The sequence below is a fragment of the Natronoarchaeum philippinense genome (assembly GCF_900215575.1).
In the GTDB taxonomy this organism is placed as follows: domain Archaea; phylum Halobacteriota; class Halobacteria; order Halobacteriales; family Natronoarchaeaceae; genus Natronoarchaeum; species Natronoarchaeum philippinense.
In genome coordinates, this window is sequence record NZ_OBEJ01000002.1 from 268012 (window position 1) to 321780 (window position 53769).

61 protein-coding genes and 1 tRNA gene (2 of these 62 cut by a window edge) are annotated in these 53769 nt (G+C 66.8%); 28 read left to right on the forward strand and 34 right to left on the reverse strand.

Annotated elements, in window-relative coordinates:
- Nucleotides 1-184 carry the final stretch of an SOS response-associated peptidase gene (locus CRO01_RS08155; protein WP_097008637.1) on the forward strand. The gene continues 509 nt to the left of window position 1, outside the view, so only the last 184 of its 693 coding nucleotides appear in the window; its start codon lies beyond the left edge, outside the window; it ends in the stop codon at nt 182-184.
- A gap of 15 nt (nt 185-199) precedes the next feature.
- On the opposite strand, the gene CRO01_RS16620 is transcribed toward CRO01_RS08155, so the two are convergent.
- The 3 genes from CRO01_RS16620 to CRO01_RS08165 all read right to left on the reverse strand — a co-directional run bounded on the left by CRO01_RS16620 (nt 200) and on the right by CRO01_RS08165 (nt 1870).
- Nucleotides 200-376, reverse strand: coding sequence for a hypothetical protein (locus tag CRO01_RS16620; RefSeq protein WP_179747437.1), 177 nt, complete (start codon nt 374-376; stop codon nt 200-202).
- Between the two features lie 55 nt (nt 377-431).
- A complete protein-coding gene (gene thiE, locus CRO01_RS08160) occupies nt 432-1076 on the reverse strand; it encodes a thiamine phosphate synthase (protein ID WP_097008638.1) in 645 nt (214 codons plus the stop codon).
- A gap of 89 nt (nt 1077-1165) precedes the next feature.
- Nucleotides 1166-1870 (reverse strand): 5-formyltetrahydrofolate cyclo-ligase, encoded by a 705-nt coding sequence (locus tag CRO01_RS08165; RefSeq protein WP_097008639.1) that lies wholly within the window; start codon nt 1868-1870, stop codon nt 1166-1168.
- 92 nt (nt 1871-1962) lie between these two features.
- On the opposite strand from CRO01_RS08165, the gene CRO01_RS08170 reads away from it, so the two are divergent.
- Nucleotides 1963-2367 (forward strand): NUDIX domain-containing protein, encoded by a 405-nt coding sequence (locus CRO01_RS08170; RefSeq protein WP_097008640.1) that lies wholly within the window; start codon nt 1963-1965, stop codon nt 2365-2367.
- Nucleotides 2368-2394: 27 nt separating this feature from the next.
- On the opposite strand, the gene CRO01_RS08175 is transcribed toward CRO01_RS08170, so the two are convergent.
- Both CRO01_RS08175 and CRO01_RS08180 read right to left on the reverse strand, forming a co-directional pair.
- Nucleotides 2395-2898, reverse strand: a complete 504-nt coding sequence (locus CRO01_RS08175) for a metallophosphoesterase (RefSeq protein ID WP_097008641.1) — start codon at nt 2896-2898, stop codon at nt 2395-2397.
- Nucleotides 2899-2948: 50 nt separating this feature from the next.
- The gene (locus CRO01_RS08180; RefSeq protein ID WP_097008642.1) at nt 2949-3683 is read right to left on the reverse strand and encodes a YIP1 family protein; all 735 of its coding nucleotides are present in this window, start codon (nt 3681-3683) and stop codon (nt 2949-2951) included.
- Nucleotides 3684-3813: 130 nt separating this feature from the next.
- Between CRO01_RS08180 and CRO01_RS08185 the strand changes: the two genes are divergently transcribed.
- A complete protein-coding gene (locus CRO01_RS08185) occupies nt 3814-4560 on the forward strand; it encodes a queuosine precursor transporter (RefSeq protein WP_097008643.1) in 747 nt (248 codons plus the stop codon).
- Nucleotides 4561-4623: 63 nt separating this feature from the next.
- Here the strand turns inward: CRO01_RS08185 and CRO01_RS08190 are convergent, their stop codons facing one another.
- A complete protein-coding gene (locus CRO01_RS08190; RefSeq protein WP_097008644.1) occupies nt 4624-4899 on the reverse strand; it encodes a hypothetical protein in 276 nt (91 codons plus the stop codon).
- A gap of 182 nt (nt 4900-5081) precedes the next feature.
- Complete coding sequence (locus CRO01_RS08195; protein WP_097009160.1) at nt 5082-5558, reverse strand: deoxyuridine 5'-triphosphate nucleotidohydrolase; 477 nt, start codon at nt 5556-5558, stop codon at nt 5082-5084.
- A 237-nt stretch (nt 5559-5795) separates the two neighbouring features.
- On the opposite strand from CRO01_RS08195, the gene CRO01_RS08200 reads away from it, so the two are divergent.
- From CRO01_RS08200 to CRO01_RS08210, 3 genes are all read left to right on the forward strand, one after another.
- A complete protein-coding gene (locus CRO01_RS08200) occupies nt 5796-7769 on the forward strand; it encodes an aconitate hydratase (protein ID WP_097008645.1) in 1974 nt (657 codons plus the stop codon).
- Between the two features lie 207 nt (nt 7770-7976).
- Nucleotides 7977-8504 carry a ribosomal protein S18-alanine N-acetyltransferase gene (gene rimI, locus CRO01_RS08205; protein WP_097008646.1) on the forward strand — a complete coding sequence of 176 codons (528 nt, stop codon included), beginning with the start codon at nt 7977-7979 and terminating at the stop codon, nt 8502-8504.
- 70 nt (nt 8505-8574) lie between these two features.
- A complete protein-coding gene (locus CRO01_RS08210; RefSeq protein ID WP_143824940.1) occupies nt 8575-8811 on the forward strand; it encodes a hypothetical protein in 237 nt (78 codons plus the stop codon).
- Here the strand turns inward: CRO01_RS08210 and CRO01_RS08215 are convergent.
- From CRO01_RS08215 to CRO01_RS08225, 3 genes are all read right to left on the reverse strand, one after another.
- Entirely contained in the window at nt 8765-9748 is a 984-nt protein-coding gene (locus tag CRO01_RS08215; RefSeq protein WP_097008648.1) for a 5,10-methylenetetrahydromethanopterin reductase, read from the reverse strand. The genes CRO01_RS08210 and CRO01_RS08215 overlap by 47 nt on opposite strands.
- Before the next feature lie 31 nt (nt 9749-9779).
- Entirely contained in the window at nt 9780-10538 is a 759-nt protein-coding gene (locus CRO01_RS08220) for a coenzyme F420-0:L-glutamate ligase (protein WP_097008649.1), read from the reverse strand.
- Between the two features lie 100 nt (nt 10539-10638).
- Entirely contained in the window at nt 10639-11166 is a 528-nt protein-coding gene (locus CRO01_RS08225) for a GNAT family N-acetyltransferase (protein ID WP_097008650.1), read from the reverse strand.
- Nucleotides 11167-11276: 110 nt separating this feature from the next.
- Between CRO01_RS08225 and CRO01_RS08230 the strand changes: the two genes are divergently transcribed.
- Together CRO01_RS08230 and CRO01_RS08235 are read left to right on the forward strand one after the other, a co-directional pair.
- Nucleotides 11277-12515, forward strand: coding sequence for a translation initiation factor eIF-2B (locus CRO01_RS08230; RefSeq protein ID WP_097008651.1), 1239 nt, complete (start codon nt 11277-11279; stop codon nt 12513-12515).
- 240 nt (nt 12516-12755) lie between these two features.
- A complete protein-coding gene (locus CRO01_RS08235) occupies nt 12756-13115 on the forward strand; it encodes a hypothetical protein (protein WP_097008652.1) in 360 nt (119 codons plus the stop codon).
- Between the two features lie 13 nt (nt 13116-13128).
- Here CRO01_RS08235 and CRO01_RS08240 read toward each other — a convergent pair whose 3' ends face one another.
- Nucleotides 13129-13353, reverse strand: coding sequence for a hypothetical protein (locus CRO01_RS08240; RefSeq protein ID WP_097008653.1), 225 nt, complete (start codon nt 13351-13353; stop codon nt 13129-13131).
- Nucleotides 13354-13448: 95 nt separating this feature from the next.
- On the opposite strand from CRO01_RS08240, the gene ddh reads away from it, so the two are divergent.
- Nucleotides 13449-14390 carry a D-2-hydroxyacid dehydrogenase gene (ddh, locus tag CRO01_RS08245; RefSeq protein WP_097008654.1) on the forward strand — a complete coding sequence of 314 codons (942 nt, stop codon included), beginning with the start codon at nt 13449-13451 and terminating at the stop codon, nt 14388-14390.
- 12 nt (nt 14391-14402) lie between these two features.
- Here ddh and CRO01_RS08250 read toward each other — a convergent pair whose 3' ends face one another.
- Both CRO01_RS08250 and CRO01_RS08255 read right to left on the reverse strand, forming a co-directional pair.
- Complete coding sequence (locus CRO01_RS08250; protein WP_097008655.1) at nt 14403-15311, reverse strand: nucleoside hydrolase; 909 nt, start codon at nt 15309-15311, stop codon at nt 14403-14405.
- 25 nt (nt 15312-15336) lie between these two features.
- Entirely contained in the window at nt 15337-15981 is a 645-nt protein-coding gene (locus tag CRO01_RS08255) for a TetR/AcrR family transcriptional regulator (RefSeq protein ID WP_097008656.1), read from the reverse strand.
- 99 nt (nt 15982-16080) lie between these two features.
- On the opposite strand from CRO01_RS08255, the gene CRO01_RS08260 reads away from it, so the two are divergent.
- Nucleotides 16081-16494 carry a hypothetical protein gene (locus CRO01_RS08260; RefSeq protein ID WP_143824941.1) on the forward strand — a complete coding sequence of 138 codons (414 nt, stop codon included), beginning with the start codon at nt 16081-16083 and terminating at the stop codon, nt 16492-16494.
- A gap of 175 nt (nt 16495-16669) precedes the next feature.
- Here CRO01_RS08260 and CRO01_RS08265 read toward each other — a convergent pair whose 3' ends face one another.
- Nucleotides 16670-17410 (reverse strand): SDR family NAD(P)-dependent oxidoreductase, encoded by a 741-nt coding sequence (locus CRO01_RS08265; RefSeq protein WP_097008658.1) that lies wholly within the window; start codon nt 17408-17410, stop codon nt 16670-16672.
- A gap of 191 nt (nt 17411-17601) precedes the next feature.
- Entirely contained in the window at nt 17602-18987 is a 1386-nt protein-coding gene (locus CRO01_RS08270; protein ID WP_097008659.1) for a permease, read from the reverse strand.
- Between the two features lie 179 nt (nt 18988-19166).
- Between CRO01_RS08270 and CRO01_RS08275 the strand changes: the two genes are divergently transcribed.
- The 6 genes from CRO01_RS08275 (at nt 19167) to CRO01_RS08300 (ending at nt 23841) form a co-directional block, all read left to right on the forward strand.
- Nucleotides 19167-19547: an SHOCT domain-containing protein gene (locus tag CRO01_RS08275; protein WP_097008660.1), complete on the forward strand. Its 381-nt coding sequence runs from the start codon at nt 19167-19169 to the stop codon at nt 19545-19547.
- A gap of 13 nt (nt 19548-19560) precedes the next feature.
- Entirely contained in the window at nt 19561-20193 is a 633-nt protein-coding gene (locus CRO01_RS08280; protein ID WP_097008661.1) for a hypothetical protein, read from the forward strand.
- Nucleotides 20194-20302: 109 nt separating this feature from the next.
- Nucleotides 20303-20755 carry a universal stress protein gene (locus CRO01_RS08285; protein ID WP_097008662.1) on the forward strand — a complete coding sequence of 151 codons (453 nt, stop codon included), beginning with the start codon at nt 20303-20305 and terminating at the stop codon, nt 20753-20755.
- Between the two features lie 143 nt (nt 20756-20898).
- Nucleotides 20899-21867 carry an ROK family protein gene (locus CRO01_RS08290; RefSeq protein ID WP_097008663.1) on the forward strand — a complete coding sequence of 323 codons (969 nt, stop codon included), beginning with the start codon at nt 20899-20901 and terminating at the stop codon, nt 21865-21867.
- Nucleotides 21868-21985: 118 nt separating this feature from the next.
- Nucleotides 21986-23389 (forward strand): LVIVD repeat-containing protein, encoded by a 1404-nt coding sequence (locus tag CRO01_RS08295; RefSeq protein ID WP_097008664.1) that lies wholly within the window; start codon nt 21986-21988, stop codon nt 23387-23389.
- Between the two features lie 71 nt (nt 23390-23460).
- A complete protein-coding gene (locus tag CRO01_RS08300; protein ID WP_097008665.1) occupies nt 23461-23841 on the forward strand; it encodes a NifU family protein in 381 nt (126 codons plus the stop codon).
- On the opposite strand, the gene CRO01_RS08305 is transcribed toward CRO01_RS08300, so the two are convergent.
- The 3 genes from CRO01_RS08305 to CRO01_RS08315 all read right to left on the reverse strand — a co-directional run bounded on the left by CRO01_RS08305 (nt 23842) and on the right by CRO01_RS08315 (nt 26063).
- Entirely contained in the window at nt 23842-24204 is a 363-nt protein-coding gene (locus tag CRO01_RS08305) for a cell division protein SepF (RefSeq protein ID WP_097008666.1), read from the reverse strand. It abuts the gene before it with no gap.
- Nucleotides 24205-24347: 143 nt separating this feature from the next.
- Nucleotides 24348-25409 carry a PGF-CTERM sorting domain-containing protein gene (locus CRO01_RS08310; protein ID WP_097008667.1) on the reverse strand — a complete coding sequence of 354 codons (1062 nt, stop codon included), beginning with the start codon at nt 25407-25409 and terminating at the stop codon, nt 24348-24350.
- Between the two features lie 174 nt (nt 25410-25583).
- Nucleotides 25584-26063 carry an RNA-binding protein gene (locus tag CRO01_RS08315; protein WP_097008668.1) on the reverse strand — a complete coding sequence of 160 codons (480 nt, stop codon included), beginning with the start codon at nt 26061-26063 and terminating at the stop codon, nt 25584-25586.
- Between the two features lie 346 nt (nt 26064-26409).
- Between CRO01_RS08315 and CRO01_RS08320 the strand changes: the two genes are divergently transcribed.
- The 3 genes from CRO01_RS08320 (at nt 26410) to CRO01_RS08330 (ending at nt 29019) form a co-directional block, all read left to right on the forward strand.
- Nucleotides 26410-26703: a DUF7562 family protein gene (locus tag CRO01_RS08320; protein WP_097008669.1), complete on the forward strand. Its 294-nt coding sequence runs from the start codon at nt 26410-26412 to the stop codon at nt 26701-26703.
- 87 nt (nt 26704-26790) lie between these two features.
- Nucleotides 26791-28101, forward strand: a complete 1311-nt coding sequence (locus tag CRO01_RS08325) for an RNB domain-containing ribonuclease (RefSeq protein ID WP_097008670.1) — start codon at nt 26791-26793, stop codon at nt 28099-28101.
- 222 nt (nt 28102-28323) lie between these two features.
- Nucleotides 28324-29019 (forward strand): hypothetical protein, encoded by a 696-nt coding sequence (locus tag CRO01_RS08330; protein WP_097008671.1) that lies wholly within the window; start codon nt 28324-28326, stop codon nt 29017-29019.
- 87 nt (nt 29020-29106) lie between these two features.
- Here the strand turns inward: CRO01_RS08330 and CRO01_RS08335 are convergent, their stop codons facing one another.
- Nucleotides 29107-30417, reverse strand: a complete 1311-nt coding sequence (locus CRO01_RS08335; RefSeq protein WP_097008672.1) for a tRNA pseudouridine(54/55) synthase Pus10 — start codon at nt 30415-30417, stop codon at nt 29107-29109.
- 142 nt (nt 30418-30559) lie between these two features.
- Between CRO01_RS08335 and trmY the strand changes: the two genes are divergently transcribed.
- The gene (gene trmY / locus CRO01_RS08340) at nt 30560-31150 is read left to right on the forward strand and encodes a tRNA (pseudouridine(54)-N(1))-methyltransferase TrmY (protein WP_097008673.1); all 591 of its coding nucleotides are present in this window, start codon (nt 30560-30562) and stop codon (nt 31148-31150) included.
- Between the two features lie 59 nt (nt 31151-31209).
- Nucleotides 31210-31282 (forward strand) — tRNA-Pro (locus CRO01_RS08345).
- Between the two features lie 348 nt (nt 31283-31630).
- Here the strand turns inward: CRO01_RS08345 and CRO01_RS08350 are convergent.
- Nucleotides 31631-32053 (reverse strand): hypothetical protein, encoded by a 423-nt coding sequence (locus tag CRO01_RS08350; RefSeq protein ID WP_097008674.1) that lies wholly within the window; start codon nt 32051-32053, stop codon nt 31631-31633.
- A 166-nt stretch (nt 32054-32219) separates the two neighbouring features.
- Here CRO01_RS08350 and CRO01_RS08355 point away from each other — a divergent pair, with 166 nt between their 5' ends.
- The 3 genes from CRO01_RS08355 to arcS all read left to right on the forward strand — a co-directional run bounded on the left by CRO01_RS08355 (nt 32220) and on the right by arcS (nt 36317).
- Nucleotides 32220-32768: an NUDIX hydrolase gene (locus CRO01_RS08355; protein WP_097008675.1), complete on the forward strand. Its 549-nt coding sequence runs from the start codon at nt 32220-32222 to the stop codon at nt 32766-32768.
- A gap of 51 nt (nt 32769-32819) precedes the next feature.
- Complete coding sequence (gene tgtA / locus CRO01_RS08360) at nt 32820-34289, forward strand: tRNA guanosine(15) transglycosylase TgtA (RefSeq protein WP_097008676.1); 1470 nt, start codon at nt 32820-32822, stop codon at nt 34287-34289.
- A 276-nt stretch (nt 34290-34565) separates the two neighbouring features.
- Nucleotides 34566-36317, forward strand: a complete 1752-nt coding sequence (gene arcS, locus CRO01_RS08365; RefSeq protein ID WP_097008677.1) for an archaeosine synthase subunit alpha — start codon at nt 34566-34568, stop codon at nt 36315-36317.
- Nucleotides 36318-36319: 2 nt separating this feature from the next.
- On the opposite strand, the gene CRO01_RS08370 is transcribed toward arcS, so the two are convergent.
- The 10 genes from CRO01_RS08370 to CRO01_RS08415 are packed head-to-tail and all read right to left on the reverse strand — an operon-like array spanning nt 36320 to nt 48227.
- A complete protein-coding gene (locus CRO01_RS08370; RefSeq protein WP_097008678.1) occupies nt 36320-37696 on the reverse strand; it encodes a glycerate kinase type-2 family protein in 1377 nt (458 codons plus the stop codon).
- Nucleotide 37697: 1 nt separating this feature from the next.
- The gene (locus tag CRO01_RS08375) at nt 37698-38477 is read right to left on the reverse strand and encodes an SDR family NAD(P)-dependent oxidoreductase (RefSeq protein ID WP_097008679.1); all 780 of its coding nucleotides are present in this window, start codon (nt 38475-38477) and stop codon (nt 37698-37700) included.
- A gap of 54 nt (nt 38478-38531) precedes the next feature.
- Nucleotides 38532-39371, reverse strand: coding sequence for a sugar phosphate isomerase/epimerase family protein (locus CRO01_RS08380; protein WP_097008680.1), 840 nt, complete (start codon nt 39369-39371; stop codon nt 38532-38534).
- Nucleotides 39368-40720: a glucoamylase gene (locus CRO01_RS08385; protein WP_097008681.1), complete on the reverse strand. Its 1353-nt coding sequence runs from the start codon at nt 40718-40720 to the stop codon at nt 39368-39370. The genes CRO01_RS08380 and CRO01_RS08385 overlap by 4 nt, the downstream gene beginning before the upstream one ends.
- A 15-nt stretch (nt 40721-40735) precedes the next feature.
- Entirely contained in the window at nt 40736-41899 is a 1164-nt protein-coding gene (locus CRO01_RS08390; RefSeq protein WP_097008682.1) for an ABC transporter ATP-binding protein, read from the reverse strand.
- The gene (locus CRO01_RS08395) at nt 41892-43982 is read right to left on the reverse strand and encodes an MGH1-like glycoside hydrolase domain-containing protein (protein WP_097008683.1); all 2091 of its coding nucleotides are present in this window, start codon (nt 43980-43982) and stop codon (nt 41892-41894) included. The genes CRO01_RS08390 and CRO01_RS08395 overlap by 8 nt, the downstream gene beginning before the upstream one ends.
- Entirely contained in the window at nt 43979-45079 is a 1101-nt protein-coding gene (locus tag CRO01_RS08400; RefSeq protein ID WP_097008684.1) for an ABC transporter ATP-binding protein, read from the reverse strand. The genes CRO01_RS08395 and CRO01_RS08400 overlap by 4 nt, the downstream gene beginning before the upstream one ends.
- A gap of 1 nt (nt 45080) precedes the next feature.
- Nucleotides 45081-45992 carry a carbohydrate ABC transporter permease gene (locus tag CRO01_RS08405; RefSeq protein WP_179747438.1) on the reverse strand — a complete coding sequence of 304 codons (912 nt, stop codon included), beginning with the start codon at nt 45990-45992 and terminating at the stop codon, nt 45081-45083.
- A 4-nt stretch (nt 45993-45996) separates the two neighbouring features.
- Nucleotides 45997-46887 (reverse strand): carbohydrate ABC transporter permease, encoded by an 891-nt coding sequence (locus CRO01_RS08410; protein WP_097008685.1) that lies wholly within the window; start codon nt 46885-46887, stop codon nt 45997-45999.
- 23 nt (nt 46888-46910) lie between these two features.
- Nucleotides 46911-48227, reverse strand: coding sequence for an ABC transporter substrate-binding protein (locus CRO01_RS08415; RefSeq protein WP_097008686.1), 1317 nt, complete (start codon nt 48225-48227; stop codon nt 46911-46913).
- A gap of 306 nt (nt 48228-48533) precedes the next feature.
- Between CRO01_RS08415 and CRO01_RS08420 the strand changes: the two genes are divergently transcribed.
- Genes CRO01_RS08420 through CRO01_RS08430 form a run of 3 tightly spaced genes read left to right on the forward strand, consistent with a single transcriptional unit; the run spans nt 48534 to nt 51454 of the window.
- Nucleotides 48534-49628, forward strand: coding sequence for a TrmB family transcriptional regulator (locus tag CRO01_RS08420; RefSeq protein ID WP_097008687.1), 1095 nt, complete (start codon nt 48534-48536; stop codon nt 49626-49628).
- Nucleotides 49629-50441 (forward strand): sugar phosphate isomerase/epimerase family protein, encoded by an 813-nt coding sequence (locus CRO01_RS08425; protein WP_097008688.1) that lies wholly within the window; start codon nt 49629-49631, stop codon nt 50439-50441.
- Entirely contained in the window at nt 50438-51454 is a 1017-nt protein-coding gene (locus CRO01_RS08430; RefSeq protein ID WP_097008689.1) for an NAD(P)-dependent oxidoreductase, read from the forward strand. Before CRO01_RS08425 ends, CRO01_RS08430 begins: the two co-directional genes overlap by 4 nt.
- 9 nt (nt 51455-51463) lie before the next feature.
- Here the strand turns inward: CRO01_RS08430 and CRO01_RS08435 are convergent, their stop codons facing one another.
- Entirely contained in the window at nt 51464-52057 is a 594-nt protein-coding gene (locus CRO01_RS08435; protein WP_097008690.1) for a riboflavin synthase, read from the reverse strand.
- A gap of 226 nt (nt 52058-52283) precedes the next feature.
- On the opposite strand from CRO01_RS08435, the gene CRO01_RS08440 reads away from it, so the two are divergent.
- Nucleotides 52284-52652 carry a hypothetical protein gene (locus CRO01_RS08440; RefSeq protein ID WP_097008691.1) on the forward strand — a complete coding sequence of 123 codons (369 nt, stop codon included), beginning with the start codon at nt 52284-52286 and terminating at the stop codon, nt 52650-52652.
- A 33-nt stretch (nt 52653-52685) separates the two neighbouring features.
- On the opposite strand, the gene CRO01_RS08445 is transcribed toward CRO01_RS08440, so the two are convergent.
- The 3 genes from CRO01_RS08445 to CRO01_RS08455 all read right to left on the reverse strand — a co-directional run.
- On the reverse strand, nt 52686-52925 hold the full coding sequence (locus CRO01_RS08445) for a DUF6684 family protein (RefSeq protein ID WP_097008692.1): 240 nt from the start codon (nt 52923-52925) through the stop codon (nt 52686-52688).
- Nucleotides 52926-52982: 57 nt separating this feature from the next.
- Complete coding sequence (locus CRO01_RS08450) at nt 52983-53363, reverse strand: CopD family protein (RefSeq protein ID WP_218839163.1); 381 nt, start codon at nt 53361-53363, stop codon at nt 52983-52985.
- 124 nt (nt 53364-53487) lie between these two features.
- Nucleotides 53488-53769 carry the final stretch of a hypothetical protein gene (locus tag CRO01_RS08455; protein WP_097008693.1) on the reverse strand. Its footprint extends 780 nt past the window's final position, so the window shows 282 of its 1062 coding nt (coding positions 781-1062); the start codon falls outside the window, past its right edge; its stop codon occupies nt 53488-53490.

Sequence of the window (53769 nt, forward strand, 5' to 3'; positions counted from 1 at the left end):
GGACTGGCTGCGCGACGAGCCGCCGGCGAAAGACGATCTGCTCGAACCCCACTCCGGCGACGGCTTCGAAAAGTATCCGATCTCGACGGCGGTCAACGACCCCAGCAACGACGTTCCCGAGATCGTCGAACCGGTCGACGCGCCCGAATCGGATCCACAGAGCGGCCTCGACGAGTTTGTCTGAACGGCCACACCGTGCTCAGTCGGGTTGCCTACTTCCCTTCAGGAACCCATACCCGACCAGCACTGCGAGTGCGACCACTCCAACCGTCGTTTCAGTAGCGTACTGGAAGCCGATTCCAAGCAGAAGCAGGACGGCTACCACCAGCAACAGGAGGATTGCATCGAGACGTTTCTGGAGGGCGGATTCGTCCATACTGTCACTCACAATAGCAGTGTGATAGAATTGGTGGTCCAAATGTACCGACAAGTCACTCCTCTCGCCCGCGCTCGACGGCTTCGCGCAGGTCGCGCGTCGCCGCCGCGGGGTCTTCGGCCTGCGTGATCTCGGTGATGACGGCGACGCCGGCTGCGCCCGCCTCGGCGACCCCAGCCGCGTTGGACGCCGTGATGCCGCCGATCCCCACCACCGGAATCCCCACGGCGTCGACGATGTTTCGGACGCGTTCGGGCCCGAAATCGGCTTCGTCGTCGGGAACGTCCTTGGAACTCGTGCCGTACACCGCGCCGACGCCGAGGTAGTCCGCCTCCTCGCGCTCGGCTTGGCGTGCTTCCTCGACGAACGAAGCTGATTTCCCGATCACGGCGTCCTCGCCCAGCAACTCGCGCGCCGCAGGAACCGGCAGATCCGACTGCCCGAGGTGGACGCCGTCGGCGCCGATCGCCAGCGCGAGATCGACCCGGTCGTTGACGAGCAGGTCGACGCCCGCCTCGGCCGTGAGTTCACGAAGCCGTTGTCCGGTCTCGTACCGCCGTCGTGCGCTCTGGTCCTTATCCCGAAGTTGGATCGCGTCGACGCCGCCCTCGATCGCGGCACGAGCGATGTCGACCGTGCTCCGGCCGGCCGAGAGACTCTCTTGGGTGACGAGATAGGTTCGCCAGTCCTGCGGGGCCATAGGCGTTGCTGGTCGGGCGTCCGGCAAACCGGTTTCGACTCCGGCGGCGTCCGAACCGCTTCGCGGCCTCGCCGACACAGTCCGCCGAGCTATGGCTGGAGCGTCTGCAATACCGGAATTTCCTCGATTCGCTCCTCGGAGAGAACTGTCCAGTCGACCCCGGCCGGCCGGTCGTGGGGCGTCTCGGTCTCGACCGTCCGATCGGGCGTCACAACGAGATCCAAGGGCACGTCGTGGGCGTCGACCGGCACGTCCGCGTCGACGACCTGACGCTCGTGGACGGTCGTCACGACCGTCGTCGATTCGTCCACGAGATCGAACGCCTGCAGGACGCCGTACTCCAGATCGCTATACCCTTCGCCCTTGCCGACGCGAGCGCCACCCTCCGTGACGGCGACGCTGCCCGCGACGATCAGGTCGATCTGTGGCATCGCTTCGGGCGCGACTTGGACGCCGACCTCGGCCGAGCCGCCGATCGTCGTCGCGTGGTCGATGTCGTCGGTCTCGGCGGGATCGAGCCGGAGGAAACACTCGGCCTCGCGCAGGCGCGGGACGGCCATATACACCGTCTTTCCGGCGCGCAAGGCAGCGCGCCGAACTGGAAGCTGGGGCGCATCGGGGTTGGACTTGATCGCGTCGGCGGCCTGCCAAGCGTCGGTCGCGGCGAGCCGATCGGCGGCGTCGTCCGCGCCGGCGAAGTTGGGAATTCTCCCGTGTGGTGGGTACGGAAATCTGGCCTCGCCGCTTTCCTCTAACTCGTCCCAGACGCGCTCGCGGAGCGGCTGCTTGTCCATGCGCGGATCGGTGGTGCGCCGGCGGGTTGAGCGTTGTCCTCGCGGCCGGCGTCCCCCCTGCGTTGAAACCTGCTACCGTCGTATCCGCCCGTATGGAACTCGACGACGTGCGACCGCTGGCGGCCGACGGCGTCGTGCAGTTCGACGACGGGGTCGTCCTCCTGCGACGCGACATCGCTCCCTTCGAGGGCGCGTGGGTGCTCCCCGGCGGATTCGTCGAACGCGATGAGGGCGCACGGACGGCCTGCGAACGCGAGATCGCAGAGGAGATCGGGATCGACGTGACTGCCGACGTGTTCCTCGGCCTCTACGACGACCCCGACCGTGACCCTCGCGGGAACGTCAGCGCGGCCTTTCGCTGCCGGCCGGACGGTGACGCCCGCCCCGAAGCGCGCGAGGAGGCCCGCGAGGTCGATACGTTCCCCGTCGGCGATCTCCCCGAGATGGGGTTCGACCACGAGCGCATCGTCCGCGACGCCGTCGACGCGGGTGACTGACGCCGCGGCGGGGTCGGCGTCGACCGCTCAGCTCTCGACTGATCGAAACTCGACCGTCTCGGAGTCGGTGTCGACGAGCGCGACGCTGTGTTCCTCGTCGGGCACCGTCGGGAAGTGCGCGCCGGGGTTGAGCACCGTCGTGCCGTCGACAGCCCGCTCCTCGGCGACGTGATGGTGGCCGTAGCAGACGTAGTCGTACTCGCCGGACTGGGCGTGGCCCTCGACCTCCGCGGTGTCCTCGCCGTGGAGGACGGCAAACTGCGTCCCGTCGAACTCCAACTCGGCGAACCGGCCGTGGAGCGCGCTGCCGTTGCCCAACTGCCGGAACGCCGACTCCAGCCCGTCGAGTTCGCCGTCGTTGTTCCCCAACACGGCGTGGACCTCCAGCCCGTCGAAGTGGGGGACGACCGGCGGCGCGATCACGTCGCCGCAGTGGACGACGGCGTCGACGCCCGCGTCCTCGAAGATCTCGACCGCTCGATCGACCGCCGCGACGTTGTCGTGAGTGTCGGAGATGACGCCGATCAGCATACTCGTCGGTGACGGGCGAAGGCCTTACAGTAGTTCCGCTCGCCCGACGGCTACAGCACGCCGAGCAAGCCGACGAACCCCAGCGGAACCGCCACGGCGACACCGGCGGCCGCCCGCGAGAGATCGGCGTCCTTCGAAAGCCCGGCACTGAGGATGTACCACTGCCAGCCGATCGTCAACAGCGACGCCAGCGCCAGCCACGGCGTAACCGGCGCCAGCGCCGCGTCCAGCGCGACATCGGCCTGTTCGAAGTCGGTGATCGTCGTGTTCGAGAGTACGACCCACAGGCTACCGATCCCCACCACGAGGCGGGCAAGTTCCGGCACCGCCGCCCAGCCCGCGAGCGCGAACGCCCCGCCGAGCGACGGATCGCCGCCCGCGAGCCGACCGGCGCCGAACAGCACCACGCCGCCGAGAAACCACATGACGAACGGGACGACCATCCCGATCCAGAGGAAACTGCGCATTGCCTCCGCGACCAGCGCTCCGGCGTCGCGCTCGATCGTTCTGGGCTCGTCGCAGCCGTCGTCGAACGACGACCCCGACTCCCCGAACTCCCCGTCACAGAACGGCTCGGGCGGCCGGTCTGGATTGTCCATCGTGACCGTCGCGTCGATCGCACCTTCGAGTATCGATTCGAGAGCCAGAATACCACCGGTCAAACAGACGGCGAGCAACACGACGAGGCCCGCCGCGATCGGGAACGTCCGAGCGGGGGGCCGTTCTTCGAAGAACGCTGCTGGCGACAGGAGGAACTGACGGAGGGCGCGGGCGGCGTCGACCATCGAGTTGCGGGTTTTCGCTCCGCCGACATATATCTTGTCAGCGGGCATTAATTTATGAACGCAGTCAGCGAACCGGTGGGCGAGCGAGTAGAAACCATCTTGACCGGGGCGTGACTTCTCGGCCACAGAGATGACACGCGACAGCACCCAGAGCGCGGCGACGCCGACGATCGGTCAGGTGACGCTGATCGGTCTGTTCGTCACCGCGCTGGTGACCGCACAGCTGACGGCCTCGAAGATTCTTGGCTTCTCGATTCCCGTCGAGTTGCCGATCGCCGGCGCCCAGCTCGCGCTGCCCGGCGCCGCGTTGGCCTACGCCGTCACGTTTCTGGCGAGCGACTGCTACTCCGAGCTGTACGGCCGGCGGGCCGCCCAAGTGATGGTCAACGTCGGCTTCGCGATGAACTTCGTGTTGCTGGTGTTGGTGTGGTCGACGATCGCCGCCCCCGTGTCGCCGGCCTCGCCGGTCGCCGCTGACACGTTCGCAACGGTGCTCGGCGCCAGCACGAACATCGTGATCGCAAGCCTGCTGGCCTACGTCGTCAGTCAGAACTGGGACGTGCTGGCGTTCCACCGGCTTCGGGAGTACACCGACGGCGACCACCTCTGGCTGCGCAACGTCGGTTCGACCGCCAGCAGCCAAGCGATCGACACCGTGATCTTCGTCACCGTCGGGTTCGCCCTCGCGCCGGCGGTTCTCGGTAGTGGTGAGCCCGCCGGCGTCGACCTGCTCGCGTCGCTGATCGTCGGCCAGTACCTGCTCAAGCTCCTGATCGCGGTCGTCGACACGCCGGTCGTCTACGCTATCGTCGGCGCGATCCGGGAGTACGGTCTCGACGGTGCGGCGCTCGATTCAGCCGGTCGCACCGGCGACTGATCGAGCGCTCGACGACGCCGCTGTGTGGGCCGATACGGTCGAAAAATGCACGGGGCCGACTGCTTACTGACTCGATCGCAGCAGGTCCTCGATCGTCTCGCGGACGTTCGAGGCCGACGGTGCGACCGGGATCATCTTGAGGCGCTGTTCGAATTGGCGTTGCTTGAAGTGGTTGGCGATCGCGAGGATCGTCGGCGCCCAGAGGCCGACGAACAGCCCGAGTTCGCGGTCGTCGCGCACGAAGAAGGCGTACCACGACATCGCTATCGAGGCGACCGACGCCAGCAGCGCGACGTCCGTTCCGGCATCCGCCGTTACGTCCGTCTCTCGTTCGCTCATTGTTTGACTCATAGAGTGACCCGCATTTGCACCTAGACGAGTTCCGTCTTCAACACCGAGAACCGTTCACGCGTCGTTCGACGCGTTTGGGCGACTGTACGAGCGCTTTGATTGTGAATTACGCCAGAGTAACGTGGGGTTACGGGGGCGTGTAATCGGCCGTGGAAGTACCGTAGGCAGGGTCAGTCCAGATTCTCGCCTTGATACGAGCCGTCGTAGGTGTCCTCGTGGTCGGCGCGTGCGAGCACCAACTGGGCGATCCGGGCGCCCTGCTCCAGTTCGATCTCGTGGTTGATCTCCAACAGTCCTTCGCCGCGGCCGGTGTAGCCGGCGTCCCAGACTGCGGTGTGGAGCATCGCGGAGTTGCGCATCAGCGACGATCGCGGGAGGACGTACCCGACGTGTCCTTCGGGAATCGAGATCGTCTCGCCGTAGCGGGCGACGTAGCCGCTTGGCGAGAGTCGGTAGGTCGGAACCCCAGCGTCTGCGTCTGGATCAAGCTCGCGGCGCTCGCCGATCTGCTTGTCGTCGCGGCCGATGCGTCCGGGTTCGACCTGCTCGAACACTGCGTCGACCGTGAGATCGACGCCGTTTGGCTGTACCTGCTGGTCGTCGATCGGCGAAATGTGCTCGGCGACGAACGCGCCCGATCGGAACATGGGGAGACGAGCGTCGCGGCCCTGCAAGTCAGTTTCGGACCGGTCGAGGCGCATTCAGAATCGTGAAGGATACCGGAGTACCAACGAAAGATCGGGAAGCGCCGTCGGATATACACAAACGCACGTATTCTTCTCGCGGGCACGAGTTACTAACTGGGATCTCGGGCGAGATTGTGAACGGTCGTACAGGATGGACTCGCGGGATTTATATCCGAGGAAAGACGATATCCGGCCGCTATGGGACAAACGCTAACCGAGAAAATTCTCGATGACCACCTCGTCGAAGGCGAGCTGGAAACCGGCGAGGAGATCGGCATCGAGATCGACCAGGTCCTTACACAGGACACCACGGGGACGATGGTCTGGCTGCAGTTCGAGGCGATGGGCCTCGACAACGTGCAGACGGAGCTTGCGGCCCAGTACTGTGACCATCAGACCTATCAGTTCGATTTCAAGAACACGGACGACCACCGCTTCCTGCGCTCGGCTGCCGGCACCTACGGCGCACACTTCTCGCGCCCCGGCAACGGCATCTGTCACAACGTCCACCGAGAGAACTTCGCCGCACCCGGCAAGACGCTGCTCGGCTCTGACTCCCACACGCCGACGCCCGGCGGCCTCGGCGAGCTGGCGATCGGCGCCGGCGGGATCGACATCACCGTCGCCATGGGCGGCGCGCCGTACTACATCGAGATGCCCGAAGTCGTCAACGTTCGCCTCGAAGGCGAACTGCCCGACTGGGCCACCGCCAAGGACGTCATCCTCGAGCTCCTCCGTCGCCTCTCCGTCAAGGGCGGCGTCGGCAAGATCCTCGAATACACCGGCCCGGGCGTCGAGACGCTGACCGCGCCCGAGCGGATGACGATCACCAACATGGGCACGGAACTGGGTGCCACCACGTCGATCTTCCCGACCGACGAGCAGACCCAGGACTACCTCGAACGCGTCGGCCGCGCCGAGGAGTACGTCGAGCTCCAGCCCGACGAGGACGCAGAGTACGACGACGAGATCGTCGTCGACCTCTCGGATCTCGAACCGCTGATCGCACAGCCGTCGATGCCCGACAACGTCGTGCCCGTCCGCGAGGTCGCCGGCACCGACGTCGACCAGGTCATCCTCGGCTCCTGTACGAACGGCGGCTACGAGGACATCCTCCCCGGCGCGAAGATGCTGGAGGGCCGCGAGGTCGACAAGAAGACCGACATGATCGTCGCCCCCGGCTCGAAGCAGGCCTCCGAGATCTTGGCCCGTCAGGGCTGGGTCGCCGAGATGATGGCGGCCGGCGTCAACTTCTCGGAAGCGACGTGTGGTGCCTGTATCGGCATCGGCCACGTTCCCGCCTCCGATTCGGTCTCGCTGCGGACCTTCAACCGCAACTTCGAGGGCCGCTCGGGCATCGAGGACGACAACGTCTACCTGTGCTCCCCGGAAGTCGCCACCGCCGCGGCGATCGCCGGCGAGATCGTCGACCCGCGCGATCTGTCCGACGAACTGGACGACCTCGAAGCCCCCGGCGTCGAGCTCCCCGAGGAGTACGACGCCTCCAAGACCGACCTCATCAGCCCCGACGAAGCCGTCGACGACGAGCTCGTCAAGGGTCCCAACATCGGCGATGTGCCGCTGAAGGACTCGCTCGACTCGAACCTCGCCGGGCCGACCCTCCTGAAGATGGAGGACAACATCACGACCGACCACATCATCCCTGCGACCCAGGACATCCTGATGTACCGGTCGAACGTGCCCAAGCTCAGCGAGTTCACCCTCTCGCGCATCGACGAGACGTTCGCCGACCGCGCGCTCGAAGCCGACGGCGGCTTCCTCGTCGCCGGCGAGAACTACGGTCAGGGTAGCTCCCGCGAGCACGCCGCCCTCTGTCCCATGTACCTGGGCGTCGAGGGCGTGCTGGCCCAGAGCTTCGCCCGCATCCACAAGGCGAACCTCTTCAACTTCGGCCTGATCCCGCTGACCATCGACGAGGACACCTACGAGCAGATCGAGCAGGGCGACGACGTCGAGATCGTCGACGACGTTGCCGAGGCGGTCAAGTCCGGCCAGGAGGAGTTCACGGTCCGCGTGAACGACGACTGGGAGGCCACCGCCCACCTCGACGCCTCCGAGCGCGAGCGCGACATCCTCGCGGCCGGCGGCAAGCTCGCTCACACCAAGGCCCAAGCCGAGTCCGGCGACAGTCCCGCTCCGGCGGACGACTGATCGGAACCGAGTGCCCGTCAGGGCCGAGGTGCTGTAGTCTCCGCCGGACAGGCGGACGACTGATCGGCTACGCGACTTCTTCGATTTTTTGCAGTCTCGAACCGAATAGCCCCGACAGCGCGCCCCCCGCGTCCGTGTGATCGAGTGCGGCCGACCGCGGTCGCGCGGGCCAAGTAGCTATTAGGCCCCGGGCCCGTAGCTACGCGCGTGACTGTCACGCCGGAGGATTCGACCGACGCCGTGCGAGTGCGCGACGCCGAGCGGGCGGACCTGCTGGCGGTCCACAGCATCGAGAAGTCGTCGTTTCCCAGCCCGTGGCCGCTGGCGGCGTTCGAGCGCCACCTGTCTTCGCCGGCGTTTCTCGTGGCCGTCGACGGGACGGCTGACGGCGACGCCGCGGGTGGGACCGCCACCGAGAGCATCGACGCGGCGTCGGTACTCGGCTACGTCGTTGCCGATCTGGTCCCGAACCACGGCCGGCCGCTGGGCCACGTCAAGGACATCGCGGTCCACCCCGACCGGCGCGGCGAGGGCGTCGGGTCGGCGCTACTGGAGGCGGCGCTCACCGCACTGGCGACCGAGTCGGTTGGATCGGTAAAACTCGAAGTTCGCGTCAGCAACGAATCCGCCCAGTCGCTGTACCAGTCCTTCGGCTTCGAGCCGTTGCGGCGGGTCCCCCGGTATTACGACGACGGCGAGGACGCGATCATCATGGTTCGCCAGTTCGAGGACTGATGGCGAGACCGGCCACCCGCCGGGCGGCACAGACAAAGCACACAAGTACTCCACCCCCAAATCGACACGCATGATAACTGCCACCGGACTGCTGGCACAGGTGTCCCCGATCACTGAGCTGACCGACGCCATCAACTACTTCGGCAACGCCGTGACGGTCGACCCGCTCTCGGCGATCCTGTTCGTGGTCGGACAGCTGCTTTTCCTCGCCGCCTTCGCCGTGTTCGGCTACCTCGTGCTGGGCTCGGTCGTCGACGCCATCATTCCCGAGTCGCCCGGTCGAGCGCCGCCGAAAGGAGAGCGATAGCCTCCTCCTGATCGGGACCCAGCGGCGTCCCGGCGACGAAGCTATCGGTGTACTGGAGAATCTTTTCGATCCGGTCGGCGACGTCTTCGGGCGTCCCGGCGACCGAGAACGCGTCGATCATCGCGGGCGTGACGGCGTCGAACGCCTCGCCGAAGTCGCCACGCTCGATGGCGTCGCCGATCGTCTCTGCCGCGTCGGCGTCGAGACCGTGCCGGTCCAGCACGGGCGGGGCCGCGCCGGCGGCGATGAATGCGACCGGTTGGCGCGCGACCTCGCGGGCCGCGTCGGCGTCCTCGGCGACGCTGACGCTGGCGTAGGCCGCCACGTCGAACTCGCCGCGCTCGTCGGGCCGTTCGTCTTTGCCTTCCGCAACTCGGTCGGCCGCCCACGCGAAGTCGTCGGGGTGAGAGGCGTTGATCAGGACGCCGTCGGCGTGCTTGGCGCTCATGCGGATCATGTGGGGCCCCTGCGCGCCGACGTAGACGGGGATTTCGCCCTCGACATCGTACTCCAGTCCGGCGTCGCTGGCGGTGAAGGTGCCGTCGATCGAGACGCGCTCGCCCGCCCAGAGGTCCTGTGCGACCTTGAACGACTCCAGCACGCGCCGGAGCGGCCGGTCGCGCTCGACGCCGAGGCTCGACAGCGTCGACTTGTCGCCCGGCCCGACGCCGAAGACCCCTCGCTCGTCGCTGACTTCCTGTAGGGTCGCCATCCGCGAGGCCAGCGTCACCGGGTGGGTGTCGTAGGGGTTGGCCGCCGCCGGCCCGATCTGGACCTCTTCGGTCGCCGCGGCGATCCGATCCAGCGCGATGAATGGGTCGCGGTTGAAGTAGTGACTCGCCGCGAAGATCGCGTCGAACCCTTCGGATTCGGCGCTCTCGGCGTGTTCGACTGTCTCTGCTACCGGGTGCTCTGGGGTGAGTTCGATGCCGTGCATTGTGTGTTCTCCCTCGTATGTCGCCGTCCGCTTACTCGTCGTAGTGCCATTCGCGCAGCGCTTGCCGGACGAAGTCGCCCTCGACCTCTCTGAACAGTTCGTCGCTGCCCTCGTGGTCACCGAAGGACCAGTCTCGGATCACGACGATCGGCGTCCCGCCGTCGCCCTCGCCGGCGATCAGGTTCGCCGTCGCCGCGAGTTCGTCGACGACGCTTTGGACTGTGACTTCGAGTTCGTGACCCTCGCGGTCGGTCTCGCCGCGCCAGTCGCGGCTGGCGGGCATCCCCGCCCAGCCGATGGCGACGCCGCGCTGGCCGTGGCGGAACGGCCGCCCGCAGGTGTCGGCGACGACGACCGGCGGGGCAGCGGCGAGTCCAGCGTGGATCCGCTCGGCGCTGTCGCCGGGACGCCGCGGCAAGAGCAGCAGCTCCTTGCCCGGCACGTTCGAGCGGTCGATCCCCGCGTTGACCGTGACGTGGCCGAAGCGGGTCTCGGTCAGGAGAAACGGCGCGTCCATCAGCAACTCGGTGCCCTCCTCGACGACGGCTTGGGCGAAGCGCGGGTCTTTCTCGTCGCCGGTCGCCGATTCGAGTCGGCTGGCGATCTCGCGGGCGCGCGGCCCGGCCGGAAACTCCGAGAGGTCTGCGGTCCGGCCTTCTGCCTTCGAGACGACGGTGCTGGCGACGACGACCACGTCGTCGGGGCGCAGATCGACCCGCTCCTCGACGATGTCGGCGAGGTCGTCGCCGGCCTCGATTTCCGGCACGTCCGGGACCGCGAACGCTTCCATGGCTCTCTCTCGGTGATGGCCGTTAAAAAGCGCGCGGATGGTGGAAAGTGCATCCGGCGTCGCTGCAACTACCGCAGTCGGGGCGCGCCGTACTGACGAGTCACTCGCCCCACTCGTCGACGAGGAGGCCGTACCGGTGGATATCGACGTGCTCGCCGCCGATGAACGCCTCTTCACGAAGGACGCCTTCCTCGGTGAAGCCGGCTTTTTCGAGCACTCGTCGGGACGCCGGGTTCGTCTCGTAGACTTTGGCGTACAGCTTGTGCAGACGCCGTTCCTCGAACGCGTAGCGACAGAGAGTCTCGACGGCGTCGGTCGCGTGGCCCTCGCCCCAGTTGTCGGGCGCGATCATGTATCCGATCTCCGTCCCGCCCCAGACCTCGTTGGGATCTTGGAAGCCGATACTCCCGACCCGATCTCCCCGAGCGCAGACCAGAAAATCGACGCCGTCGTCCTCGTCGAGCGACTCGACCCACTCGCTCTCTGTGGGTTCGTTGATCGGCTCGTAGCTGGCGAGCCCGGCCCTGACGGCCGGATCGTTCACCAACCGCTGGAGAAACTCCACGTCTTCGAGTTCGATCGTCCGCAGTTCGACCGTCTCGCCTCGGGCGAACACTGGACCGGGCATACCGGATCGGTTCTGTCGACGCTCACTTTAGTGCTCCCCCGGCTCCAGACCTGCCGTCGGTCGTGGCGGATCCCGAAAGAGGTTCCCCGCAGCGGTCCGTCCGCCGAGCCATGACCGATTACGCTACGCCCGTCGTCCGCCGAGGGGCCGCAGTGTGCGTTTCCCGCGAGGATGACCGCCTCCAGCTCCCCATCGCTCGGCTCGACGACGCCGACGATCCGGTCGAAATCGCCGCGGACGCCGTGGCGTCGACCGACGCCGACCTCGAACCGGTCCGGACTGGCACCGCCGTTCCGGACGGCGAGGACTCCTACGTCCCGGTGCTGTTCGACGCGCCGGCTGATCTGGACGCCCCCGCCGACGCCGAGCGGCTCGCCCCGACAGCCTTGCTCCACGAGGCCGAGCAGCCGACGTGGTGGCGGTGTTACGAGCGCGTCGCGCCGACGGTTCGCTCGATCACAGCCGACGACGAGCACGGTGCCGCCGTTCTCTCGACTCGCGCGCTGGAGGTGCTCCGGGACCGGGCCGCGCTCCAGATCGCCGAGGGCGACCCGGACCGGGGCGAGTTGACCGACCTCGCCGAGCGGCTGCTGAGCGCCCGCCCGAGCATGGCGGTGCTGGAGAATCGCGTGAACCGCGCTCTCGCGGCCGCAGTGGATGATGCCAACGAGACCGCTGACGGCGACGACGAGACACCCGCCGCCGGAATCGCCGCCGCTGTCGAGGCCGCGGCCGATACGGGCATCGACCGGGCGATTCAGGTTGACGCCGACACCGCCGCGGCGGCCGCTGGCATGCTCGACGGCGCGACCGTGCTCACGCTCTCACGCTCGGGAACCGTCCTCGACGCTTTGAGTTCGGCGTCGCTCGACGGCGTCTACGTCGCCGAGTCGCGGCCGGCTCGTGAGGGGATCGGCGTCGCCGAGGAGCTTTCGGCGTCGATCGGCGCGCCCGTGACGGTTCACGCCGACGCCGCTGTCGCGCACGTCGTGGCCCACGAGGGCGTCGACGCCGTCGTCGTTGGCGCCGACGCGGTGTTGCCCGACGGGCGTGTCGTCAACAAAACCGGCACCCGCGCCGCGGCGCTTTCGGCGGCCCGCGAGGACATTCCCGTCTACGCCGTCGCCGCGAGCGACAAGATCACGCACCGCGAGACGGTCAACATCGAGACCGGCGACGCCGGGGCGATCTACGACGGTCCGGCCGACCTCGACGTACTCAACCCGACGTTCGACGTGACGCCGGCCGACCTGATCGACGCCGTCGTCACCGAGCGCGGACGCCTCGACGCCGACGAGGTCGGTGCCGTCGCCGAAGATCACGCCGAGCTGACGAGCTGGCGGGAGTAGTTATCGCTGGTGCGAGGTGCCAGCGGGCGCCAGACGCAACAGTGAAACGGCGCCGCGGCCTACGACCGGCAGGCGGCAGTGACGAAGGTTACCCCCACCGAGCCCCTTGTGACGACGCCTTCACCCGAGCCGCCTTCTGCGATGGACGACAGGTTCTGAGCGCTCGCTGTCTCCGGGACGGCACCGCGATCGCTGACGAAAGTAAGAAAATTTAACACGAGCGCCGGAAGTCCGTGTAGCATGCATCGAAGACAGTTTGTCGCCGCTGCGTCGGTTGGTTTCACGTCGATTCTCGCTGGCTGTTCCGACGAACCGGGCGGCGGCATCGACGGCGGGCTCGAGGTGACAGACGTGACGGCGTCGAACACGATCGCCGGCAACGTCGAACTCGGCGTGCTGGTTTCTAATAGCTCTTCGGAGTCGGCGTCGGCGACGCTGTACGGCGAAGTCGATGTCGAGGGCGGCGACGCCTACACCGAGTCCCGGTCGATCACCGTCAGCCCGGACGGGTCGAACTCCTACGAGCTGGGGATCGACGTGGCCGTCTCTGACTCGTTAAGTGGCTCGTCCTACGAGTACCGGGCGTGGGTCGAGGCCTAGGCTAGGCCGACGATCACGCCAGCTCCGCGACGGCGAGAAGAATAGTCGGCGCGACAAGCAACACGAGGCCGACGACGATCAACAGCGCCGGGATCACCAACAGCCCCATCTCGGTGCCGAGCCAGAGGGCGAGGCCGGCCAGAATGGCCAGCAAGCCCAGAATCCGCAGCGCCCAGGTGATCAGTCCCTCGAAGCCCGAATCGGCGAGCACTTCGACCACTTCGAGCGCTTCGTCCATACAGGGGTCTGGCAGTTCCGGTCTGTTAAAAACTGGGGACTCCAGCGACGGTCGAATGCTACGACTTTTTGATCGACCGTGGCGAATGCCCTGCCATGCCAATCGACAGCATACAGCGGCTTGGCGTCCACGAGTCGGTGTCGGCGGTGTTCCCGCCCGAGCGTCTCGATGCCGCGCTTGCCGATCTCGACGCCGAGGTCGAACTCGTCGGCGACGATCCCGACCGCGTCGCCGACTGCGACGGGCTCGTCACGTTCGCCTATCGGGACTACTTCGTCGACGCAGTCGAGTGGATTCACACGATTCAGGCGGGCTACGACCGGTTTCCACTGGAGACGTTCGAGTCAGAGGGCATCGTGCTGACCAACAGCACCGGCATCCACGACGACAGCGTCGGCGAGACGGTTGCGGGGTACATGCTCTCGCTTGCCCGGCGACTCCACACCTACGCGGCGAACCAGCAGGCCCGCGAGTGGGATCGGCCGGACTGGGACGAGCCGTTCACGATCGCCGGCGAATCGCTCTGTGTCGTCGGGCTCGGCACGCTCGGTCGCGGCATCGCCGAGCGAGCCGACGCGCTGGGGATGGAAGTGACCGGCGTCCGTCGGACACCCGAGCCCGTCCCCGGCGTCGAGGAGGTCTACAGTCCTGACGAGCTTCACGACGCCATCGAGGAGGCGAAGTTCGTCGTGCTGGCGGTGCCACTGACGGACGACACTCGGAATCTCGTCGGACGAGACGAACTCGATGCGATGGCCGACGACGCGTACCTGCTCAACGTCGCCCGCGGCGGCGTCGTCGACCAGCCCGCGCTCGTCGACGCCATCGAGCGGGACGCCATCGCCGGCGCCGCGCTGGACGTGTTCGAGAACGAGCCGTTGTCGGAAGACTCGCCGCTGTGGGACGCCGACGACGTGATCGTCACGCCCCACGCCGCCGCGGCGACGCGGGACTACTTCCGGTCGATCGACGAGCTGGTCCGCGAGAACGTCGCCCGGATCGGCGCCGACGAGGAGTTGCACAACCGCGTGATCTGACTGCGGTGAGACTCACAGGAGCGACAGCAACGCGTCGCCGATCGTCCGCCGAAACGCATTGACGTCGATCTCCGTAGCGACGCTGGCAGTCGTCGGGGCGTCAGTCCCACGTCGTGTGTCCGCGATCGTCGCGCCCCGGCAGGGACCGTCGCCGTCGACGACCGACACCGGCTGCGCGTCGAGCGTCAGCACGTCGCCGAGCAGGTGGGCCGCGACGGCAGCGTCGTGGATGGCGTCGCCGCCGGCCTCGCGGACCTCCGCCGGATAGCTACACCACTCCGCGATCGTCGAGCCGGCCCCGCCGGCGCTCCGGAACTCGTCGGTCATCGACGCCGGGAGTCGCGCCTGATCGGTCACATCCAGCGGGACGAGCGTGGGCGCGGCCGTCTGGACGACGCGACTGGCCGCCGCCGGGTCGACGTAGACGTTGTATTCGGCCACGGGCGTGACGTTGCCCGCGGCCTCGAATGCGCCGCCCATCGCAACCATGCGCCCGATGCGGTCGGGGAGGCTCGGATCGAGTGCCAGCGCGACTGCGAGGTTGGTCAGCGGGCCCATGCAGGCGATCGTGAGATCGGTGCCGTGGGCGTCGACCTGCTCCCGGATGAACTCGACGGCGTGGGCGTCGGTAGTGGTACCCGTCGGCGCCGGCAGGTCGCCGCGCAGCCCGCCCGGTCCGTGGATGGACTCGCCGGTCGAGAGCGACCGGACCAGCGGGCGCTCGCAGCCCCGTGCGACCGGCACGTCCTCGCGCCCGAACAGTTCGAGAATCGACCGGGCGTTGGCCGTGGTGTTCTCGACCGTCGAGTTGCCCGCGACCGTCGTCACGCCGACGACATCGACGGCCTCAGCGGCGAGGAGCGCCGCCAGCGCGACCGCGTCGTCGGTCCCGGGATCGGCGTCGATCAGAACCTTGCTCACCCGAAAACCTTCGCCGTTCGCCTACTTAACCCCCGGACTCGTCGCCCGCACTCGCTTCGGCGTCGGCGAGCAACTGCTCGACGAGCCTGTCGGCCAACTCGTCCCGGACGGTCGGCGTGTACGCGGGATCGTCGAGCGTGATCTGGCGCGTCCGAGCGCCGTCCAGCGTCGCGGCGATCATCCGGGCGGTCGGCTCGGGATCGACGGACTCGAACGCCCCCGACTCGACGCCATCGCGGAGCATTTCCTCGATGGTGCCTCGCAACAACTCGTCGCTGCGGACCAGTTGCTCGCGGTAGGCTTCGTTGAACGGCCCCCGCGACCGAAGTTCGAGGAGCGCGAGGTGCATCGCCGCCCGCTCTTGCTCGTCGGGGTCGAACACCCACAGGTCGAGAAACTCTCGCAGCCGTTCCTCGGGCGGGAGGTCGTCCGGCGGGAGGTGTTCCTCCCGGAACTTCGAGATGATGTGGTCGATAAACGCCACCAGCAGGTCCTCTTTCGTGTCGAAGTGATAGTGCAACAGCGATGTGCTCTTGCCGAGGTGGTCCGCGATGTGTTGCATCGTCAGATCCGCGTAGCCGTGCTCGCCGAGCGCGCTGTAGGTCGCCTCCATGATCTCCTCCCGGGGGTCGGCGTCCTCACTCGACTCGTCGCTGGCAGCGTCGCCCATGCCTGACTGATCAATCAGTCAGTAGAGGCAAAATTGTTTCGAAGCAGTTGGACGGATGCTCCACAGAAAATTTTTCAATGCTGTCGGTGACGGGCGAACGTGACAGCGAGAATGAATCGTCGGCAGCTCCTCGGATCGGCGGCTGCAGCCGCTGGTTCGGGACTGGCGGGCTGTTCGCTCATCAAACCCTCCGGTGACGTGGCCCTGAAGGTGATAAACTACCGCGATCGGGAGTTGCCTGTGACGACGACGATCTCGAAGGGGGACGAGACCGTGTTCTCCCAATCGCACACCCTCGCGGCGAACAGCGACGGGCTCTCGGAAAATGTGACCGAACACGCGCTGGTCGATGTCACGAAAGGGACGACGTTCGATGTCCTCGTTTCGGTCGACGGCGACCCTGAGTCTCTCGGTTCCTACACGGTATCCTGTATCGGGTCGAACGAGACACAGGCCGCCATCTTCGTGAATCTCTTCGAGCGGTCGATCAGAGTGGCACAAAACGAGTGTTGAGACAGCCGCTCGGCCAAAACTGCGCTCGCTCCGCTCGCGCTACACGTCCTCGGGCAACCATCCGCCGTCGACTTCGATATTCTGCAACGACCTTTTTGCTCGTCGGGTGTGCTCGCTGGGCTCGCACACCACTCCTCGAAAAAGCTCGGCCAAAACTGCGCTCGCTCCGCTCGCGCTACACGTCCTCGGGCAGCCATCCACCGTCGACTTCGATATTCTCCCCACTGACGTAGTCGCTGTCGTCGTCGAGGAAGAACATGACCGCCTGAATCAGGTCCTCGAACGCGGCGGGGCGGCCCCGCGGCAGTTCGTCGGGGAACTCCGCGGAGTTCTCGACGACATAGGGCGAGACGGCGTTGACGGTGATGCCGTCGTCCTGCGTGTCGCCGGCGAGCATCCGCGTGAACATCAAGACGGCGGCCTTGGCCATGAAGTAGGGCGCGTTCTTGGGGCTGATCAGGCCCTTCTCGCTGGAGGCGTAGCCGATGTTGACGATCCGGCCGTACTCGCCCTCGCGCATAGCTGGGAGCGCACGGCGCGAACAGAGGTAGGTCGAGTGGACGTTCGTCGCAAATATGCCGTGCCACTGGTCTGTGTCCATCTCCTCCCAGTGGACGGGCGCGAAGTTCCCGACGTTGTTCACGAGCACGTCGACGGTGCCGAGATCGTCCTCGACGGCCTCGAACAGGTCGTCGACGGCGTCGGGATCGGTCACGTCGGCGCCGACTGTGGTCACGTCGTGGGCGCCGCGCTCCGTGGCCGCTTCGGCGACCTCGCGGGCGGCCTCGTCGCTCGTGTTGTAGTGGACCGCGACGCTGGCGCCGCGCTCGGCGGCCGCCAGCAGCAGTTCGCGACCGACGCCGCGGGCGCTGCCGGTGACGAGGACGACCCGACCGCTGAGGTCCGTGTCGATCATACCGGACCGTGGCGCTCTGGGGTAATGAACGCCCGCGGTCCGGGACGACGCCGCGGCGTCCTGCCGCGGTTCGAGGGGAGCAGTACGGCGTCCTTCTCGGTTTGGCGTCGGTATTTCGGCGTCCCAATGTCAGTTGAGAGATTCCGAACAGCGGGAAAGACGGCATCGCTGCGAATGTCGATGTTGCCGTTCTAGTGATCGTGGCCATCCATCACCATCGGCTGTCCGGTGGCGTAGTCGGCTGGATTCGCCTCGAAGGTCTCCTTGCAGGTCTGTGAGCAGAAGTAGTACGTCTCGCCATCGTGTGTCGCTGCGGGCTCGCTCTCTCCGGTTCGCATCCCACAGACGGGGTCGCGGTACTGACCGGGTGCGCCGAGGCCACGACGATATACGTACAGGAGAAATCCCGAGAGCGCTACGGCGAGGAGGTTGAGATAGAACGTGTAGTTGAACTTGAAGTACGTCTGTTCGGTCGCTGTCTCCCCGCTGGCCAGATTCGGGACGATACGAAGGGCGTCAAACAGCAACTCCATGAGGAAGCCGGTGAACGCCATCGTCACGAAGAACACACCGAGGATGTACAGCATAATCTTCCAGCCGTAGTACTTCCTGTAGACGTTCAACACCGGAATCGTGATGAGATCGGCGTAGACGAACGCGATAACGCCGGCGAAGCTGATTCCGCCGCCCCAGAGCGCAACGGCAAACGGGACATTGCCCATACTGCCGACAAAGCTGATGACGGCGATGAAGACACCCATAATCGCGTTTTCGGCGGTTACGAGCACGCCATCACCTTGGACGAACAGGGCGTTCCAGACCCACTGGGGGACAAAGACGATGACGAACCCGGAGATGAGAAAGCCGGCGACAACGTCCTTCCAGATCATCGACCACTCCTTCCTGTACTGGTTCCCAATTTTGTACCAGCCGCCCCACGACAGCAGCTCATCGCGCCATCCACCACGACTTGCTGTCTCTTGCCGGTAGGTCTCCATACAGCCCTCCGAGCAGAACTGCAACGTCTCCCCGCCGTCGGTCGTGAGCGTGTATTCGGCTTTGCCTTCCATCCCGCACGTGGGATCCTCGGTGACGCCTGCCTCGCGGTCGCGCTCGTTGAGCGTCTCCCGCACCTCGTCAAACAGGTTCTCGGGGAGCGTGAGGTGGACGATAACGGCCATGACAGCGATGAGGACGAGGCCACCGAGCAGTTCCGCGAGAAGGAACTCCCAACCCAGCAGTAACAGGATCATCAACCCGAGTTCGACGATGAGATTCGTCGACGCGAACATGAATGCCAGAAAGTTCACCGCGTGGGCACCCTTCTTGAACAGCCCCTTTCCGATGGCGACGGCCCCGAAGCTGCAGCCACTGCTCGCCGCCCCGAACGCGGTCGCCTTTGTGAGACCGCTCAGGTCACCATCGCCCAGCACCTGCGCCATCCGCTCCTTAGAGACGTACACTTGAACGAGACTTGTGATCGTGAGCCCCATGATGATCGCCCACGCCGCCGTCCAGAGGAACCCGACACCGATGCGGAGGGCTTCCAAGACCTCATTGAGCATCGTCGTCTCCATATGTGTATTATCGCCGGAATCAGCTATTGCCGTTGTCCTTAGGAGACCCTGGTTCGAGGGGCAGATTCGCTGTGGATTCACAATATGAATAGTTCTATTCCAACGGGTTCGAAGCCACAACTCCATTGAATCGTGACCCCGTAGTTGGAACTAGAGGCGGACTCACGGAGTGAACACAGATGCCTGAAAATACGGACGACACACGGCTGGTCACGATTCTCCTCGTCATCATCGGTGCGGTCGTCGTCTTCCCGATGGTCTTCACGGGCTTCGGGACGATGGGATCCGGGCCGATGATGGGCGGGATGTGGGATAGTGGAATGTGGGGCCACGGAACGATGCCGGGGTGGATGTTCGTCGTCGGCATCGTGATGCAGTTCCTGTTCCTCGCTGCGCTCGTCGGGGGTGGGTATCTCCTGTACAAAGCGGTCACGAGCCGCGAGCGCGACTCGGACTCGGCGCTCGAAGAACTCCGACTCGCGTACGCTCGCGGCGAACTGACCGACGACGAATACGAACAGCGCCGAGAGGCACTCGAACGCGACACCGAGTCGCGCTGAGATCGACCCGAGCATGACAGGGCGATCAGACCACCGCTACACGACGGCGCAACCACCGCTCCCAACTTGGCTCGACCGATATACGACGTTGGGGCTGTACGGGCTCCTCGTCGGAACGGGGCTCTGCTTGGCCGCCTTTGTCACAAATCCGGTCCCCGACCCCTCGTTTCCGTGGGCGACGCTGCCAGCACCGCTCCGACTCCCCTTCGAGCAGCCGCGGATCGAACACTGGCCAACGACGTACACCCTCGGCATCTGGCTGTGGATTCTCGGGTTCCCGGCGTTGTTCCTCGATGGCTACAGACGGTTCGGAACTCGGACGACGGGTGGATCCACGATGTGGCTCGCAGGGCTTCCCACGGTGGCGATGCTCGGCTGGACGACCTACTGTCGGTTCTTCTGGCCGAAGCTCCACCCGCCGACTTGGAACGCCCCGTCGTACACAGTCGTCTGCTGGCTGTATTGCTCTTCGTACGACGTGCTCTGGAGCAACACCGCATATGCAATCGCGCTGTTCGGCATCGTCGCGACGCTCCTCGCCCTGCGCCGAAAGAGCGGAGATGGGTATGCCCTCCTCGGATTCGGGCTGTTAGCACTCCCTCTCGGTTTGCCAGCAGTGTACGCGGGCTATCACCGGATGCGGTGAACAGCGCCCAAGCGTGGCGATATGCCTTCGTCCGGTGAGGTTCGCTACACGATGCACGATGCGAGGCGGGGGCAGTATTCTTAATAAGCGTCGCTGAGAACCCCCTGCCATGACGCTCAACACCATTCTCGTCGCCGCCGGCCCCGGCGACGCAGAGCGAGCCGAAGAGATCGCAGACGCCACCGTCGAGGTAGCGGCCCCCTCGAACGCGACGGTCGTGCTCTCGCACGTGTTTACCGAGGAGGAGTACGACGACGTGCTCGAACGGCTGGAGTTCGACACGGAACGCACCGAGGTAACGCCCGACGAGGTCGCCCAGCGCCACGCGACGATCCGGACGCTGGCGGACTCGCTCGACGCCTACGATGTCGAGTTCGAGATCCGCGGCGCGATCGGCGAGCACGGCGAGACGATCACCGATCTGGCCGAGGAGACCGGTGCGGACCGCGTCATCGTCGGCGGCCGCAAGCGCTCTCCGACGGGGAAAGCCGTCTTCGGCAGCACCGCCCAGACGGTGATGCTGTCGGCGCCGTGTCCGGTCACGTTCGTCCGCGAGGAGTAGCGGTCGACCTACCCTCCGTTTTTTCGATGCGCTGGCCGCTCTCAGCGGCGCCGCTGTGTCGTGTCTCTCCGAGGATCGCACGATGGCGCGGCGGCCGTGGAAAACTATGCAATTAAGTGCGGCCGCGCTCGTTTGGCACGTACATGGTGAACTACGCGGGGGTCGACCTCGGCGCGACCAACGTCCGGGCGGTCGTCGCCGTCGACGGGACGATCATCGGCTCACACAAGCGGGGAACGCCTCGCGGCCCGACGGGGATCGCCGTCACCGAGGCCGTCCTAGAGTCGCTCCGGGCCGCGTGCGACGACGGCGGAATCGAGCCGTCCTCGATCGCGGCCGCAGGCATCGGATCGATCGGACCGCTCGATCTCGCTGAGGGCGCGGTGATGGACCCGGCGAACCTGCCCGACACGATCGATCGGATCCCCCTGACCGGCCCGATCTCCAAACTGATCGACAGCAGCGACGTGTACCTGCACAACGACACGATCGCGGGCGTCATCGGCGAGCGGTTCCACAGCGACCGCAACCCCGACGATATGGTCTATCTGACGATCTCCAGTGGCATCGGCGCCGGCGTCACCGTCGACGGACACGTCCTCTCGGGCTGGGACGGCAACGCCGGCGAGGTCGGCCACATGATGGTCGACCCGCAGGGACGGCTCACGTGTGGCTGTGGCAAGGACGGCCACTGGGAGGCCTACTGCTCGGGCAACAACATCCCGAGGTACGCCGAGATGATCTACGAGGACGACCCCGTCGACACGGCGATGCCGATCGAGGATCCCGACTTTTCGGCCGCCGACGTGTTCGAGTACGCCGGCGAGGACGCGCTGGCCGACCACGTCATCGACCAGACCGCCCACTGGAACGCGATGGGGCTTGCTAACATCATCCACTCCTACGCGCCGATCGTCGTCTACGTCGGCGGCGCCGTCGCGCTCAACAACGAGGAACTCGTTCTCGATCCGATCCGCGAGAAGCTCCCCGAAATGGTCTTTACGAACCTCCCCGACGTGCAGTTGACGACGCTGGGCGACGACGTGGTCGTGAAAGGTGCCCTCGCCAGCGCGATGACCGAGGGGACCGGCGACCGGACTCGGATGTCGTAGCGGCCGGGACGCCACGGCGGCTCGACGCTGCACCGCGGACTGTTCTGTCTGTTGTACGCGACTGTTCGGCCCTGCCCCCACCGGACGCTTTAACACGCGGACGGCCTGACACTCGGGTATGCGACGACGCGACGTTCTTCGAGCGGGTATCGGCGGCCTCGCGCTCACGGCCGCCGCCGGCGATTCGGCGGCACACCCGGACCAGCACTTTCTGCCGTTCGGGAGCGTCGATGTCGACGGCGCAAAGGAGGCGGTCGTCGGCGACGACGGGACGGTCGCGTACGTTGCCGCCGGTAACGGATTCGCGACCGTCGATGTCTCCGATACCACCGCCCCGCAGCTCCTCGCCGAGCGCCGCGAGCCGCTTGCCGACCGATCGGAAGGCCCGGTCGGCGAACTCTGGGACTGCCGGCTCGACGGCGACCGGCTGATCGTCGTCGGCCCGGCAAACACGGCTGCCGACCTCCACAACGGCGTCTTGCTGTACGACGTATCCGATCCGGCGGCGCCGGAACTACTTACGTTCTACCGGACCTCGTTCCCGATCCACAACGCCGAGTTCGCCGACGGACGGGTGTATCTCACCGGCAACGACGGACTCTCGAACCCGCTGGTGATCCTCGACGCCGCCGACGACGGGCTAACGCAGATCGGCCGGTGGTCGCCGCTTTCCTACGACGACGGCTGGGCGGATGTCGGCCCTTCCTTGCGCCCGCTGCACGACGTGCAGGTCAGAGACGGGTTGGCGGCGCTTGCCTACTGGGACATCGGGACGTGGCTCGTCGACGTGTCCGATCCCGCGAACCCGTCGTACGTCGCCCGCGTCGGGGACTACGACCGCGAGGAACTGACCGGCCTCGACACGATGGCAGCCGCGACCGAGCGCATGATCCCTCCCGGGAACGCCCACTACTGCGAGTTCAACGACGACCGGACGGTACTCGGCGTCGGCAAGGAAGCGTGGGCCGTCGAGGACGGCAACGGCGACCGGCGCGGCGGACCCGGCGGCATCAGCCTCTACGATATCTCTGACCCGTCGGCACCCGAGCAACTGGCACATATCGACGCGCCGGCCGCCGAGAACAACACCCGACAGGGGCAGTTCACTACGTCGCACAACTTCGAGCTCTCCGAGGGACGGCTCTACTCCTCGTGGTACTTTGGCGGCACGATGATCCACGACGTGCGCGACCCGTCCCGCCCGATCCGGATCGCGTGGTGGCAAAACCCCGACGAAGCGAGCTTCTGGACGGCCCGGCTCGCCAGAGCCGGCGAGTGCGTCGTCGCCAGCAGTGCCGAGGCGACCACTCCCCAGCTCGCAGAGCAAGGACGCCTCTACACCTTCCCGGACGGTCCGGTCAGCGACGCCGCGCTTCCGGAGGGTGTTGACGAGCCTGACGGTTCCGGCGGGGAGAACGGTGACAACTCGGGGACGCCGCTGCCGGGCTTTGGCGTCAGCGCGGCGGCGCTCGGGCTCGGACTCGGCGCTTGGAGCGCGCTGCGGCGCGACGCCGAAGAGTGACCCACAGCCGACTTGTTACCGTCCGCGGAAACCCGAACGCTTTCCATGCACGGGACCCCTACGTACGACTAATGAGCACCGACGCCTCCGAGGACGCTCCCGACGACGCGGGCGACGGCGAGGAGACGCTCGCCGAGGAGATCGAGACGTGGCTGGTAAAACAGATGCCGATCATCCAGATGCACGGCGGGACGAGCAACGTTCGCAAGGCCGACCCCGAGACGGGCGAGGTCGTCGTCGAACTCGGCGGCGGCTGTGCCGGCTGTGACGTGGCAGACATCACGGCTGGCAACATCGAGGCCGACCTGATCAAGAAGTACCCCGAGGTCAGCGAGGTGACGGTTCGGGTCCCCGAATCCGGGGACAGCTTCGGCGTCGACCAGAAAGAGAGCGTGATGGGGGTCGACCGCACCGAAGGCGGGCGCGGCGACTTCAAAGACGGCCGCTGGTAGCTACGCGCCGTTGCCGAGCTTTTTGCGGCTGATCTTCACGCCCGTCGGCGTCACGATCAGCTGGTCGTCGCCCTTCTGAACGATGTCGCCGTCGACTTCGCTGGCGACCTGTCGCAGCTCGTCGATGACGTGTTCTGCTGTGCTGTCGCTGGTTCGGAGTCGCGTGATGTCCGCGATCACCATGTCGCCGTCGTAGACGGCGTCTTTGATGTCGATGGCGTCTGCCTGTCCGCTGATCTCGGCGATGTGAACCTGCATCGCCGCCTCCGTTGCGACCGACTCGAAGTCGTCGAGATCGAGCTCGACGTAGTCCTCGGTGCTCCGAGAGCCCCGGCCGCCGAGGATGGTGCTCATGAGACCCATATCGAAACCCGACCGGCGCAGCGAGTATAGTTCTTGCCCTGCCGGCCCGGCTTTCGGACGCCCTCTGTCGGACGCGAGTCAGACGCAGCGGGGTCTGGCGTTGCGGCGACAGCATCGCGTGGCTCCGGACTGCCGTGGGGGGGTCAGCGGCGCGCGCGTGTCAGCGCGACGACTGACAGCGCGACGAGCGTGATCGTGACGCCGAAGCCGGGGAGCGAGTCGCCGTCGTCGCTGGCTCCTGTCGCTCTATCGGCGGACTCGTTTTCTTCGCCGGACTCGTTCCCGCCGCCGTTCGGATCGGGGTCGGTGCCGTTCTGCGCGTCCTGCCCGTCGTTCGGGTCGGTGGTGTTGCCGTCGTCACCGTCGTCACCGCTTTCAGGATCGGTCCCGTCGTCCGGATCGGACTCGTCGCCGGTGCCGTCGTCCGCGGGCGGGTCCAGTTGGAGCACGACGACGACCTGTCCGTGGGAGGCGCCGGGGCGGTACGTCCAGCCACCGACCTGTTCGTAGGGGACGGCGTCGGCGACCGGGTCGATGTCGGTATCCCAGCCGGGCATGTTCGCCTGCTGGATGTAGCCCGCCACGTCAATTCGGTCGGCGTGCTCGCCCTCGATACGGGCCGCGCCGTAGCTGATCGTCGCGTTCTCGCTGGGGCCGTGGAACTCCACGCAGTGGCTGTCGAGGTAGCCATCACCCTGCGCGACATCCGGGCTGGTTCCGAACTGATCGGCGTCCAGCGGTCGCTCGTAGTGCTCGGTCAGCGGGTATTGGACCTCGATCGGATCGGCTTCCGAGTGCCACGACAGCGTCTCCCCGGTCGGAATCGTGACCTGCGTGTCCGGCACCGATTCGCCGGCGACGACGTTGCCCGCTTGGTTCACCAACGTGACGCAGATCTTGCCCGAGCCGGAGCCGAGATACGGATCTCGGTACTCGTCGCGCGGGTTGACGTAGCTCACCCAACTCCCGTCGCTGGCGGCGGCCTCGAAGTACTCGTCGCCCTCCTCGGGCGCCTCGACGACGAATTCCGATTCGAGGAGTTCACTGTCAGTTCCGTTCTCACCGGGGGGTGCGGCGGTCTGCGCGGCGGGATCGGCGTGCTGTGCGTTCGGCGCCGCGGCGGCAACCGCGACGACGCCACCCAGTACAAGCACTGCGAGGGCGGCGATTACGATCGTTCTGGTCGGAGGCGTGTGTTCGGCCATGGTTCGTGCATCGGCCCGGCGTGCCGTGACGGCGTCCGGGCACTCGTGACTGGCCGACGCGATACCCGTTTGAAGTAATCGCCTTGATTACCGACGGAAGCGTCTCGATTACCGACGTAAGGTTACGCTACACGAACGGTAAGGACAGTTTTCGGCGTCGTTGGGCAGTCGCCCTCAGACGACGAAGTCGTACAGGTCGTCGCCGACGTGGTGGACCGAGTCGACCACTTTCCCCTCGTCGCCGTCCATTTCCTCGCCGTCGACGCGGGCCCGTCCGATGCCGAGCACCTTGCCGTGGGACTCCTCGGCGATCGCCACGAGATCGCCGGCCGCGATGCTCTCGTCGGCCTCGACGATGCCGGGCCGCATCACGTCGGCGCCGTCGCTGACGAAAGACACGGCGCCGGCGTCGACCGTGACGACGTTACTCTCGGGATCGCACGCGTTGGCCCCACGAACCGTCAGGAACGGCTCGTCGTCGACGTACAGCACGAGCGGGTCGCCGTCGACCAGCACCAGATCGAACTCGGTGCCCTCCAACTCGACCAGTTCGTAGGAATCGCCGCCGACGTCGACGCCGAGTTGCGCTCCGATCGTCGACTCCAGTTCCGACACGTCGTCGCTCCGGAGGTGGTGACGAGATTTGACTTCCATATTCGGACCGAGCAGGCCCTCCAGCATAAACGCCGCGTTCCTGCCGGTTTCTCAGAACTGCTCGTCGACCCACGACGGCCGAGCCACGTCGACCGACCCGAGTGCGTTGATCGTGAACGAGGTATTCTCGTGAGCTGTGACGATCTGCTGAGCGCACTCATCTGGACAGCGACCTCGTAGACAGACGCTACGTACCCCGAACGCGGTTTTGGTCCGCTTTTCGACGTTTCTGGGCCGGGAATGCTGTCGATACCGCCGAAACTGTCCGTCGTTCCGTGACGGTCGGCCGACCCTTCTCGATCGACGGCGAACAAACGCTAAGTGGTCGCAGGTCTTGTGGTAGCGTATGTGGGGATCCCGGTCCCGGGAGTCGAAGTCGGTCACCTGTATCGCCTGTGGGACCTCACTCCGCCGCGAGCACGCCCGCGAGTACGACAAGTACGGCGATCGGTGGGACCGCGACGGCAAGGAGTTCGAGTACCTCTGTAAGGCCTGCGACCGTGAGCTGTGCCACCAGCCCCGCGACGAACTCGAAGGGCTACTCGTCGAAGTGGCTGCCGGCGAACACTCACAGGACGAGTTTTTGTCGTGGTACAGCGCGCTCGTCGAGGAGCGGTACGGCTCGCTCGAAGAGCAGTAGCCGGCCTCGGGGCGGTCGCAAGCCACCGGCCGCTCGCTTCGGCGCCGTTGCGATACGTCTATCCGTTCCACCGCCATAGCTGGTGGCATGACCAGCGAGTCCCAGGCCGAAGCGGGCACGGCCGAGAGCCAGGGCCCCGTCGAGATCGACGAGGAGATGGCTCGCCACCTAGAGAACAAGCGCGAGGAACTGTTCGAGAAACTCGGGATCCGTGACGAGTTCCCGCAGGAAGTCCTCGACGAAGCCGAGGAACGGACCGAGGGAATCCAGCAACAGATCGCCGACGAAGTCGACGAGCGCGACGATCTGCGGGAGATGACCACGTGGACCGTCGACCCGATCGACGCCCAAGACTTCGACGACGCCATCTCGATCGAGGAGCGCGACGAGGAGTACGTGCTGTGGGTCCACATCGCCGACGTGACCCACTACGTCAACCCCGACACCGCGATGTGGGACGAGGCCGTCGAGCGGGGCAACACCGTCTACCTGCCGGGCTACACGATCCACATGCTCCCCCCGGTGCTGGCCGAGACGGTCTGCTCGCTCGTCCCCAACGAGGATCGGCTCGCCCACACCGTCGAGATGCACCTCGACAAGGAGACGCTGGGCTACGACGAGATCGAGATCTACAAGTCGGTGATCCGCAGCGACGCCCGCCTGACCTACACCGAAGCCGAGAACCTGCTCGACGAGCCCGAGTCGGCCGACGACCTGCTGGAAGACCCCGAAGTCGATCTCGCCGAGAAGTGCGAACTCGTCTGGGAGGTCGCCGACCGGATGCACGAACAGCGCAAGGAAGAGGGATCGCTCGTGCTCAACCCCGCGCGGGACCGGGCTCACACGATCATCGAGGAGTGCATGCTGAAGGCCAACAAGGCCGTCACGCACAAGCTCATGTGGGACCGCGGCGTCGAGGCGATGTATCGGGTTCACCCCCAGCCCAGCCCCGACGAGTGGGACGAGGCGCTGCGGGAGATTCAGGAACTCGACGGCGTGTCGATCCCCGCCGACTCGTGGGACGACCCGCGCAAGGCCGTCAACGCTACCTTAGAGGAAGCGCCGGGCCGCCAACTCGACAAGATCCAGTGGGCCGTGATGAAGGTGATGCCCCGCGCGAAGTACATGAACGACCCCTTCGGCGGCCACCACGCGCTGAACTTCGAAATTTACGGCCACTTCACCAGTCCGATCCGCCGACTCTCGGACCTGATCAACCACTGGATCGTCTACACGAACGACGTGCCGGAGGATCTCGCCGCGCTGTGTGACCACGCCTCCGACCAGCAGAAAGACGCCGAACAGTGCGAGCGCGAGTACAAGGACTTCCTGCAGGAGGTCGGCCTCGACCCCAGCGCGGTGAACAACCGCGGGATCGAGGTCGTCGACGAGGAGTAGACGAGTCGACTGCTCGGGAGAGCATCGCTCTTCCGGTGTCGTCGACGAGTAGCGCCAGACGACGCCGCCGACGGGAAGGCGGGACGCCGCTCCCTAGACGGCCACGGCCCGCTGATTTCCGGTGTCTCGGTGCGACGCGATCCGCGACGCTCGCGGAAGGCTACAATCGCCGTTTTACCTTAGCGATCCTATTAGTCCCGAGAACGAATACACGCAATCGGCATGTACAGGGAGGCAACGTTCGCCCTAGCTCTCCTCGCGCTCCTCGTCGGCGGAGCGGGGACAGTGGCAGCGACTCCCGGCGACGCAGGTATCTGCGTCGTCGGTGCAGACACAGCGTGCACCGACGACTCGGCGTCCGACGACGCCGTCGAACTCCACGATAGCGCCAGCAGCAACGACTCGGCGGCTGTCGGCATCTGTCAGATCGGCGTCGACTCGCCGTGCAACGGCGACGCCGCCCGGAGTACCGAGACGACGACCGGCTCGGAAAGCGCGGGCCACGAGTCCGGACCGGTCTGGGGTCACGAAAGTCAGCACAGCAACGGCCACACCGACGCCCGCTTCGGGGGCGTGCAGTCGCTGCTGTCGAACAGCTTCCTCGACACCCTGTTCGGCGGCGCCGATAGCGTCTCAGAATCGACCCGAGCGACGGCCGAGAACGGCAGCGCTGGCGTCTGCGTGATCGGCGCCGACTCGCCGTGTAACGGCGGCGAAACGCGAGACAGCGGCTCGAACTCCCACTCCTCCAGCGCGTCTCACGGCGAATCCGGACAGGTCTGGATCCCCGAGGATCAGAACCACGACGGTGAGATCGACGAGGAGTTCCGCGCCGATTCCGGTGCCAGCGGTAGCGCGAGCACAGGATCGGCATCAACCGCTAGCATCGGCGGTGTCCTCACGGCCATCTTCCGCTGACAGCGATCGGCCCTCTCACTGATTCCTCGCTGACGACGACCGGCCCTCCCGACGACATCTCGTTGCCGTCGCCGTTCGCTTTGTTCCTCAGTTCTCCTCGCTGTTCCGGAAGAACTCCTCGACCTCGAAGGGCTCGGACTCGCCCTCGACCGCGATCACGTCCAGCGCCGTCACCTCGGCGTCGACGCCGAGCAGTCCCGCCAGACTGGGCTCGGTTCGGCCGTCGTCGCCGCTGACCAGCTCTTTGACGTACAGGCCGCCCTCGCCGTGGAGTTCGAGCGTCCCGTGGCGCTCGTCGTCGAGGTCGCCGTCGATTTCGTACACGTCCCGCGTCCGGGTCAGGCTCGCCCGGCGATGGTCGACGCGCTGGGGTGTGTGCTGGTCGACCGTCGTCCCTTCGAGATCGTCGAGCGCCTCGGCGAGCGCGGCCTCGGTGACCGGCGCGCCGAACTCAACGTCCATCCGGTAGGTCTTGCTCGCGTCGTGTTCCTTGACGCGCTCGACCATCTCGTGGGTGGCGAGTCGCAGCCCCTCGACCTCGACCGCGCCGTCGGCGGCATCGTTGATCTCGGCTTCCAGCGCTTCGGCGTCGGGCTCACGGCGCTGGGGCTCTTTGACCTCGACGACGAACGGCCGGCCGGTTTCCAGCATCAGTGCGTCCACGTCCTCGCGGCCGGCGCCGTGGAAGACGGCTTCGTCGCCGTCCATCGCCTCCTCGACGTGGGGGGCGACGTAGCCCTCGACGCTGTCGTCGTAGAGGTAGCCGCTGCCGCCGCAGTAGTCACAGTCCTCCTCGCCGTCGGGGGCGAGTTGCTTCCCGCTGCCGCCACACTCCCGACAGGGCCACTCCGTCTGTGGGATGTCCCGCTCCAGTTTTCGGTAGCGCCCGTAGACGAACGCAGGATTGACTTGGAACTCCACGTCGCCGTCGCGTTCGAGATTGAGCAAGGCGAGCACGTCGGGCCGGTCGAAGTCGACCTCGCTGTCGGTGAGTCGGCCGACGCGCTTGCCGACCTCGCGGTTGAACGCCGACTTGAACAGCTCGCCGGCGTCCTCGTCCATGTCGGCCTCCTCGCGCAGCAACACGTCGTTTTCCTCGATCAGCGGCGGGACGCGCGTCCCGACCTGATAGGTGTCGAACGCGACGCCCTCGGCGGCCTCGGCGACGCGCTCTGCCCACTCGTCGTACCGGCCGCAGTGGCCTTCACAGACCCAACAGTCCGCGGGGTCGGTCGACTCGTAGGGGTCGTCGTCTTCCAGCGCGATCGTCGTCCGCAGGGCTCGCCCGCGCTGGGCGTTGGTCAGCCCGAAGCTCCGGTCGGCGAAGGGCCGGCCGAGGCAGGCGTCGCAGATCGGCCCCGACGACAGCAGCGTCCGGGCCCGCTCGGTGACGTTCATGGCCGAACCCAGTCGCGGCGGGGTCAATTGCCTTGCGGTGTTGGGGCCGCTTCGACGCCTCGCCAGTGGCGTCGCGTCCGACCACGTGCTTCGGTCGCCGCCGACCGACGCCCCTTTGCCGGCCGCCGCCCGAGTCGGTCGCATGCGCCAGTTCATCGTCCTCGGCCACGACGCCCCCGTCGACGCCGAGTTCTCGCTCGACGACATCGCGGGCGGGGCCGGCCGCCTCGACGTGCTCTGTCGGTGTGTCAACTCCGCCTTTTTCCTCTCGCACGCGATTCGAGAGGACGTACGCGCCCATCTCGTACTGGGCGACGAGTTCACCGTCTCCTTCGAGGGGTCGGACCTGCGCCGGCTCAACCCCGACGAGCGCTCGACCGCCGCGCTGGTTCGCAACGCCCTCGACGAGCGCGAGGAAGCCATCGGCCACATGCCCGTCGAGACCTCGCCCGGCGTCTCGCTGACCCGGCGCGGCTTCGAGCCGCTGCTGGATGCGCTCGATGGCACGGTCGTCCAACTCCACGAGGACGGCGACCCGATCGTCGGCGTCGAGCCACCTGAGGATCCGATCTTCGTGCTCTCGGACCACAACGACTTCACCGACGAGGAAGCTACCCTGCTCGACGCCGCCGCCGACCGGCGCGTCAGGCTCGGCCCCGAGCGCCTGCACGCCGATCACGCGATCACGGTCGCGCACAACTACCTCGACACCGACGGGTTCGAGACCTACTGACCGCCCGCGGCCGTCCGTTCCGCAACCGTTAAAAATGACCCCGGCTTTGGTTCTATTGCGGGCCGGTGGGGTAGCTTGGTATCCTTCGGCCTTCGGGTGGCCGTAACCGCGATTCGAATTCGCGCCGGCCCACTTTTCCCGCACTTTCATTCCGCGTAGCGGTGGCCTTCGGGTGGCCGTAACCGCGTTCTCGTGAGCGAAGCGAACGAGAGCAAGCGAGGCGAGCGTAGCGAGTCTCGCGTGATTCGAATTCGCGCCGGCCCATTTTCACCCCACTTCGCAACGGCGAGCGTTAGCGAGGAGTCCGTAGTGGGTGTGTACATCACGCCGCGCGAATTCGAGCAGACGAGTCGCAGCGCGAACGAAGTGAGCGATCGTCTCGGCGAGTTCGAATTCGCGCCGGCCCACTTTTCCCGCATTCTACACCTTCGAGCACCGCGTAGCGTGAGATGGTCCAGCACGAGCGCGAACCTCGGCTGCTCAGTATGCAATCGGCCCGCCGATTCGCCGCCGCAGGTAGTCCACGAAGACGCCGCCGAGGTAGCCAAGCACCAGCATCAACGGTCCGTAGACGAGTAGGTCGGCTGCCGATAACGCCGCCGCGAAAAAGAGGGCGTCACCGAGCGCGTCAAACTCCGAGCGCACGACGAGCCGATACGACGCGATGACTGGGTGCAGGCTCATCGTGCCCAGCAAGACACCGACGAACGCGTCGTTGGCCGACTGATCGTACAGATCCCCGCGGACGGCCGCGACGCCGCCGGCGACAAACGCCGACGGCAGCAGCCACGCCGGCCTGCGAAACAGAAACACGACGGCAGCGCCAAGTACGACCGTCGCAGACCACGCCCACAGTGCGGGACTGCGAGCGTACTCGAACTCCGGATCGAAGCGCCGTGGCATACACACAGGTCACAGCTTCCGAACATGTATTCTTCGGCGCGACGCCGACGAGACCATTCTCGCGCCGCGGCGTCTCAACCGGCCCGGTTCCCCCGTTCAGTTGGCAGTTCCGACCACCAGTCGGCCGCCGTGAGGCTTTTCGACCTCGCGCCGAAACGCACGAGCGATGGCCGAAGACGACCTCCGGTGGGAGACGCTCGACACGCAGACCGCCTACTCCTGTCCCGGCTTCGACGTTGTGACCGATGCCGTTCGGCTGCCCGACGGCACCGAGGAAAAGTACGATTACCTGACCGAACCGCCGGCGGTCGTGGTGTTGCCGTTCACGCCCGAGGGCGATGTCGTCGTCATCGAGGAGTGGCGCCAAGCCGTCGACCGAGTCAATCGCGGCCTGCCCGTCGGCGGCGTCGAGCCCGAGGACGAGTCGCTGGCTGCGGCAGCCCACAGGGAACTCCGCGAGGAGACCGGCCACGAAGCCGATTCAGTGCGGCACATGACGACCGTCGAGCCGGCCAACGGCATCGCCGACTCGGTGCTGAACGTCTTCGTCGCGGAGGGCTGTCGCCCGACGGCCGAGCAGGATCTCGATCACAACGAAAGTATTCGCGTCGACCGGACGACGTTCGGAGAGCTGAAGACCGCGGTCGAAGCCGACGAGGTCCGCGACGCCAGAACCGTGCTCGCGGTGCTGTACTACGCGCTCGGCGAGGCGTGACGCCGGACTCGGAACGGAATCCTTACGCCCGGGCCCGACCACCCTCCGGTAATGCGAGAGCACTTCGAGCTCCGGGACGCCGACGCGGCCGGCCGGATCGGTCGGTTGACGGTCCCCCGCGCCGACGTGACCGTCGAGACGCCGGTGTTGCTGCCCGTAATCAACCCCAACATCCAGACGATCTCCCCGAGACGACTCTACGAGGAGTTCGGCGCCGAAATCCTGATCACTAACTCCTACATTATTCACGGCGACGACGACCTCCGCGAGGAGGCTCTCGACGTTGGCCTCCACGAACTGCTCGACTTCCCGGGCGCGATCATGACCGACTCGGGCTCCTTCCAGCTGTCCGAATACGGCGAGATCGACGTGACGACCGAGGAGATTCTCCGATTCCAGCGCGACGCCGGCTCGGACATCGGGACGCCGGTCGACATCCCGACGCCGCCGGATGTCGACCGCGAGCGCGCCGAAGACGAGCTTGCGACGACCAAAGACCGCCTCGCCGAAGCCGAGGCCATCGACACGGGCGAAATGCTGGTCAACGCGCCCGTGCAGGGCTCGACGTACCCCGACCTCCGGGAGGACGCCGCGGCCCACGCCGACGCGACCGATCTCGACGTGTTCCCCGTCGGCGCCGTCGTCCCGCTGATGAACGACTACCGGTACGGCGACATGGTCGACGCCGTCGCCGCCGCCAAGCGCGGGCTGGGCGAGGACGCCCCGGTCCACCTCTTCGGCGCCGGCCATCCGATGATGTTCGCGCTCGCGGTTGCGATGGGCTGTGACCTGTTCGACTCTGCCGCCTACGCGCTGTACGCCCGCGACGGCCGGTATCTCACCGTCAGCGGCACCGAACACCTCGACGAACTCGACTACCTGCCGTGCTCGTGTCCGGTCTGTACCGAGCACACGCCCGACGAACTCCGCGCGCTCGACAGCCGCGCCCGAGAGGAGGAACTCGCCGCCCACAACCTCCACGTCACGTTCCAAGAGATCCGCCGGATCAAGCAGGCGATCCGCGACGGCGACCTGCTGGAACTGGTCGAAGCACGCGCTCGCGCTCACCCGGCGATGCTCGACGGCTATCGGGCACTCTGCGATCACGCCGAACAGCTCGAACGCGCAGATCCCGCCTCGAAAGACGCCTTCTTTTATCTCTCCACCGAGAGCGCTGACCGCCCCGAAGTCGTCCGTCACCACCAGCGCCTCGATCGGCTCGACCCCGAGGGCGAGGTGCTCCTGACCGAGGGCAACAACTCCGACAACTTCGACGAGACGTGGCGCGTCGTCCCGCCCTTCGGCCCGTTCCCCCGCGAACTCTCGGAGACGTACCCGCTCACCGCCGAAGTACCAGACCGGAAGGATGCTCGCGCCCTCGAACGCGCGGCCGACGGCGTCGCCCGCCTCGCGGAACTGAACCCCGATGTCGAGTTCACGCTCGGTCATCGCGGGTGGCCGGAATCCGCGCTTGACCGCGTCCCCGACGGCGTTACCTGCTGGAATCTCTCCGAGTGGTAAGTTAGGACCTCGCCTCGCCACAGATTTATCACCGATCGAGCGGCCAGCACCGCCGTGATCTGATCGACGCCGCGGGGCGGTCAGCGATCGCGCGGCACGCCGCTCCGCGGGCGCCGGGTTTCTCCCGGCCGAGTGCCGCCTGTTCGCCATCCACCGACCAGTCTCGACGATGCTCGGCGTCGCCGCGAGACTGGCGACGCCCCTGTGCATCGCCGAGCCGCGGCGTCACCGCCGGGGACCGACAGCCTCATTCGACCGCCCCGGCACCGTAGAGGTATGACTGAGTACTTCGAGGTGACCGAGCGGGACGCCGCCGCGCGGATCGCCCAACTTCGCCTCGACGAGCCGCTGACGACGCCGGCGATCGTCGACGATGTCGTCGAGGACGCCGGCAGCCTCTGGCCCGAGGAGCAGGAACTCCCCGAGGGCTCCGAAGACCGACTCACGATCCTGCCCCACCGCGGCTTTCCTTCGGGCACCGCCGACGAAGTCAAGGAGTCGTTCGCGGTCGACTACCCCGAAGTCGAGTATCCCAGCGCGGTCGTCGTCGATTCCGACACGGCCGACGATTACGGCGCCGACGCCTACGTCTTCTCGGGCACGCAGAACGTGATCGGCCACGGGCGGGCGTTCCGCGACGCCGTCGTCGAGACGCGCGAGGCCATTCCCGCCGACAGCGGACTCTACCTCTCGGGCGTCGCCACGCCGGCCAACGCCGCTACGCTGGTCTACGCCGGTGTCGACCTGCTCGACGCCGATCGCGCCGTGGTGAAGGGAACGCAGGGCAAGTACCTCACCAGCGAGGGCGAGCACTTCCTCTCGGATCTGACGGAGCTGCCCTGTGCCTGCTCGGCGTGCCAGCAATCGGTCGAGTCGTTCGACCGCGAGGACTGCGTCGAGCACAACGTCAACGCCCTGCGCGCCGAACTCGCCACCGTCCGCGAGCGCATCCGCGCCGGCCGGCTTCGGGACTACATCGAGGGGCAAGCTCGCCACGAACAGTGGTGTACCGCCGCCTTCCGCCAGTTCGACCAGCAGTGGTCGTACCTCGAACAGCGGACGCCGGTGCTGCGCGGCTCGGAACTGGTCTCTGCGACCGAAGACACGATCCGTCGCGTCGAGATCCAGCGCTTCGCCGAGCGGGTCACCTCCCGCTACAAGAATCGGTTCGACAACCCGCTCGTGCTGGTTCCCTGCTCGGCCCAAAAGCCCTACAGCGAGTCCCAGAGCCACGGCCAGTTCCACGACGCAATCGGATTCCGCGGCCACACCGTCTCGATGACCAGCCCGATCGGCGTCGTCCCTCAAGAGCTCGAAACCACCTACCCCGCCCAGCACTACGACTCGGTGGTGACCGGGCGCTGGTCCGAGGACGAAAAGCAGTTCGTCGCCGACGTGCTGGAGGCGTATCTCCGGCGCAACGAGTACCCGAAAGTTATCGCACACGTCCCCGAAGAAGGGTACCGCGACATCTGCGAGCGCGTCGAAGCCGAACTCGGACTCGACTTCGAGTACACCGTCGCCGACCACCCGACCGACGACGAGTCGCTCGTCAACCTCGCCGGTGCGTTAGAGGGCGAACTCAAGTTCTCCAAGCGCGAGCGCGAGCACAACACCGTTCGCGCGATCGCCGACTACCAGTTCGGCCCCGGCGCCGGCGACGAGCTGTTCGACGACATCTCGACCGAGAGCCGCTATCCCAAGCTCCGCGTCAACGGCGCCGACGGCGAGCAGCTCGCGACGATGGTGCCGAACTACGGCGTCCTCTCGTTCACGCTGGCCGGCGCCCGCCGGTGGGTCGAGAGCCCGGCCCCGACCAAGCGCATCGAGATCGACGCGTTCGTCCCCCACGGCGACGTGCTCGCGCCGGGGATCGTCGACGCCGACGAGGAGATCCGCGTCGGCGACGAAGTCGTCATCGAGGGCCCGAAGGCCTTCGGCGTCGGCCGCGCCGAGATGTCCGGCCCCGAGATGGCAGAAAGCACCCGCGGCATCTCCGCGTCGGTGCGCCACGTCGAGGAAAAGTAGAGCTACGACCGCTCGATCACTATCGCTCGCAGGTCGTTCACGTTCGTTCCGCTCGCACCGGTCCGGAGCAACGCGTCGGCGTCGTCGAGCACCGGATAGGCGTCGTTTCGGTTGAGCGCCGCTTGGGCCGCCGAGACGCTGATTTCGCCGTCAGATCCGACAGTCTCCTCGTCGGCGATCGCGCCCGCAGCGTCGGTCGCGCCGTCGATCCCGTCGGTGTCGACCGCGGCGACGACCGCCGGCGCGTCGAGCTCCAGCGCCGCGCTCAGGACGAACTCCTGATTCGGGCCGCCCTCGCCGTGGTCCTCGGCCAGCGTGACGGTCGTCTCGCCCCCAGAGAGTACGATTGCGGGCGGTTCGACCGGATCGCCAGTCGCCGCGATTTCCTCGGCGACGGCGGCGTGGGTCTTGGCGGCCTCCTGTGCTTCGCCGCGGACGCGCGAGGAGAGGATCATCGGAGCGAACCCTCGCTCGGACGCCACGTCGCGGGCCGCGTACAGGGCCGTGTGAGCGCTGGCGACGACGTGGACGGCCGTTCGCTCGAACGCGGCGTCGCCCCGCGTCGGCGTCTCCGGCCGTTCGCCGTCGGCGCCCGCTTGCAGATGTGAATGGACTGCTTCTGGCGCGTCGACGCCGTACCGCCCCAGCACGTCGAGCGCGTCGTCGTAGCTCGTCGGATCGGGCGAGAACGGCCCGCTTGCGATCACGCCGAGGTCGTCGCCCGCAACGTCGCTGATCGCCAGTCCGACGACGGTGGCGGGACTCGCCGCCCGCGCCAGTTGGCCACCCTTGCTCGCCGAGAGGTGTTTGCGCACCGCGTTCATTTCGCCGATCGGAGCGCCGCTGGCGAGCAGCGCCTCGGTCGTCGCCCGGAGGTGGTCGAGCGAGAGATCGCCCGCCGGCGCTGGGAGGAGCGCGCTCCCGCCGCCGGTGATACAGCCGAGCACGAGGTCGTCGGGGCCAGCGCGCTCGGCCAGATCGAGGACGCGCCGTGCGCTCTCGACGCCGCGCTCGCTCGGAACGGGATGGTCGCCCGGAAGCACCTCGATCTGGTCGGTGTCGGCGGGATCGTCGGTAACCACGGCGCCGCCGTCGAGATGCTCGCCGAGCAGGGGTTCGAGCGCCGCGGCGACGTGTCCCGCCGCGTTGCCGCCGCCGAGGACGAGGACGTTGTCGTAGCTACCGAGGTCGTACGTCGCGGCGTCTCCGGCGACCGGCGTCACGGTCAGTTCGCCGTCTTCGACCGCGAGCGCGTCGGCGACGACGCGACGGGGGTGGGCCGCCTCGACGCCAGCGACGAGACAGTCGATCGCGGCTGCCCGCGCGTCACTCCCGGCGAGGTTGGCTCGGCGCTCGATCGAAAGCTCGGGCGCGTCCATGCTAGTAGCCGCCGATCGAGTAGCCGCCGTCGACGAGCAGTTCGGCGCCGGTGATCCACTCGGCGTCCTCGCTGGCGAAAAAGCGCACGGCGTTGGCCACGTCGCGCGGCTCGCCGACGCGGGGCAGCGGCGTCTTTTCGGCCTGTCGTTCGCGGGTCGCCTCGTCGTTCTGATTCTGCATCGGCGTCTGGATCACGCCCGGCAGCACCGTGTTGACCGTCACCTCGTCCTCGGCGAGTTCGAGCGCGAGATCCCGCGTGAGGTTGACGATGCCGGCCTTCGACGCCGAGTAGGGCGCGCCGGCGCCGCCGATGTAGGCGTTGACGCTGCTGACGTTGACGATCCGGCCCTGATCGGACGCCGTCAGGTGCGGGATGGCGTGTTTCGAGAGCAGGAACGTGCCGGTCAGGTTCACGTCGATGACGCGTTGCCACTGCTCGCGGGTCATCTCGGCGGTCGATTCGAGCACCTGAATGCCGGCGTTGTTGACCAGCACGTCGAGCCCGCCGAACGTCTCGACGGTCGCCTCGACCAGCGCCGCGACGGCGTCCTCGTCGGACACGTCGGTCTCGACGTATCGCGCCTCGACGCCGTGCTCGTCCGGCAGCATCTCGTCGGTCGGTCGGTCGTCCTCGCGCTCGTAGTGTTCGATCTGCTTGGGCTCGCGTCGCACGTCGGCGACGACGACGTTCGCGCCCGCCTCGGCCAGCCGGTCGGCGACGCCGCGGCCGATGCCGGAACTGGCGCCCGTTACGATCGCTGTCCTGTCTTGTAGGCTCATAGGTTGGATTGCTCAAGTCGTACTCGGTCGTTCAGTAGCCGATTCGATCGCCGGTCACTTCGTCGTGACGCCCATCTCGCGCAGTCCGGCCATGCTGGCGCTGGCGAGCTCGTCGGGGTTCTCGCCCCAAATCTCGACGCTCACCGGCCCGTCGAAGCCGACATCCGCCAGCGCGTCGAAGACGAGGTCCCACGGCACGTCGCCGTTTCCGGGGGCCTGTCGGTCGGTATCAGCCAGATGGACCAGCCCCAGATCGTCGCCGGCGGCGCGGAACGCGTCGACCGGGTTCGCCGTGCCGTCGGCCATCTGGAAGGTGTCGAGCAGGACGCCCGCGTCGACCGAGAGGGCGTCGGTGAGTTCGAGCGCCTGCTCGGCGGTGTGGGCAACGTCGCACTCGTGGAATCGCAGTGGCTCGACCAGCGGCGTCGCGTCGCCGTACTCGGCGTCGGCGAGCGCGCGGTCGATCGCCCGCGTTGCCAGTTCTCGCGCCTCGGCGGCCGACTGGTCGCCCATCGACCAGCCCGGAACGACGTGGAAGAACTCGGCGTCGACCGCCGCGGCCAGTTCCGCGACGCCTTCGAGGTACGATCGCGCGGCGGCGCGTTCGGCCTCGTCGGGCGCCCCGAGGTTCAGCCCCAGCGGGGGGAAGTGCGAGCAGACGTTCGTTACCGTCAGCCCGGCGTTCTCGACTGTGTCGGCCAACTCCTCGCGCGCTTGCTCGCTCGTGGCTTCGGGGAGCGCGTGGGGTCGGCAGGCCGCCAGTTCGACGGCGTCGTAGCCGTAGCCCGCGATGCGTTCGACCGTCTCCGCGATGCCGTAGGCCGGCCGCCAGTGCGGGAGATACGAGTAGGCCGTCGTGTTGAACGCGACGTGCTCGAAGGATCGCCCGGTCATCGCGTCTCCCGCTTGAGCAGGGCCGTCAGGAACTCGGCGTGACACCACGCGAGCGGTTCGGCAAAGGAGATGACCTCGCGGTCTTCGAGCGCGTCGGCCATCTCGTCGTAGGCCTGTTGCATGTGGCCCAGTTCCTCGGCGATCCGGTCGAAGGGAACGTCACGGAGCACGGCCTCGTCGAACTCCTTCTCGAAGTCGACGCCCGTGTCCCACTCCCGGTCGACGAACTGCTCGAAGCGCTCGCGCGTCGAGAGGTGCTCGGGGATGTGGCCCTCGGCGTCGGCGTGGCCCGTGATCGTCGAGAGCACCGCGTCGCCCCGGTCGCGCTCGCCGCGCTCGAAGCGGAACTGCGCGTGCCAGGCGGTGTACTGCATCCACGGCCCGTTGCCGCCGTGTTGGTGCACGTCGTGGTCGCGGTAGAACCCGCGGAACCGCTGGAGGCCGCCGAGACGAGGGTCTTCCAGCCCGGCCGCCGCGCGCTCGGCCGCGCTGACGGCGTGCTCGCCGAACACGTCGTCGAGGCCGAAGTACGCCGGCGCGAGCAGCGTGATATCGGGGCGCTCGTCGCGCTCGCCGTCGGGCGTGTACCGGCGCGGGACGGGCCGTCCGTCGACGGCGAAACACCGTTCGATTCCCGGTTCGAGCAGCCCGCGAAGTTCGTCGACGCGCTCGGTGACGGCGTCGTCGACCGCGACCGAACTGCCGGCGTCGATCCGATCGAGCGCGCCGGCGGCCTGTTCGAGTCCGCTCAGGAACGCGCAGTTGACCCACAGCGTGTAGCCCGACTCGATCGCGCCCTCGTGGATGCTCGTCGTGCTCTCGATCAGGTGGGCGTTGGCGTCGTACAGTTCCGAGCGGGCCAGCCCCGCCGCGGCGTCGACGGCGTCGACGACCGATTCGAGGAACGCCTCGTCGGCGTCACCGAGGTCGCCGGTCTCGTCGAGGGCCAGCACCGCGTGCGAGAGGATTCTGACGCCGTGAGCGACGTTGTCCTCCTGCTGGTAGATCGACTGGTCGGTGCCGTCGAGCGCGTACCGCTGGTACCACCAACCGTCGTCCTCGACGGCCGCGATAAAGCGGGCCGCGTCGACGATCCGGTCTCGACACGCCGCCGGCCGGACGCCGCTGCGAAGCGCCGCCAGCCATGCGCGGGTGATCGAGGCGATGTCCCGCGGGTACGCGTAGGGGTATCGGTTGTCCGGGTCGCTGGCCAGCGGGACCGCGCCGTCGATCTCGGCGTCGTAGCGCAACTCGTCGAGCACGTCGAGATGGAACGCCGGGTCGTCGATCGGCGCGCCGACGTGCTCGGGCACGATACTGTCTGTCGTCGTCTGCTGAGAGCGAGTCATAGGTAGAAATGGGGATCAGCCGCGCGTGATCGGCTGGGTGCTGGTTTGCTCGTCGCCGACGCCTCTGGTCTTGATCGACGCCGTCGTCTCGGGATCGAACAGGTAGACGTCCTCGGCGGCGACTCGGACGGTCACGTCGTCGCCCGCGTCGGGATAGACGCCCGGCGGAACCCGGGCCGTGAGTTCGTGTCCGGCAACGTCGAGGTAGACGAAGTTGTCGTTACCTTGGTACTCGGCGGCGTCGACCGACGCCGAGAACGCGCAGGTGTCTGTTGTGTCTTCCTCGATCGCTTCGAGGTGGAGGTCCTCCGGGCGGACGCCGAACCGCACCGTGCCGCCGTCGATATTCTCGTCGACCGCTTCTTTCGGGAATCGACCGACGGTCGTCCCGCCGGCGTCGATCTCGTAGGCATCGCCATCGGCACGGGCCACGGCGTCGAACACGTTCATCGCCGGACTGCCGAGGAACGAGCCGACGAACTCGTTTGCCGGGTGATCGTAGGCGTACTCCGGCGGGTCGACCTGCTGGACGACGCCGTCGTCCATGATCGCGAGCCGGTCGGCCATCGTCATCGCCTCGGTCTGGTCGTGGGTGACGTAGACGGCGGTGACGCCGAGGTCGTCTTGGATGCGCTGGAGTTCCGTGCGCATGTGCGACCGGAGCTTGGCATCGAGATTGCTGAGTGGCTCGTCGAGCAGGAACACGTCGGGGTCCCGGACGATCGCTCGACCGAGCGCGACGCGCTGTTTCTGTCCACCGCTCATCGCCTCGGGCTTGTCGTCGAGCAGCTGCTCGATGCCGAGCAGCTCGGCGGTCTCGTCGACCTGCCGCTCGCGCTCGTCGGCGGACATGTCCGTCGAGTGCTTGAGCCCGTAGCCCATATTCTGGCGGGCCGTCATGCGCTTGTACAGCGCGTAGCTCTGGAACACCATGGCGATGTCTCGCTCGCTCGGCGCGAGGTGCTGTACCTCCCGGTCGCGGATCTCGATTTCGCCCTCGGTCACCGTCTCTAGGCCGGCGATCATCCGCAGCGTCGTGGACTTGCCACAGCCCGAGGGGCCGACCAGAACGAGGAACTCGCCGTCCTCGACGGTCAGCGAGGCCTCGTCGACGGCGGTCACCGAGCCGTCGGCGTCGTCGTAAACTTTCGTAACGTCGTGTAGCGTGAGTTCAGCCATCAGAAGTCACCTCTTGGTTGTCGTGCTCTCGGTCCGGGTCGGCGCCGGTCGACGCGGGCGCCTCGCTGGTCGGCGTGACGACCGTCGCGGCGCCGCTCGTTCGTACCGCGTGGCGCCGGTCCCGGCAGAACAGCGTCGCCTCGATCGTCCCGTCGATGCCGTCGGCCGGATCGACCGTCGGCGAGTCCGCCTCGACGCCGACGCCGAGGGCGGCCCGCGCGAAGCCGAAGGCGCTTCCGGCGCTCCACGCCGCGGGTTCGCAGGAATCGGGGTGGGGCGCCCGTCCGGCGTCGGCCTCGGTGCCGTCGAGGCCGATCAGTAGTTCGGGGAAGCCCCAGCGACCGGGATCGCCGGTCGCGGCGGTCGACAGCGTCATCAGTCCGCGTTCTGCCAGCGCCTCGACGGCGTCCTCGCGGCCGTAGCGCGCACAGCCCATCGCGGCGAGGCTAGTGTCGTGGGGCCAGACGCTCCCGCGGTGGTACGACAGCGGATCGAACGCGTCGTGGGAGGCCGCGTACGTCCGGAGTCCGGCGTCGGTCAGCACGTCCGACCGAAGCAGGCGGTCGATGACGCTGTCGGCCCGCTCCTCGGGGACGATGCCACACCACAGCGCGTGGCCCTGATTCGAGGCGACCGCGTCGACCGCGCCGTCGGCGTCCAGTGCGAGGGCATAACAGCCCTCCTCGGGGAGCCAGAACGACTCGTCGAACGCCGTCTGGATCTCTCCGGCGCGCTCGGCGAGGCGTTCGGCGAGATCGTCGTCGCCCCGCGCACTCGCCAAATCGGCCACGCCGTCGAGCGCGCGGTAGGCGTACGCTTGGACCTCCGCCAGCGCGACCGGCGGCGTCGCGGCGTCGCCGTCGGGCCGGGCGATGGCGTCGGCGCTGTCTTTCCAGCCCTGATGGGTCAGTCCGTGCTCGTGGTCGTGGGGCTCGTACCACAGGAAGCCGTCCTCGTCGCCGGTCGACAGCGTCCACTCGGCGGCGTCGACGGCGGCGTCGTACAGCTCGTCGGGGATCGACGCCTCGCCCGCCCACTCACCGTAGGCGGCGACCAGCGCGGCAAACAGCGGCGTCGCGTCGACGGTGCCGTAGTACGGCGACCGGATCGACTCGCCCAGCGCCGGCAGGTCGCCCCGGCGTCCCTCGTGGGGGATCTTGCCCGGCTCGGCGAGCGTGTCCGGGTCGGTCGAGGTCGCCTGTCGTCCCGCGAAGTACGTCAGCACGCTTCGGGTCAGCTCCGGCGCGAACGGGAGCGTCTGGAAGCCGACCAGCAGCGCGTCCCGGCCGAAGGGTGCGACGAAGCGCGGCGCGCCGGCCGCGGGGACGCCCTCGGGAAGCATCAGCGCCCGCAGCGTCTCCGCGGCGGCGTCGAACAGGTTCGGGTAGTCGTCCATCGAAACCGTCGGATCGACATCGACGTCGACCCGGCCGCGGGTCGGCTGGAGCCGAACGGTCGCCACGATCGTCTCGCTCTCGCCCGCGGGGATCGACAGCGTCCGCGACGCCGTCGCCCGGACGGCGTCGTCGGCGTCCGTCGTCTCGGCGTCGGCGCCGTCGAGTTGCACCGTTGCGGTCCGGGTCGTTCCGTCCGGCGACGTTCCCGACAGCCCGGCGCCCGACTCGCGCTCGGTCTCGTCGAGGTCGCGCTCGACGGGGTCCCGCGGCGAGAAGAAGCCGGGGCACTCGAAGACGTGTCGGAACGCGGATTCGGCGGTCAGATCGACCTCGACCGTCCGCTCCGCGGCCGTGTAGTTCGTGAGCGTCGTTTCCAGCGACACCACGTCGCCGTCGACCGTCAGTGACCGGTTCAGCACGAACCGGCGGGCGTCGCCGCGGCCCTCGCCGGGTGCGCCGCCGATCAGGACGGTCTCGACGCCGTCGGGACCGGCTTGCCGTTCGAGGCGATCCCAACCGCTGTCGGGCGCCTCGGGATCGGTCACGCGGACCGCGAACTCGCGGAGGTACTGCGTGTCGTTGCCGTACACGCCGGTCTCGTCGCGGCCGTCCCGAACGTCGCCGGCCTCGCCGACGACGCAGACGACGCCGTCTTGCACCGCGAGCGCGCAGTCCTCGGGAATCATTCCCCGATCACCTCGCCGTCCTCGCCGAATCGGTGGACGGCCTCGGCGGGCAGGCGGAGCGTCGCCGACGTGCCCGATTCGACGGTCTCGGGGCGTTCGCGTAGTCGTGCGGTGACCTGCTCGCCGCCGCAGTCGAACTCAATCTCGTAGGCGTTGCCCAGCGGCTCGACCACGAGCGCTTCGCCGTCGAGTTCGTAGTAGTGGCCGCCGTCCGCGGCGGCGCTCGACTCTTCTGCGACTTCGACATCTTCGGGCCGGACGCCGACGGTTTCGGCGGCATCGAACTGCCCAGGTGCGTCGAACTGGTCCGGTTCGAGGAAGTTCATCGCGGGCTCGCCGAGGAAGCCGGCGACGAACTCGTTGACGGGGTTCTCGTAGACTTCCTTCGGCGTCCCGACCTGCTGGAGCTTACCGTCGTTCATCACCGCGATCCGATCGGCGAGGCTCATCGCCTCCTCCTGATCGTGGGTGACGTAGACGGTCGTCGTGCCGAGCTGTTGTTGCAGGCTGCGAAGCTCCGAACGGGTCTGGACCCGGAGCTTGGCGTCGAGATTCGAAAGTGGCTCGTCCATCAGGAACGCCTTGGGCTCGCGGACGATGGTCCGCCCCAGCGCGACGCGCTGGCGCTGCCCGCCGCTGAGTTGGCCCGGCTTGTTGTCGAGCAGGTCGTCGATCTCCAGCAGTTCGGCGGTGCGCTGGATGCGACGCTCCTCCTCGTCGTCGTCGAGGTCGAGCTTGCCCAGCGGGAACGCGAGGTTCCCCTCGACGGTCTTGTGGGGGTACAGCGCGTAGCTCTGGAACACCATCGAGAGATCGCGCTTCTGGGGTAGGGTCTCGGTGACCTCGCGGTCGCCGATCTCGATGCTCCCTTCCGAGGGCACTTCGAGGCCGGCGATCATCCGCAGGGTCGTCGACTTCCCACAGCCCGAGGGGCCGAGTAGGACGAGGAACTCGCCCGGTCGGATCGTCAAGTCGAGATCGTCGACCGCGACCAGATCGTCGAAGCGCTTGGTGATGTCGTTCAGATGGATCGCCGCGCTCTCGTCGGAGCCAAGCGCGTCCGCGGCGTCGGCGGTAGTGGTGTGCTCGCTCGACATGTTATCCCTCCACCGCCCCGAAGGTCAGGCCTTCGACCATGTACTTTTCGAGGTAGGTGAACATCACGATCAGGGGGACGCTGGTCAGCAGCGACGCCGCCATGATCTGGCCCCAGACCTGCCGGAAGCTCGAGGACAGCGCCTCGATGCCGATCGGCAGGGTGAACACGCTCTGGGACTGCAGGAAGATGCTGGCGAACAGGTACTCGTTCCACGCGATCATGAACGTGAAGAAGAACACGGCCACGATCGCGGGCGCCGACAGCGGCAGCGTGATTTTGAAGATCACTTCCAGCCGCGAGTAGCCGTCCATGATCGCCGCCTCCTCGATCTCCTCGGGGATCGACCGGAAGTAGTTACCCAGCATGTACAGCGACACCGGCAGCGTCTGGACCAGGTACGTGATGAACAGGCTCGCCAGCGAGTCGACGAAGCCCAGCCAGACGACGACTTGGAACATCGGGACGACCAGCAGGATGCCCGAGAACATGTACACCATCAGGACGCCCCGAGAGATGATGCCGCGCCCGCGGTAGTCGAGTCGGGCGAAGCTGTAGGCGCCGAACGTGGCGACGATCACGGACGCCCCGGCGGTCGTCGTGGCGATGACGAAGCTGTTCTTGAAGTACGTCAGGAACGGGAACGTCTCCGGTCCGAAGACGGTCTTGTAGTGCGTGAACGTGATGTCGTTCGGGATCAGCGTCGGCGGCAGCGAGTACAGGCTCGACTCGGGCAGCAGGCTCGCCACGGCCATGTAGTAGAACGGGAACAGGGTGAGAAACAGCGTCAGCCCCATCGCCACGTAGAACACGACCCGTTCTGCCAGCGACGTTTCGAGCTTATTCTCGCCCAGACCGAGCGCGGTCTTGAACGAATCGACGACGTGTCGGAATGTGGATTGTTTCGTGCTCATCGTATCACCAGTCCAGCGCCCAGGCGACGTACACGAGGACGAACACGATGAGTGCCAGGAACAGCACCATCGAGATCGCGGCCGCCTGCCCGTGCTGGTAGTTTGCGAACGCTACTTGGTACGCGTAGATCGGCAGCGTCTCGACCCGTCTGGTCAACAGCCAGATGTCGGCGAACTTGTTGAAGTTCCAGATCCAGCGCAGCAGGAACACCGTCGCCAGAATGTACTTGAGTTCCGAGAGGGTGATGTCCTTGAACTGCGCGAACTTCGAGGCGCCGTCGATCTTGGCTGCCTCGTACATGTCGTTGGGGATCGCCTGCACACGCGCGATCAACATCAGGAACGCGAACGGGAAGTACCGCCACGCGTCGATGAAGACGACCGTCCAGATCGCCGTGTCGCCGTTGCTCAACAGGTCGATGCTGCCGGCGTACAGTCCAAGCACGTCACTTGCGACGAACGGGACGACGCCGTACAGCGGGTCGAGCATGAATCGCCAGACGAACGCGACCGAGATTAGGGGGGCGACGTAGGGCAACAGCACCATCCCGCGGAGGTAGCGCCGACCGCGGAACGAGCGGTTGAACAGCAATGCCGTCCCCAGCCCACCAAGCGTCGCCAAGGTCGTGCTAAAGAACGTGAACACGATCGTCGTCCGGAGGGCAGACCAGAACGCGCTGTTGTTCAACAGCTCGGTGTAGTGGCCCAGTCCGATCCACTCGGGCGACTCGGTCGGGCTGAGCGGCACGACCGTGAAGCTAAGGTAGACGTTGTACAGCACCGGGTAGAGGATCACGGCACCGATCAGCAACAGCGCGGGAGCGATCAGCGCGTAGCCCAGCAGCGCCTCCTTCTCTTCGATCGTTCGCTCGCCGCTACGATTGAGTGTGACCATTGTGCGAAATAACTACGAAAGTGTTAGTTGATGACGTTGCGCATCTGGTCGGCAACGTCGGTGGCGACCGTCTCGGCGTCCTCGCCCTCCGAGACGCGCCGGACGGCCTGTGCGACGAGGCTGCGGTTCGTGATCTCGCCGAACGCGGGGATCATCTGGCCGTCGACGTAGCCGAAGCGCTCGATGTTGTCGAACGCGCCCGAGATGTCTTCGAGGGTGTCTTGGCCCCACGCCTGCAGCGTCTCGTTGTCGCGGTAGGCCTCGCTCTGGGCGGTCGAGCTGAGGACGGGGTTCATCCCGCCGGGCGCCATGTGCAGGAAGTCGACGTACTGCTCGCCGGTGAGAACGTGCTCGATGAACGCCTCGGCCGTCTCGCGATCGGCGTCGGACGCCGAGTCGAGGATGTTGAACAGGACGAGCTGACCGAACGAGCTGCGGCGCTCGCGCTCGATGTAGGGTGCGAAGGAGGTGTTGGCGGCCATCCCGTCGGTGTTGCTGGCGATGTCGCCCATGATGTACGAGGAGTACATGATCATGTGGCACTGCTCGTTGAGGTAGGTGTTGTTGGCCGTCTCGAACGTGTCGGCGCCCGGCGGGCTGTACTGGGCCAGCGAGCCGTAGAAGTCGAGCGCCTCGATCATCTCTTGGCTGTCGAAGACGATTTCCCCGTCGGCGTTGAGCACTCGCGCGCCGTTCGACCGGGCGTACGGCGTGAAACACTGGCGCGCGAACGGCGTCTCGTCGGAGCCGACGACGATGCCGTACTGGTCGTTGTCCGGGTCGTGCAGCGTTTCGGCCGCTTCGAGAATGGAGTCCCACGTCGTCGGCGCGGACAGGCCGGCGTCGTCGAACGCGCTCTGGCGATACCAAAAGCCTTGCACCCAACCGTGGGCGGGCACCGCGAGCAGGTTCCCGTCCGAGGAGGTCGCCAGCGATATCGCCCCGTCAGCGAAGTCGTCCCGGCCGATGCTCTCGACGACCGCCTGCGCGGACTCGGTCGACAGCAGCCCCTCGCTTCCGAGGTTCTGCATCGGGTCGAGACCCCACTCGCCGAAGGCGGGAAGCGTCCCGGACGCTCGCGCCGAGGAGATCTGGGTCGGCAGGTCGCCCTCTTCGACGGCGATCATGTCGATCGAGTCCTCCGAATCCGATTCGAAGCTGTCGATCAGGCTCGATAGCACGTCCTGTCGGTCCTGCTCGACCTGCGTCGTCCAGTACGTCGCCCCCTCACTGTCGCTGCCGCCGCCGCCGAGACATCCTGCGAGGCTGCCAGCAGCCATCGCCGCACCGATTCCTTGCAGCACAGTCCGCCGGTTGCGCCCCGTGTTCGGGTCTGTCATGGTAGTCCATCCTAGTATGGGTGGAACATACCACTTAAGTTTTTCCCATGCTCTGTTAACTCCAGTTACTACTCAATAGACGGGCGTTAGAGCCGCTATAAGCCACGATATGCGCCGTTTCGATGTTTCGGCGCCGCCGGATAACGTGTTACTCCGGCACCAATCTGCTGTATACCGGGGAGGATGGTGCCTGCAAAATATATAAGTATTTGCTTTGGAGTATCTACCATAGTGAAGACCACTACCCTCCCGCACAGGACGGCGCCCGACACAGAAACCAACTCGCTCGACGGTCATCCCTAACCCATGGACGAGCAGGAACTACGCGCGGGCCTGCAGGAAGCCGGGCTCTCCCAGTACGAGGCCGACGCCTACCTCGCCGTGCTGGAGCGAGGCACCGCTCCTGCGGTCAAGATCGCCGAGCAGACCGGCATCCCCAAGTCACGGATCTACGACGTGCTCGAAGATCTCGAACGCGAGGACTACGTCGAGACGTTCGAACAGGATTCAGCGCTGTCGGCCCGTCCACGCGATCCCTCCGAAGTGATGGCCGACCTGCAACAGCGCGCCAATCGACTCGCCACGACCGCCGAGGCGATCGAAGACCGGTGGGAGCGCCCGGAGATCAGCGGTCACAAGATCACCATCGTCAAGCGCTTCGATTCGGTGATCGAGCAGTTCCGGGCCGCCGCCGAGGAGGCGACCAACCGCATCCAGATCGCGGTCTCACCCTCGCAGTTCGAGGCCGTCCGGCCGGCGCTTGCCGACGCGGTCGACCGCGGCGTCTTCGTGAAACTCACACTCGCAACGGGGCTGGAAGACCCCCACGCCGTCGAAGACATCGCTTTCGCCGATGTCGCAACCGAGGCCCGCCACCGAACGCTGCCGGCGCCGTTTACCGCGCTCGTCGACCGGACACACACCTTCTTCTCCTCGGAATCGCATCCAAGCGACCAGTACGGGATCATCATCGACGATCAGACGCTGACCTACGTGTTCCATTGGTACTTCCAGAGCGCGCTCTGGGGGACGTGGCAGCCGGTGTACGACGCGGTCGACGACGGCATCAAGCGCGAGTACGTCGACATCCGCGAGTGCGTCCAAGACATCGCGCCGATCGTCAACGACGGGACGACGATCCCGGCCACCGTCAACGGCTTCGACATCCGAACCGGCGAAGAGGTGACGCTGTCGGGTGAAATCACCGAGATCATCTCGGCAGGGATGCCCGACACCGACGGCTCGCTGACGCTGACCCAGTTGGCCGGACAAGCAACGCTCGTGCTCGAATCCGACGGCCGCGAGTACGGCATCGGCGGGCGCGGCGCGACGCTCGAAGACGTCGAGGCGAGGCGGATCGTGCTCGACCCGCCGGAATCGCTCTCCGATGGGGGGACCTGAATGCGCTACGGCCTCAACCAGAGCGGCTTCCCGGCCGACGATCTGGCCGAGACGTGTTCGATCCTCGCCGCTGCGGGCTACGACGGCATCGAACCGAACGTCGAGCGCGACGGTCAGCTGACGACCGAATCGGGGCGACAGGAGGTCGCCGGCATCGTCGACGCCCACGACCTGACCGTCCCCGCGATCTCGACGATCAGCCACTGGGAGTACCCCTTATCGAGCGCCGACGAGGTGCGACGCCGGATCGGCGTGGAGATCGCACGCGACATGATCGACGCCGCGGCGGCGCTCGACGCCGAGGACGTGCTGATCGTTCCGGCGGTGGTCGACGACGGCGCGAGCTACGACGCCGACTACGAGCGCGCCGTCCAGTCGGTCCGGGAACTCGCCGGCTACGCCGCCGACCGCGGCGTCGCGGTCGCCGTCGAAAACGTCCAGAACAACTTCCTGCCCTCGCCCGACGAGTTCGCGGCGTTTCTGGACGACGTTGAAGACGCCGGACCGATCGGGGCGTACGTCGATGTCGGCAACGCCCTGCGTTCGGGGCTGCCGAGCCGGTGGTTGAGAACGCTCGACGACCGAATCTCGAAAATTCACGTCAAAGACTGGCTCGTCGACCACCACCGCGTGACCTACCCTCCACAGGGCGACGTTGATTGGGCGCGCGTGCTCGACGCCGTCGACGCAATCGAGTACGACGGCTGGATCACCGCCGAGGTGCCGCCGTATCCCTCCTTCCCCGAGCGCATGCCCGCGGACGTGCTCGATACCATGCGGTTCCTCTTCGAGGACGGCGGTGATCGCCGATGACGAAAGCGATCGTCGTCGGCCCGCTGTTCGAGGACGTCTGGCCGCTGGCGGCCGATCACCTCCGAGAACTATGGGCCGAGCGCGGCCCCGTCGAGTTCCGGCGGCTCGACGAGACGCCCGACCGGCTTCTCGACGCCGTCGACGAGCCGGGCGACGTGACCGAACTCGCCGCACTGGGCGTCCCCGTCACCGAAGACGACGCCGATGCCCTGACCGCGCTGGAGTCGGCGTTCGTGATGACCGACTCGATGTACGGCGTCGACGCCGACGCCCACGAACTCCTCGCCGAGCGCGGCGTCGCCGTCCACGACCACACCGACGAGGGCTTTTGGGCGCAGTCGGTCGCCGAGTTCGGGCTGGGGCTGACGATCGACGCGCTCCGACAGATTCCCCAGAAGCACGCCGAGATGGTCGAGAGCCACGAGCCGTGGGACCTCGACAAACTCGACAACGAGGTGCCCGGCGCCAACGGCCACCAGTTCGCCGACGATCCGGCGTTTACGAACGGCACCGTCGCCGGCACCCGTGTTCGGGTGGCCGGCGTCGGCAACATCGGGAGCACGTACGCCGACGCCGTCGGCTCGCTCGGCGCGGACGTGGCGGCTTACGACCCCTACGCCGACGAGCCCTGCTTCCACCGGACGGGGGCCGACCGAGTCTGGTCGCTAGAGGAACTCGTCGCGGACGCCGAAGTGTTCGCGCCGACGGTGCCCCTGACCGACGCCACGGAGGGGCTGATCACCGCCGACCACGTCCACGCGCTGCCGGAGGGCTGCGTCGTCGTCCTGATAACGCGCGCCGGTGTAATCGACATGGACGCCGTCCGCGAGCGCGTGCTCGCCGACGAGATCGCGCTGGCCGCCGACGTGTGGGACGAAGAACCATTATCGCTCGACGACCCGCTGCTCGATCGGCACAACGTCGTCCACACGCCCCACATCGCGGGCCGGACGCGCGACGCCAACGAGTCGTGGGCCGAGCGCCTCGACGCCCACTTCCGGGCGGCCGAGTGAGCGGGCGGCTTACGCCCGACCGAGCATCATCTGTCGATCGACGTACGTTGCGACTGGGTCTGGTTCGAGATGGACCGGATCGCCGCGGCTCTTCTCGGAGAGCGTCGTCAGCTCGCGCGTCTCGGGAATCACCGCCACGGCGAACCGATCGCCCGCCAGCTCCGAGACGGTCAGGCTCGCACCGTCGACGGCCACGGCGCCTTTCTCCGCGAGGTACGGCGCGAAGCCGTCGGGAATCGAAAATTCGTAGCGCCACCCCGTACCGATGTCCTCGGTGGCGGCGACCTCGCTCGTCGCGGTGACCGTCCCGCCGACGAGGTGGCCGTCGATCGATTCGCCGAGCGCGAGCGGGGACTCCAGATTGACTTGGGCACCGATCGGAAGCTCCGCGAGATACGTCCGTTCGACCGTCTCGGTCGAGAGGAACGCCTCGAACCAACCGTCGCCGGCGCGGTCGGCGGTGAGACAGACACCGCTGACGCTCACGCTGTCCCCTAGCTCCGGATCGACCAGTCCGTTCGTGTCGATTCGCAACCGATGTCCCTCGCCGTCGGCCGTCGATGCTTCGATTCGTCCCGTTCCGGAAACCAGTCCTGCGTACATTGCGGCTCGACCGTGCCTCCGTTTTAACATTACTGTTATGATTCTCATATTTGTTATAGAATGGAGTGAGACGGCGGCGATGCTGTCAGAGAGTGCCGCGAGCGAGAAACAGCGACGATGAACGGACGCAAACGAAGCTAAACGAAGCTCCACTGGCGTTAATCCGAGACGACCGACTCGACCATTCACGGTCGTCCTCGCCGTACCGTCGGCCGGTGATTTCGAAATGAGACCGCCACTCGTCGCATCGGAACCGCTCGCGTGGCTGTTGAGCCTGCTCGTCGGCGGCGTCGCGATGTACGCCGCCGCGCGTTACGTCTATCGAGACTACGACGGCGGCGATAGCTTCGAGCGGGCGCTCGTCACGGCACTGGTCTGTGCGCTCGTCTGGGCCGTCCTCGGCGTCGTGCCGCTGTTGGGGACGCTGCTGGCCTTCGTGGGGTGGCTCGCCGTCGTCCGCTGGCGCTACCCCGGCGGCTGGCTCGACGCGGCCATGACCGCGGTCGTCGCTTGGGCCGCCGCGGTCGTCTTACTGGCCGCGCTGGAGCTGATCGGTATTCGGACGCTCTCGGCGCTCGGCATCCCGGCGGTCTAACGACAAAGGCCGCCGTCGTGCCGGTTGCGTTGTTCAAGGCTCGTCCCGCGAGATGACCTTCGCGCTCTGGTACGTGATCAGCACCAGCACGAGCGCCGTAAACAGCAGGTGGCCGTACATGATCAGCGTCGGAATGGTGTTGTCGGGGCCGAATCGCGGTCCCCACGGCGTCACGACGGTAAACAGCAGGATGAACACCACGAGCATCACGAGGGGAATGACGTTGACCGTCACGTCGAGGATCGTCTCCCGGTCCAGCGGTTGCTCGACCATACCGGAGACTACGACGGACGCGACCAAAACCGACGGGGGAGCGAAAAGGAGCGCGAGTTAGATCAGGCCCGAAGACAGGATGCCGGCGATCGTCAGCAGCGCAAAGCCGACGACCGACGCCGCGCGGAACCACGTCTCGGTCTCGTCGGCCGGCGCGCGGACGCGCTGGGCCTGCAGACCGTCTTCGAGGCGCCGCGTCGTCATCTCCAGCAGCCCGGTCAGCACCAGCCACAGGGCGACCATCGTCAGCACGAGGTGGCCACGACCGGTACTGAACAACCCACTGGCCGTGTAGAAACTCGACGCCATCAGACTGCCCGAGAGCAACAGCAACAGCGAACTCACGCGCGTGATCGTCGTCAGCGTTCCCGAGGCCCGCTCGACGGCTTCGGGTTCGAGGAGTCCGTCTTTCGCCATCGGGATGACGGATGCTGTCATAAATACGACGCTACCCACCCAGACGGCGGCGAATATCGTGTGAATAGTGACCGCCGCCGCGTCGACCAGAGTCATGCGGGTGATGTGGGTGCTGGGGGGTTTTCAGGTTTGCTTTTGGCACCCGTTAGAGACAGTCGGGACAGACCAGATCGACTCGGCGGTCGTCGCTGGCCTCGGTCGTCGTCTCCAAGGCTTGCACCGAGTGGGAACTGCCACAGACCGCACAGTCCGCGCGAGCCCCGGCGACCATCGAGTCTAACCCGATCTCGGTCAGCCCGTTGGGGCCGGTAAAGAGGTTATCGACGCGCTCGTCGACGCTTTGGACCGCGCCGCCGTCGCTGGCCATCTCGTCAGCGAGTTCGGCCGGTAAGTCGGCGCTACCGGGGCCGAGATCGAGTCCGATCGA

Bases quoted from the DNA above. Each gene is read 5' to 3' on its own strand.
- CRO01_RS16620 (WP_179747437.1), bottom strand. From the start codon at position 376: ATGGACGAATCCGCCCTCCAGAAACGTCTCGATGCAATCCTCCTGTTG.
- thiE (WP_097008638.1), bottom strand. From the start codon at position 1,076: ATGGCCCCGCAGGACTGGCGAACCTATCTCGTCACCCAAGAGAGTCTC.
- CRO01_RS08165 (WP_097008639.1), bottom strand. From the start codon at position 1,870: ATGGACAAGCAGCCGCTCCGCGAGCGCGTCTGGGACGAGTTAGAGGAA.
- CRO01_RS08170 (WP_097008640.1), top strand. From the start codon at position 1,963: ATGGAACTCGACGACGTGCGACCGCTGGCGGCCGACGGCGTCGTGCAG.
- CRO01_RS08175 (WP_097008641.1), bottom strand. From the start codon at position 2,898: ATGCTGATCGGCGTCATCTCCGACACTCACGACAACGTCGCGGCGGTC.
- CRO01_RS08180 (WP_097008642.1), bottom strand. From the start codon at position 3,683: ATGGTCGACGCCGCCCGCGCCCTCCGTCAGTTCCTCCTGTCGCCAGCA.
- CRO01_RS08185 (WP_097008643.1), top strand. From the start codon at position 3,814: ATGACACGCGACAGCACCCAGAGCGCGGCGACGCCGACGATCGGTCAG.
- CRO01_RS08190 (WP_097008644.1), bottom strand. From the start codon at position 4,899: ATGAGCGAACGAGAGACGGACGTAACGGCGGATGCCGGAACGGACGTC.
- CRO01_RS08195 (WP_097009160.1), bottom strand. From the start codon at position 5,558: ATGTTCCGATCGGGCGCGTTCGTCGCCGAGCACATTTCGCCGATCGAC.
- CRO01_RS08200 (WP_097008645.1), top strand. From the start codon at position 5,796: ATGGGACAAACGCTAACCGAGAAAATTCTCGATGACCACCTCGTCGAA.
- CRO01_RS08210 (WP_143824940.1), top strand. From the start codon at position 8,575: ATGATAACTGCCACCGGACTGCTGGCACAGGTGTCCCCGATCACTGAG.
- CRO01_RS08215 (WP_097008648.1), bottom strand. From the start codon at position 9,748: ATGCACGGCATCGAACTCACCCCAGAGCACCCGGTAGCAGAGACAGTC.
- CRO01_RS08220 (WP_097008649.1), bottom strand. From the start codon at position 10,538: ATGGAAGCGTTCGCGGTCCCGGACGTGCCGGAAATCGAGGCCGGCGAC.
- CRO01_RS08225 (WP_097008650.1), bottom strand. From the start codon at position 11,166: ATGCCCGGTCCAGTGTTCGCCCGAGGCGAGACGGTCGAACTGCGGACG.
- CRO01_RS08230 (WP_097008651.1), top strand. From the start codon at position 11,277: ATGACCGATTACGCTACGCCCGTCGTCCGCCGAGGGGCCGCAGTGTGC.
- CRO01_RS08235 (WP_097008652.1), top strand. From the start codon at position 12,756: ATGCATCGAAGACAGTTTGTCGCCGCTGCGTCGGTTGGTTTCACGTCG.
- CRO01_RS08240 (WP_097008653.1), bottom strand. From the start codon at position 13,353: ATGGACGAAGCGCTCGAAGTGGTCGAAGTGCTCGCCGATTCGGGCTTC.
- ddh (WP_097008654.1), top strand. From the start codon at position 13,449: ATGCCAATCGACAGCATACAGCGGCTTGGCGTCCACGAGTCGGTGTCG.
- CRO01_RS08255 (WP_097008656.1), bottom strand. From the start codon at position 15,981: ATGGGCGACGCTGCCAGCGACGAGTCGAGTGAGGACGCCGACCCCCGG.
- CRO01_RS08265 (WP_097008658.1), bottom strand. From the start codon at position 17,410: ATGATCGACACGGACCTCAGCGGTCGGGTCGTCCTCGTCACCGGCAGC.
- CRO01_RS08270 (WP_097008659.1), bottom strand. From the start codon at position 18,987: ATGGAGACGACGATGCTCAATGAGGTCTTGGAAGCCCTCCGCATCGGT.
- CRO01_RS08275 (WP_097008660.1), top strand. From the start codon at position 19,167: ATGCCTGAAAATACGGACGACACACGGCTGGTCACGATTCTCCTCGTC.
- CRO01_RS08280 (WP_097008661.1), top strand. From the start codon at position 19,561: ATGACAGGGCGATCAGACCACCGCTACACGACGGCGCAACCACCGCTC.
- CRO01_RS08285 (WP_097008662.1), top strand. From the start codon at position 20,303: ATGACGCTCAACACCATTCTCGTCGCCGCCGGCCCCGGCGACGCAGAG.
- CRO01_RS08290 (WP_097008663.1), top strand. From the start codon at position 20,899: ATGGTGAACTACGCGGGGGTCGACCTCGGCGCGACCAACGTCCGGGCG.
- CRO01_RS08295 (WP_097008664.1), top strand. From the start codon at position 21,986: ATGCGACGACGCGACGTTCTTCGAGCGGGTATCGGCGGCCTCGCGCTC.
- CRO01_RS08300 (WP_097008665.1), top strand. From the start codon at position 23,461: ATGAGCACCGACGCCTCCGAGGACGCTCCCGACGACGCGGGCGACGGC.
- CRO01_RS08305 (WP_097008666.1), bottom strand. From the start codon at position 24,204: ATGGGTCTCATGAGCACCATCCTCGGCGGCCGGGGCTCTCGGAGCACC.
- CRO01_RS08310 (WP_097008667.1), bottom strand. From the start codon at position 25,409: ATGGCCGAACACACGCCTCCGACCAGAACGATCGTAATCGCCGCCCTC.
- CRO01_RS08315 (WP_097008668.1), bottom strand. From the start codon at position 26,063: ATGGAAGTCAAATCTCGTCACCACCTCCGGAGCGACGACGTGTCGGAA.
- CRO01_RS08320 (WP_097008669.1), top strand. From the start codon at position 26,410: ATGTGGGGATCCCGGTCCCGGGAGTCGAAGTCGGTCACCTGTATCGCC.
- CRO01_RS08325 (WP_097008670.1), top strand. From the start codon at position 26,791: ATGACCAGCGAGTCCCAGGCCGAAGCGGGCACGGCCGAGAGCCAGGGC.
- CRO01_RS08330 (WP_097008671.1), top strand. From the start codon at position 28,324: ATGTACAGGGAGGCAACGTTCGCCCTAGCTCTCCTCGCGCTCCTCGTC.
- CRO01_RS08335 (WP_097008672.1), bottom strand. From the start codon at position 30,417: ATGAACGTCACCGAGCGGGCCCGGACGCTGCTGTCGTCGGGGCCGATC.
- trmY (WP_097008673.1), top strand. From the start codon at position 30,560: ATGCGCCAGTTCATCGTCCTCGGCCACGACGCCCCCGTCGACGCCGAG.
- CRO01_RS08350 (WP_097008674.1), bottom strand. From the start codon at position 32,053: ATGCCACGGCGCTTCGATCCGGAGTTCGAGTACGCTCGCAGTCCCGCA.
- CRO01_RS08355 (WP_097008675.1), top strand. From the start codon at position 32,220: ATGGCCGAAGACGACCTCCGGTGGGAGACGCTCGACACGCAGACCGCC.
- tgtA (WP_097008676.1), top strand. From the start codon at position 32,820: ATGCGAGAGCACTTCGAGCTCCGGGACGCCGACGCGGCCGGCCGGATC.
- arcS (WP_097008677.1), top strand. From the start codon at position 34,566: ATGACTGAGTACTTCGAGGTGACCGAGCGGGACGCCGCCGCGCGGATC.
- CRO01_RS08370 (WP_097008678.1), bottom strand. From the start codon at position 37,696: ATGGACGCGCCCGAGCTTTCGATCGAGCGCCGAGCCAACCTCGCCGGG.
- CRO01_RS08375 (WP_097008679.1), bottom strand. From the start codon at position 38,477: ATGAGCCTACAAGACAGGACAGCGATCGTAACGGGCGCCAGTTCCGGC.
- CRO01_RS08380 (WP_097008680.1), bottom strand. From the start codon at position 39,371: ATGACCGGGCGATCCTTCGAGCACGTCGCGTTCAACACGACGGCCTAC.
- CRO01_RS08385 (WP_097008681.1), bottom strand. From the start codon at position 40,720: ATGACTCGCTCTCAGCAGACGACGACAGACAGTATCGTGCCCGAGCAC.
- CRO01_RS08390 (WP_097008682.1), bottom strand. From the start codon at position 41,899: ATGGCTGAACTCACGCTACACGACGTTACGAAAGTTTACGACGACGCC.
- CRO01_RS08395 (WP_097008683.1), bottom strand. From the start codon at position 43,982: ATGATTCCCGAGGACTGCGCGCTCGCGGTGCAAGACGGCGTCGTCTGC.
- CRO01_RS08400 (WP_097008684.1), bottom strand. From the start codon at position 45,079: ATGTCGAGCGAGCACACCACTACCGCCGACGCCGCGGACGCGCTTGGC.
- CRO01_RS08405 (WP_179747438.1), bottom strand. From the start codon at position 45,992: ATGAGCACGAAACAATCCACATTCCGACACGTCGTCGATTCGTTCAAG.
- CRO01_RS08410 (WP_097008685.1), bottom strand. From the start codon at position 46,887: ATGGTCACACTCAATCGTAGCGGCGAGCGAACGATCGAAGAGAAGGAG.
- CRO01_RS08415 (WP_097008686.1), bottom strand. From the start codon at position 48,227: ATGACAGACCCGAACACGGGGCGCAACCGGCGGACTGTGCTGCAAGGA.
- CRO01_RS08420 (WP_097008687.1), top strand. From the start codon at position 48,534: ATGGACGAGCAGGAACTACGCGCGGGCCTGCAGGAAGCCGGGCTCTCC.
- CRO01_RS08425 (WP_097008688.1), top strand. From the start codon at position 49,629: ATGCGCTACGGCCTCAACCAGAGCGGCTTCCCGGCCGACGATCTGGCC.
- CRO01_RS08430 (WP_097008689.1), top strand. From the start codon at position 50,438: ATGACGAAAGCGATCGTCGTCGGCCCGCTGTTCGAGGACGTCTGGCCG.
- CRO01_RS08435 (WP_097008690.1), bottom strand. From the start codon at position 52,057: ATGTACGCAGGACTGGTTTCCGGAACGGGACGAATCGAAGCATCGACG.
- CRO01_RS08440 (WP_097008691.1), top strand. From the start codon at position 52,284: ATGAGACCGCCACTCGTCGCATCGGAACCGCTCGCGTGGCTGTTGAGC.
- CRO01_RS08445 (WP_097008692.1), bottom strand. From the start codon at position 52,925: ATGGTCGAGCAACCGCTGGACCGGGAGACGATCCTCGACGTGACGGTC.
- CRO01_RS08450 (WP_218839163.1), bottom strand. From the start codon at position 53,363: ATGACAGCATCCGTCATCCCGATGGCGAAAGACGGACTCCTCGAACCC.